Raw genomic sequence first — 56,988 nt, forward strand, 5'->3', positions numbered from 1 at the left:
ATTGCTGGCATGACGTGTACTTCTCGCGGGTAGGGGGACGGATGGGTGTGTGCGGCGCGGCAGTCGTGCCGCCTCCGCGCGACCAGCCGCTCGATTCTAGCGGAGGGGCCGGAGGACGGCTCCAGCCCACGAGGCCGGTGCAGTGCACGCCCGCGGCGCGAGGCCGCACCGGCGGACTCCCCGGCTCCGAGCCGGCCCGCGGACTCCCCCGGCACCGGGCCGCCCCGCGGACGCATCGCCGAGCAATGCTCTCGATCCCGTCATGCGCAGTTCACACGCGGCGCATAGATTCGAGGACGTTCACACTCCACTCATCACGCGAACAGGACCACGATGCGCAGACTCCGCGCCGCAAGCCTCCTCGCCGTCGTCGCACTCGGAGCCGCCACCGCCGCTCCGATCGCCTCGGCCGCCCCTCTCGACGACGGCGTCGAGCTCACCCTGGTGTCGACGACCGACACGCACGGGCACGTCTACGACTGGGACTACTTCGCGAACGCGCCGTACCCGGCCGACGGTGCGCTCGGCCTCACCCGCGTCGCGACCGAGGTCGACCGCCTCCGCGCCGAGAAGGGCGAGGAGTCCGTGCTCGTCATGGACAACGGCGACGCGATCCAGGGCACGCCACTCACCTACTACTACGGCCTCGGCGACGGCGCCGCGGGCGTCCTCTCCGGCGAGACGACGCACCCGATGGCCACCGCGTTCAACACCATCGGCTACGACGCGCAGGTCGTCGGCAACCACGAGTACAACTACGGGCTCGACATGCTCAGCGCGTACGAGGGCGACCTGAACGCCCCGCTGCTGGGCGCGAACGTCGTCGACGTCGCCACCGGCAAGCCGTACCACGACCCCTACACGCTGATTGAGCGCGAGATCGACGGGAAGACGGTCACCGTCGGCGTCCTCGGCCTCGTCACCCCCGGCGTCCGCGTCTGGGACAAGCAGTACGTCGACGGCGTCCTCGAGTTCCAGGACATGGTCGCCGCCGCGAAGCAGTGGGTCCCGATCGTGCAGGAGCAGGCGGACGTGGTCGTCGTCCTCGCGCACACCGGCCAGGGCACGGTCCCGGACGCCGAGTACGACGCCGCCGACCTCAACGAGGACGTCGTCAACAACATCGCGACGCAGGTCCCCGGCATCGACGTGGTCGTCGCCGGCCACAGCCACAAGGACCTGCCGCAGACGCTGTTCACCAACGTCGCCGGCGAGCAGGTGCTGGTCACCCAGCCCGAGTTCTGGGCGCAGGGCCTCACCGAGGTCACCCTGAACCTGGTGCCGGACGCCGCGGGCGGCCTCGAGGTCGACTGGTCGGCCGGGAACGCGCCCGTCACGCAGCCCGTCTACGCGAAGGACATCGCCGAGGAGTCGCCCGCACTGGTCGACGCCCTCGCCGAGCAGCACGCCGCCACGATCGAGTACGTGAACACCCCCGTCGCCGACTCGGTCGAGGAGCTCTCGGCCGCGACCTCGCGCTACGAGGACACCCCGATCATCGACTTCATCAACACCGTCCAGGCCGAGACCGTCGAGACGGCTCTCGAGGGCACCGAGTGGGCCGACCTGCCGGTGATCTCGCAGGCGTCGCCGTTCTCGCGCACCGCCGTCTTCCCGAAGGGGCAGGTCAGCATCCGCGACATCGCGGGCCTGTACATCTACGAGAACACCCTCCGCGGAGTGGAGCTGACCGGAGCCGAGGTGCGCGACTACCTCGAGTTCTCGGCCCGCTACTTCGTGCAGACCGCCGAGGGCGCCGTGTTCGACCCCGAGACCGGCACCAACGCGACGACCGAGGACCGCCCCGACGGCATCCCGGACTACAACTACGACGCGATCTCGGGCCTGGACTACGTGATCGACGTCTCCCAGCCCGCCGGCTCGCGGATCCGCGGTCTCGCCCACGCCGACGGCACCCCGGTCGCCGACGACGAGCGCTTCGTGATGGCGGTCAACAACTACCGCCAGAGCGGCGGAGGCGCCTACCCGGCCGTCGCGCAGGCACCGCTCGTCTACGACGAGCGTCTCGAGATCCGCCAGCTCCTCATCGACTGGTCGACCGCCCGCGGCGTGATCGACCAGGCCGACTTCTACGACCCCAACTGGTCGCTGACGACGGAGCCCGCCGCCGAGGTCCCGGTCACCCCGGCGCCGACCGAGCCCGGCACCCCGACGGAGCAGCCCACCACCGCTCCGTCGCCGCACCCCACCACCACGGCGGCCCCCGTCGCGGGAGGCTCCGGCCCGGGCTCGCTCGCGAACACCGGCGCCGACGCGGCCGGCCTGATCGGCGGAGCCCTCGTGCTGCTGCTGTCGGGTCTCGCGCTGGTCGTCGCGCGACGCCGCCTCGCGGCCTAGCCGAGCAGGGCACGGGCGGCGGTCGGCGGGGTCTCCCGCCGACCGCCGTTCGTCGTTCCGGAGGATCGCGGGACGATCGGGCCGCGGACCGGCGGCTCAGTCCCCGCGGCGTCGCGACCGGCGGGCCCGCCAGGCCGAGAACGCCCCGGTCGACCAGAGCGCCCAGACCACCAGCAGGGGCTGGAAGACGAGCCGCACCGCGCGCGCCGCGTCCGTCTCGAGGCCGAACGCCGGCGTCCGCGTCACCAGCTGCGAGATGTTCCCCGGGAAGACCGCGACGAAGAACGCGGCCACCACGACTCCCACGATCACGCGCCACCGCACGAGCACGACGAGCGCGAGCCCGAGCGCGATCTCGACGACGCCCGACGCGACGACCACCAGGTCCGGGTCGGCCGGCAGCCACGGCGGGACCTGCGCCTGGAAGGCCTGACGCGCGACCGTCAGGTGCGCCGTGCCGGCCGTGACGAGCACCAGGCCCAGGAGGATGCGGGCGAGAGTGCGCGGGAGGGAGCGGCGTCCTCCGTCGGGCGCTGTGGCGGCGGTCATGCCCCCAGTCTGCGCTCGGAGCCCGCTCGCGCCGACCGCGCGCGCGTTCCGGCGGCGCCCCGTATCCTCGTTACCGCCCCGTCCGCAGACCGTGAAACGAGTTCCATGAGCACCCTGCCCCGCCTGATGGCCTTCGACCTCGACGACACCCTCGCCGCCTCGAAGTCCCCCGTCGACCCGGCGATGGCCGACCTCTTCGTGAAGCTGCTCCAGGCCACCGAGGTGTGCATCATCTCGGGCGGCCAGATCGGCCAGTTCCGGATGCAGGTGCTCGACCGCCTCGAGGGCGCCGACCCCGAGGTGCTCGCGAAGCTGCACCTCATGCCCACCTGCGGCACGCAGTACTACCGGTACGAGAACGGCGACTGGGCGCAGATCTACGCCGAGAACCTCACCGAGGACGAGAAGTCGCGCGCGCTCGCCGCCGTCGAGGAGAAGGCGAAGGAGCTCGGCTACTGGGAGTCCGAGACCTGGGGCCCGATCCTCGAGGACCGCGACTCGCAGATCACCTTCTCGGCCCTCGGCCAGTCCGCGCCCGTCGAGGTCAAGCAGGCCTGGGACCCGGACGGCGAGAAGAAGAACACCCTCCGCGAGGCCGTGCAGGCCGTGCTCCCCGACCTCGAGGTCCGCTCCGGCGGCTCGACGTCGGTCGACATCACCCGCAAGGGCATCGACAAGGCGTACGGGATGAACAAGCTCACCGAGCTGACGGGCATCCCTCTCGACGACATGATCTTCGTCGGCGACCGCCTCGACCCGGACGGCAACGACTACCCCGTCAAGGCGATGGGCGTCGAGTGCTTCGCCGTCGAGGGCTGGCACGACACCGCCGCGTACCTCCGCTCCTACGGCCTGTAGGCCGGGCCCCGCGAGCCTCTGCCGCGGCGGGGGCGCTGCGGCAGGGCGGCGCCGGGCGGGCGGCGTTCAGCGGTCCTCGTTCAGCGAGCCGGCGGCGGTGCCGCCGAGGGCGAGCCGGAGCCGCTTGGGCAGTCCGGCGACGACGATCGCGTGGGACTCCTCGATCAGCTCCAGCACCAGCCCGGACTCCACCGCCCCGCCCGCATCGACGGTCACCCAGTGCTTCTTGTTCAGGTGGTACCCGGGCTCGATGCCCTCGACCCCCGCGACGAGGTGCACCACGTTCTCGGGCAGCGCCTTGACGCTCACGACGGGGCGCTCGAAGCGCTCCGACTCGAGGGCGAAGACCTTCCCGGCGACCTTCCACACCCGCGTGCCCGGGCCGAACGGGAAGCTCGCCTCCGCCCCCGCGAGCCCCTCGAGGAGCCGCCGTACCGCCGTGTCGTCCATCCGATCATCCTCCCGCACCCGACTGCGCCGGAGGCGGAACGCGCCCGCTCACCGGACCCGACCCGAGTCCCATCGGAGCGGCGCCCGTCGCCGCCGCTCCGGCGCCGAGGTCGGACGACGCGACGGCAGCGTCGGAGGAGCCGGAACGGAGCGGACGTCCTGATGGGTCGATGAGCGACTGCGGATGCGCCGGCGATCCTCCTCTCGCCGCCGGGGATCCGCGAACGAGCCCGCGCCCGGCCGAGGTGAGGCCGATCAGTCGGATCACGACGAGGCCGTGCAGCCGACGGAGACGCTGCACCTGAACGAGGAGGACGCCCTCGGGAGGCGGTCCTGCCCGTGCGCGCCTGGTGACGGAATCACGAAGGCCGCAGAGGCCGTCCTCCGATCGGCCTTGTAGGGGTTCCTCGGGCGGGAAAGCGAGCGGGGAGACGCATCCGGGCAGCCGACACCGGAGCGCCTCATCCGGCCGGACTCACGGCCCGATCGATCCGCCAGGAGAGAGAAGGAACACAAGCGGGAGACGGCTCTGCGCCTCACCTGTCGATCAATCATCTCTCTTGCGGCAGAACAGGGCGACCTCGGAGTGAGGCGGATAGTCGTTCCGCCGCCGTTTCGGAGCCTCTCTCATCTGTCTCGAGATCGTCGAACCCCGTTGCGTGGAATTACTTGGTGTGCAGTAGTCTCAGGCCTGCCGCGGGAAGGACAGCCCTCTCGCGAAATCAATCGTCGCGGAAAAACTCTCGGGACGCTGCGACATGAGCAGTGGATCTTCCGAGGGAACGTCTGCCGTCTACGGCTCAGGTCGTTCGTTGAAGATCCGCAGGCCATTCGTCCAACCAGAGAGGCATATTATGTCGAACACGTCCCCTTCTGATTCGCCCGTTCCGGCTCGCAATGCGGTTCCCGGCCGCCGGACCGTCCTGCAGGCGGCCGCATGGACCACTCCCGTCGTCGTCGCGGCGATCGGTGCGCCGCTCGCCGCCGCATCGGCCCCGGTGACCGTGCGCACGGTCGCTTTCGTCGACCAGGAGGGTGGCGATGCCACTACTTCCTACACGACGAGCAGCTGCAACCCGTTCAACGCCTACCTCCAGGTGAGCGATTCCGGAGTTCCGGCCGCCGCAGGCATCGCGGTGACGGTGACTCCGCCGACCGCGCTGCGCTGGTACGACGGCACGGCCGCACCTCGCACGCTGTTCACGGGTGCCGGCGGAAGCCTCGTCCTGGAGGGCTTCAACGGTCTGCGTTTCGCCACCGCCGGAGTCAGCCAGACGGGCGCCATCACGGCCACGACAGCAGGCGTGGTGAATCCGGCCCAGCCGACCGTTCCCGTGGCCGATGCGACCACCGCAGCGATCGTGAACGGCACCAGCGGCACCCGCACCTCGACCTTCCGCGGACGTCGCAACAATGTCGAGTCCGAGATGCCGGAAGCGGTCACCACTGTGGTCGATTTCGCCGTCGCGTGGACCGGCGTCGGTGACACGGCTGTGTCTGCGACCTACCTGAGCTACGTCGTCTCCCAGGACGGCGACGTCTACTCGCACACCGCCCCCTCCGGCGGCTTCTACGAGTGGGACACGACGACCCCCATCCGCATCGGCATGACCAGCATCGCGGCGGATGACGGTCTGATCATCGCCGGCGGCGACCGCGGAGCCCGCCTGTTCTCGGCCAGCGGCAGCACGGTGTACGACTGGGACGGCGTCGCGCTCGCGGCCGCGCCCGGAGGCCGCACTGTCCTCGACATCGCCGTGTCGTTCAGCGACGACAGCCTGTGGCGGGTGTCGCTCGTCGCGACCGACGGGACGGCATGGGAGGCGACGAAGACCATCGAGGCCGGAGCGTCTTGGTCGCCGTGGACGCAGGTCCTCGCCACAGTCACCGGTCTGCGTCAGGTCGCCGCCGACACCCAGGTCTTCGGCGCGACGCGTCGCATCTTCGCGACGACGGCCGCTGTGTTCGACCAGGACGGCACCCAGCTCACCGCACTTCCGGCCGGACGCACGGCGAAGGACCTCGGAGTCGAGATCGGCGGCAACTGGATCAACGTGATCGGTGACAACAACCAGTACTACCGCACCCCGTTGAGCAACCCCGGGACGTGGGACAGCAACAGCACCGGCAGCCCCGTCGTCACGATCACGAACGTCACCAGCGTGGCGTCGGCCTCGACGCCGAACATCGGCATCCGCGCGTTCTACGTGGCAGGCGCGGCACTCTGCGGCTGAGCTGATCACCAGGGGGCGCCCTGACGACGGCGCGCCCCCCGAGCAGGACTCGCGGGTCCGGTGACGTCCTCCCCTCGATCACCGAGGGAGGACGTCACCGGACCCGCTCGTGCGAGCGGATGCCTCGCTCACAGGACGACCGGCTCGGGCGGACGGGGACAGGGCCTCGATCCCCGGTCGCGCTCACCGGCCCGAACCCGACACGACCCGAGCGATCCGCGACGTCCTGAACGGAGAGCGGAAGCGCCCCGGGAAGCCGTGACACGGCTCGTCATCGGCTCCGAGCAGCTCCCCGTCGAGGCAGGATCGTCCGCCGGCGAGGCACTCGCCCCCGGAGCGCCCGACCACGGGCGCCTGGCCGCGGCCGTGGCCGGAGCCGATGACCGCAGACGCATGCGCCGATCTCGGCTCCACGCCCAGGAGCACTCCGGCGCAGCACCTGTCCGTCTCGATGAGCACGAGTGTGCCGTCGTCGTTTCCGGCAGCGGAAGCGTCCTGCTCGTCCCTGCCGGCGACGACGTGCCCGCCGTCGGTGCCCGACGATCGTCCGCCGGTCTCCCCTCGCGAGCTCTCGCGGCGCCTCTCCCGAGTCTTCTCCTGCCGTTGCGCGTCACGCCCCATCGACAGCGGCGGGACGCCGCGACACCGCATCAGCACCGGACGCACGAGCGCCGACCGCGCGAGCCGAGAGACCTGAGCCGCCCGACGGATCCGACCCGCCGAACCACCTCGACTCCCCGTGCTCGGGACGTCTCCGCCGCCGACGTCCGAGCGGTCGTCGACGGCGCACAACGGAGGTCCGAGCGCGTCCTCATCGTCGGGGAATAGTCGGAATAGCCGAGAGCATCCCCTAGGAGGGGCCTTTGCGCGGAGCTTCGCTCAGGACGGAGGAGCACGACGCCCGACCACTACGCTGAGGGCAGGTCGCTTATGCGAGAGAACAGCGGTCAGTCGCAGACAGGGCTCACACGGTGAAACTGCAAACACCCACTTCCACGAAGAGCTCTTCCTCCGAGAAGGGCCGGAGCTCCTGGTCCCGAGCAGTGGCCAGAAAACTCGTCATCACCGATGTCCTCGTCATCGTGTTCTCGGTCTTCAGCAGTCAGTTCTTCTGGTTCGGAGTGGAGAGCCGAGAATTGTTCGTGGCCGGCCATCAGCCGGAGATCGCGGGCCTGCTCGCGAACTACTGGATCGTCTCCTCGATGATCGTGGTGCTGTGGGCCGCCCTGTTGAAGTTCTACGCCACACGCGAAGACCGTGTCCTCGGCGGAGAGGTGACGGAGTATAAGCGCATCCTCGATGCGACGCTCCTGCTGTTCGCCGTGATCACGTGCGTCGCCTACCTCGGCCAGATCGGCTTCGCCCGCGGGTACATCATCACCGCGCTCCCGCTCGGCCTCGTCCTGCTCTGGCTCGGACGCGGAGCCTGGAGGGTGTGGCTGCGGCAGCAGCGGAGCGCGGGCCGGTACTCCTCCTCCGTCGTCCTCGTCGGCTCGCCACGGAGCGTCGAGCACATCTACCGCGAGCTCGTCCGCGCCACCGGGGCCGGGTATCTCGTTGTCGGCGTGTGCATCCCCGAGGATCTGGCCAGCGATCGGGTGAGCGGGTGGGGGGTGCCTGTCTTCGAGAACATCACGGTGGATGCGGTGCCGGGCATCCTGAACCGGACCGGCGCCGATACCGTCATCATCACGAGCAGCGACCACCTGCCACCCGAGCAGATCCGACAGTTGAGCTGGAGTCTCGAGCCGAGGCGCCAGCACCTGGTCATGGCGCCGAGCCTCACCGACATCAGCGGACCGAGGATCCACATGCGCCCGGTGGCGGGCCTTCCTCTCGTGCACATCGAGACACCTCGATTCGAGGGCAGCAAGCAGGCCCGCAAGCGTGCCCTCGACATCGTCGGATCGCTGAGCCTCATCGCCGTGCTGATGCCTCTCATCGCCTCGGTCGCACTGGCCGTCAAGCTGACGAGCTCGGGGCCCCTGTTCTATCGCCAGACGCGGATCGGCATCAACGGCAAGCCCTTCGGCATGATCAAGTTCCGCTCGATGGTGGTGAACGCTCATGATCAGCTCGCCGAGCTGCTCGCCGCTCAGGGAACGTCCGGAACACCACTGTTCAAGATCACTGACGACCCTCGCATCACACCGATCGGACGCTTCATGCGCAAGTACTCGATCGACGAGGTCCCTCAGCTCTTCAACGTGCTGAGAGGCGACATGTCGCTCGTCGGGCCGCGGCCGCAGGTGGCGGGAGAAGTCGAGCTCTACGACGAGGCCGCGCGCCGGCGCCTCAACGTCAAGCCGGGCATGACCGGGCTCTGGCAGGTCAGCGGGCGGTCGACGCTCTCCTGGGAGGACGCCATCCGACTGGATCTCTACTACGTGGAGAACTGGTCGTTCACCGGGGACCTCGCGCTGCTCGCGAGAACCGTGCAGGCCGTCGTCGCCCCCGGAGGCGGCGCCCACTGACGCATCGGGCCACCGCGCGAGCGGCCGGTCCTCACATCTCGGTGACGACCGCGTCGTCGATGCCGACCGTTCCCGCGGCGGGGTCGTTCAGGCCGACGGTCACGCGGAAATGCGACGCCCAGGACGGCGCCTGGCGATCCACGCCGGTCGCGGGTCTTACCCGGAACGGGAGTGCCGCGGCCATCGCCGCCATCGACTGCGTCGTCGAGGAGACGGGCTCCGAGCGGACGGTGACAGGGATGCCGCGGGCGTCACGACCGGAGACGGTGACGAAGGACTCCGAGACGATCATCGACCCGTTCGCAGCGGCCTGTCCGATGACGAGGTCGGCGGCGTAGACCCGCCCGGGTCTGCTGAGCACATCGAACGAGAGACTCGTCTGTCCGGTGCCTGTTTTCCGGACCAGGAGCCGCCCTGACGCGACGGCGAGCGTGGCCGACGGGCTCGCACTCCGAGAGGTGGCGTCCGGAGTGTCCAGGTACGCGTCCGCGACCGTGCCCACATCGAAGGCTCCATCGACGAGCCGGTTCGCGGCGCGGTGGACGAGAACCGAGGTCGGCACGACGGAGGGCTCGTCCAGGATCGAGACGTCCGCCAACCGGACGAGTCCGGTCCCTCCGACGAGGTAGCCCGATGCCGGAGCGACGTTGCGGAAGGAGGTGCTCGTCACGACGATCCCGCCTCCCCAGCTCCTGTGAGCCGTCTCGAAGACTGTGGCCGCCGCCAGCGGGGCGGCGGCGGAGACCGTGCCGCCGTTGATGCTGATCCTGGCCGTCGTCGTCGCAGCGGTGGAGAACGCGCTGACCGTGCTCGCCGGGGTCAGGCGGACGGTCGCAGCGTGCAGCGTGACGGCACCCCCTGAAGCCTCGACCGCGCGATCGCATCCGCTGATGGCCAGCGACGTCGTGTGCAGCTCGCCACTGGTCGACGCGGAGGACAGTCCCGTCGTGCACGAGCGCACAGAACCGCCGACCATCGCGAGATTCGACCCAGGGGCAGTGCCGGCGACCAGGACGCCCGTGCCGCACTCCTCCACGGCCACGTGGAAGAGGCGCAGATGCTCGGCGCCGGGACCGAACCGGACACCCGTCTCGAATCCGATGATCTCCACTCCGTACAGTCCTGCGCCTCGGACGTCTGTCGCCGAGGACAGCTCGAGGCCGACGGATCCAGGAGCAGCTCGGCCGGGACCCGTGAGGCGCAGTCCGCGCAGGCTCACGCGCGTGTGCGGCGCATCATCGGAGGCCTCGGAGGCGGTGAGGACGAGCGCCGATCCCGACACCGCCGTCGCATCGACATCGCCTCCGGCGAACTCCATCGACACACGCGAGAGGTCGATCGTCAAGGGTGCTGTCAGCACGACGGGCTCGGAGACGACCAGGAAGGACTCGGTCGCGAGGGCGTGAGCCGCGTCGAGAGCGGCCCGGAGCCGCTGCTCAGCAGTCGCTCCCGGGAACTCGGTCGAGTCCCGGAAGCCGTCCAGCCGTGCGTCCGGGAAGGCGTTGGCCGCTGTCGCCGGGGGGGCCGTCGCCACCGCCGTCACGGCGCCCGCGCCCGCTGCCGCCGTCAGGCTCAGAAGCGCCCGTCGTCCTCGATCCCGCGATGATGCTCCCATTCCCGAACAGTACGGAGGAAAGGCCGCCGTCACGACCGCCGTTCACACCCCCCGCACGGCGCACACTGCTGCACGATGTCTCACCTTCAGCGCGAGGGCAGCCGGTGGACCACGTCTGCTGTGCTCAGCTCCAGGAGGAAACTGAGCACGTCCTCCTCGAGGACCTCTCGGGGGACGCCGAACTCGTCGGCGAGCCCCGCGAGGATCTCGACGGTCGTGGACGGATGCTCGAGCCTTCTCCAGATCGCGTGCGCCGTGCCCTTCAGCACGAGGGGCACGGGAAACGGCGACAACAGGTTCAGCAGCACCGCCTGCGCGTCGTCCTCGACGAAGGCCAGCTGATCGGATCGCGCCCACACGGCGTGATCCAGAGCTCCCGGATCGACGGTGGTCACGAGTGGGTCGCATTCTCTCGGCGACGGCGTCGACGATCGGCGGCGAGCGAGCGCACGAGCCCGAGGAACGCCCGCAGATCTGACAACGACGGCCGATCGAAGCGGACCATCCCCGTCTCCGCAGCCCTCCGGCGCGCCCGGCGTGTGAGACCGATCACGGTCGTCAGCGCGGACACGATCAGCACGATGCGCCGCTTCCCTGTGGCCTCGACGAAGGCGAGCGCCCAGTGATAGCTGGACCGCCCCGTTCCGGCCACCCGCAGATCCCACAACCGGCGCTCGTGCACGGCCAGGTCGTCCGGCACGTCCAGCCCGAGGGCGTGGAGCACCGGGCGGAGGGGGTAGGCGCTGCGGGTGCTCTCGACGAGCAGGAGCAGCGCCTCCCGGTCCGATTCGCTCGCGCCCCTGAGGAACCCGATGACCGACTCGAGCTCGGACGTGCTCCGGGCAAGGAGGGGATCCTTCAGCGCGTGGAGCGCGACGACGACCGCGCCCGCGACCGGGGAGGGCACAGCGACCCTCCTGTGCGCGATCGTCACGGTCCGGTGCGACGTCCACAGCACGTCGAGGACTTCCTCCGGCTCTGCGAAGAATCCGGGGTAGCGGTCGTGCACGTCGATGTCGCAGGTCCACTGCGGATGGAACAGGGTCACGGAGTGCACCGGGTACGCGCGCGGGGCCGGGCGGTCGGGCCGGGGGATCCATCCGCGCTCGGCCAGCAGGTCGACGAGGCGCTGGACGTCCGCCGGGTGGACGAGCACGTCGACATCGCTGGACACGCGTCTCGTGCGGATGCCCTGTGCATGGGCGGTGGGCCCCTTGATGAACAGGGCGCGGAGCCCGTGCGTGGAGGAGAGGTGCGCGGTGAGGGCGTGTGCGAGGTGTACCGCATCATCGAGGGAGAGCTCGGTCGTCGCGGGTGCGGAGCTCACCGTCGATCCGACAACTGCCGGTGCCGACCGGTGGACGGCGCCGGACGCACCGCCATGGATCGCGACACCGCCGCTGCCCGTCGCTCCGAGTCGAGGCCGGACCGGGCGATCGAGGTCGTCGCCGGCAGCGGCTCGGAGGCGAGCGATGCGGCGTACGCCAGCGCGATCCACACGGTCAAGGCGGTCCACGCGGGGGCGGAGGCCAGAGCGACGGCGAGGAAGACCCCCAGACCCAGTGCCGTCCCGTTGCGCCGATATCCCCGCACGATCAGCATCACGAGGAGGACGGCGAAGAGGGCCAGGGCGATCACTCCGGTCTCGGCAGCGAGCTGGGCGTAGACGTTGTTCGCGAGACCGCGAGAGGCGCCGTTCGAGGTGAGCCCCGCCACCGCCTGGGAGTAGTCGGTCCTCCACACGCCGAACCGGCCGGGTCCGACTCCGAACAGCGGATTGTCCGCGGCCATGGTGAAGCCCGTGCTCGACGACTGGGATCGGACGTTCAGCGAGCGGGTGCCGACGTCGACGGCGCCTGTGCCCAGTCCGAGCTTCGAGAGCTGCGCGAGGACGAAGCGCTGCAGGGCGGGAACGAGCAGGACGATCACCGCGCCCAGCGCGCCGACGCTGAAGATCTGCACTCCCACTCCCCGCTGGGGGCGGAGCGTCGCCGTGAGGACCGCCGCAGAGACGGTCGCGATCAGTGCCGACGTCGACTGCGAGTAGACGAGGCAGGCGACGGCGGCGGCGATTCCGATGCGGTCGCGACGGCGCAGGCAGGCGAACAGCGCGATCCCGGCGAAGAAACCGAGGTAGTTCCCCTCGAGGAACGGGCCGTTCCTCGGCAGGCTGACGCCGAAGGTCGCCCCCATCTGAATCGTCGAGTTGAGGAGAGCGGGCAGCGGGACCCCGGCGAGGTGGAGGGCCAGCTGGATCGCGCAGAAGACGAAAGCGAGGCGGACGGCGATCGAGAGAGCCCGCTCCATGTCCTGGAATCCCAGTCGGTGGCCGACGTACCACCAGACCGCGAGGGCCAGCAGAGCGTATCCGCAGTAGAGGATCATGTCGTTGGTGAAGCCCAGGTCATAGCCGTAGGCGGCTGGAACCTCGGGTTGCTTGAACAGGAATGCCCAGATCGTCGCCAGAACGACCAGCGCACCGAGCCCCAGCACGATCTCCCGTCCCACCGGCGTGTACCGGTCCTTCTGGACGGTGATCACGGAGAAGCCGATGGCCAGGATGACGGCGATCTCGGTGATCTTCAGCGGAGAGCCGACCTGAATGGTGAGCGCCTGCTGGAACGGCATGAAGACGATGGCGAGGAACAGAAGCCGCTGGACGACATCCAGACGCGCCGCGCCCTCTCGCGTCGTCGCGGTCGCAGCGCCCCCTCGAGCCATCGCGCGCCTCATCTCCGACGTGATCGATCATCGATCGTCTCCTGCAGCAGCTCCGTTCAGCTCTGTAGGACTACAGACTAACCACGGTCCCGGTCCCCCGGAGGTGGTCCCCTTTCGACCTCATACCGTCGGCCGGGAGCACATAGGATCGCTCACGGAGTCATGCCGACGGACCGCGTGGTCGGTGAGGGATCCTGTCCGATGGTCATCGACAGGGACCGGAGCCTTCCACGGCTCGGCCAAGCCGGAAGGGCGCGAACGGTTGACAAGCGGATCCACACTCGCTGAGGACTGGCGCGAAGGCGAGCGCACGATCGTGCACGTGACGGAGAGCTTCGGCGCAGGTACCGCGTCGGCGATCAGCGACTACGTAGCGGCCACGCCCGCCTTCCAGCACAGGCTCGTGTATTCACCGCGGGAGGACTCTCCGGTACCGGAGAGCGCCTTCGCGTCGTTCGCAGGCGTGACGGCGCTGCCGACAGGGCACGTCGCCCGAGTCCGCGCTCTGCGAACGGTTCTGGCCGGAATGCCGGGCGCTGTCGTGCACGCGCACTCCAGCTTCGGCGGAGCGTACGCGCGCCTCGCGGTCCGGGCGGGCCGGCGACGTCCGATCGTCTACACGCCGCACTGCTACGGCTTCGAGCGCCGAGACCTCCCGCTGCCCGCCCGGGCGGCGTTCCGGGTCTTCGAGGGCGTCCTCGCCTTCAACACCACCGTGTTCGCCGCCTGCTCAGCTCGCGAGGCCCGTCTGAGCCGGTGGCCGTTCAGCCGGGCGGAGGTCGTGCACGTCCCCAACTCGGTGCCCGCCTCGCTCCCGCCCGCCACTCGCCCCGGCGGGCCGAGGCCTCTCCGCCTCGTCGGCGCCGGTCGGCTCTCGACGCACAAGGATCCCCGATTCTTCGCCGAGGCCGTGGAGGCCGTGCGCGCCGCCGGCCATTCCGTCGACGCGACGTGGATCGGCGGAGGCGAGGGGCGTCACCGCACCGCCCTCGACCAGGCCGGCGTCCACGTCACCGGCTGGCTCAGCCGCGACGAGGCGCTCCGCCGACTGGGCGATGCCGACGTGTACCTGCACAGCGCGCAGTGGGAGGGGATGCCGATGGCCGTTCTGGAGGCGCACGGCATGGGGCTGGCCCTCGTCGTGCGGGACATCCCCGCCTTCGATCGCCTCGGCCTGCCCCTGGTCGCGCACTCCCCCCACGATGTGGCGTCGTACTGGGGCGATCTGGAGGACCCGGCGGCCCGTTCCCGTCTCGTCGCCGCCGCCGAGCACGCCCTCGCCCTGAACACCGTGCAGCACCAGTCGCAGATGCTCGAGCGGCTCTACCTCGGCCTGCTGCCGACCGCCCCTCGGAGGAGGAAGCCATGACGACAGTGCTCGTCTCCGCCCGTGTCCTCGACAGACAGGTCGGCGGCAACACCCGCTACGCCCGCACCGTCTACAGCGGGCTCGCCGGACACGGCGTGCAGCACGTGCTGTCCCGACCTCCGATCGAGGGGGGCCGAGCCCGCAGCGCCGTCTACGGCGCCTATGAGGGACTCGTGCTGCCGAGGCTCCGCCCCTCCGGGATCGACGTCCTCCACTTCCCCGCGGACACGGGGCCGCTGGTTCCGAGCCGCCTCCCGATCGTCGGCACGATCCACGGGCTGGCGACACTCCACGTGGACGATGTGCGCAGCCGGAGCTCCGACCGGTTGTGGCGCCTGCGCGTCGCGCGTCTCGCAGCACTCTCGACCACGATCATCACGGTCTCCGATTCCTCCGCCCGGGACATCGCGACTGTCGCACCCGACGCCGCCGGGAAGATCGTCACCATCCCGCACGGGATCGACCACGACACGTTCAACACCCGCTCCACCGACCAGGACTCCGTCGCGCTCGACGAGCTGGGGATCGACGGCCCGTACTTCCTCTACGCGGGCAACCTCGACCCCCGCAAGAACATCATCGAGCTGTGCCGAGCCGCCTCGAAGGTCTTCGACGAGACGGGGGTGCCGCTCCTGGTGTCCGGCGCTCCGGCGTGGGAGAGCGACGCGATCCTCGAGGCGGTCCGCGGAACCCGCGGCGTGCGCTACCTCGGCCGCGTACCGGATGAGGCGCTCGTCCCGCTGCTCCGGGGAGCGCTCGCCTTCTGCTTCCCCTCCACCTACGAGGGCTTCGGCTTCCCGGTCGTCGAGGCCATGGCGTGCGGCGTTCCCGTCATCTGCAGCGATCGCGGGTCGCTCGACGAGGTGGCGGGCGGCGCGGCGCTGACGCTCACCGACATCGGCGCGACGGCGATCGCCGATCACATGCGCGAGATCGTCGCCGATCCGTCCCTCCGCAACGACCTGCGGAGCCGGGGTCTGATCAACGCTCGACGATTCCACTGGTCGGACTCCATCGCAGCGCATGCTCGCGTCTTCGAGGAGGCCGCGCGGTGAGGGTCACGATCGTCCACGCCTACAGCACCACCAACTCCGGCGACGGCCTGCTCGTCGAGGAGGCGCGGGAGCTGGTCCTCTCGGCCCTGCCGACGGCGGAGATCACGCTCGTCGCCCTCGATCCCGCGAGCTTCGACGAGGAGCTCTACGAGAGTGTCCTGCACCCCCTCACCGGCCGTGCCGGCAGCATCGGCAGCCTCGAGACGCTGCGACGCGGTGGGGTCGCGCTGCTCTCCGGCCGCCGGAGCGCCGGCTACGCCCGGGCGATCGCCGGGTCCGACCTCGTCGTCGGCGTGGGGGGCGGCTACCTCCGCACCAAGAATCCCGTCGAAGTCGTCAAGATGATGTGCACCAACTTCGTCCAGATGCCCCGGCGCAGCGACCGCGTTCCGTTCGTCTACCTTCCGCAGAGCATCGGGCCGCTCAATCTCGGGACCCGCCGTGTGATCGCGGCGCGACTGGCCCGCGCCGTCGGGGTCTTCGCCCGGGACGACCGCTCCGTCGAGGAGCTGTCCGGCCTCGCGAACGTGCACCGCGCTCCCGACATGGCCCTTCTGGGCCTCCCCGACGAGTTCGATCCGAGGACCGTCGTGCGGGCCGGAGCTCCCGGGCCCGTCGGGATCGTCGCCCGCGCGCTGTCCTCGAGCCGGTCGCGACGTGCCGCCTACGAGTCGCAGATCGACGCCCTCGCGCGCGATCCGGAGTCGGAGCTGCTCGCTCAAGCCACCGCTCGCGGCAACAACGATCCGCAGTTCTACGAGCGGCTCGGCCACGAAGGGCCATTCCGCCTGCTCCGCGACGCGGTCGGCAGCGGCGTCGCGGATCGGCCGGCGGTCGTGGTCTCGGTCCGGCTGCACGGCAGCATCCAGACCATCCGCAGCGGCGTTCCGAGTGTCCATCTGAGCTACGAGCGGAAGGGCTGGGGTGCCTACGACGACCTCGGGATCGACCGGTTCGTGCACAACGCCTTCGACGCCGATCTCTCGCTCATCCGCGACCAGATCGCTGAGCTGCGGGAGGACCCGTCCGACTACTGGAGGCGCGTCGGAGACTCCGTGTCGGCGCTGCGGATGCAGCGAGGACGACTCGTCGACCTCCTCGTCGACGCCTCCGGACCGGTCGGGCGCCCGTGAAGATCGTCTTCGCGAGCCACACCGCCGAGGTCGGGGTCTTCCGAGTGGGGAGCCACCACCTGGCTCGCGAGCTCTCGCGCCTCGGGAACACGGTGACGCACGTCTCGACGCCGTCCTCGCTCCTGCACGCGGGGCGCCTGCGGGACGCCACCGTGCGGGCCCGCTTCGGTCTTGCGCTGCGAGGTCCACGCACGGACGCGGCGGGCGTCGTGCACGCCGAACCGCTCACCGTCGCCCCACTGGGATCGCTCCCGGCGCGGATGCGGACGCCGTCTCTGCGGGTGCCGCTGCGGCCCTGGCGGGCGCCCAGTGGGGCGATGCGTCCTGATGTCCTCATCGTCGACCAGCCCCTGATGGGCGTGCCGCTCCTCGAGCTCCTGCAGCCGAAGCGTGTCGTCTACCGGCCCACGGACGCTCATTTCGAACCGGGGATGCGGGCGGCGGAGATCGAGCTCCTCGAGCGGGCGGACGCTCTCGTCGCCACGTCGGAGCCGGTGCTGCGCGTGGTCTCCGAGGGAGTGGCCGCGCCAGAGCGCACGCTGGTCCTCGAGAACGGAGTCGAGTACGAGCGGTTCCACGGTCTCGGTGCCGAGCGTGCGGGAGTCGTCTACCTCGGGGCGCTCGACCGCCGCTTCGACTGGGGAGGAGTCCGGATGCTCGCCTCGGCGTTCCCTGACGTCCCCTTCCGACTCGCCGGTCCGCTCCCGAAGAACGTGGAGACGCTGCCCGCGAACGTGGAGCTGCTCGGCGCCGTGCCCTACTCCCGGGCGCCCGCGCTGCTGAAGAGCGCCCGCGTCGGGCTGCTCCCGCTCTCGGACGACCCGGGCAACGCGGGTCGCAGCCCGATGAAGTACTTCGAGTACCTCGCCGCCGGCCTCAGGATCGTCTCGTCCGCCTCCCCTGCACTGCGAGCCCGCTCCGCCCCCGGCGTCTGGCTCTACGACGACCCTGCGGGCGCAGAGAACGGGCTGCGGTCCGCGCTGGAGGCTGCGGCGTCGGGACCCAACCGGGAGGGCTCGGTCTACGCGGAGCAGTACGGCTGGCACCGTCGCGCCGCCGACCTCGCACAGCTGCTCGACGCGGTGCTGGCGGCACCGCGCCGAGTGCGGCGCTGACGGCCCGTCCTCAGCGCCGCCAGCGGTCGATCGGGAAGGCGTCCAGCAGGGGCGCCGGATCCCACGCAGCCAGCGGGCGTCTAGGAGTGCAGCCGGATCCGCGTCGCGTGAGCCACGGCGGAGTCGAGATCATCGAAGAGGGTGTACTCCGACCCGGTCCGTCCTGTCCCCTCGAAGTAGTCCTGGTACGTGAACGGCGGCTCGGCGCTGAACGCCTCATTCGACTCCCTGCAGCTCGTTCATCGATTCAGCTCGGAATGCCGGAGGAAGCGGGGGTCTGCGCGGAGGCGAGCGAGCGTCGCCGCTCTCCTCCCCTTCCCGCCTCGTCCTCGACCTCGGCCTGCAGCGACGAGCGCCTCGTACACGGCGCCGTGCAGCGCTCCCACGAGGGAACGCTCGCGCTTGGACAGGTCGGGTCGCTCCCTCTCTCCGTGCCGGCGCGCTCGCTCGAGGCCCGCCTCCAACGCCGCCGGCGACACGGGGCCGTCGAACAGCTCCACCCAGCCGCTCCCGACCTCCGCGGCGAGGGCCCGCGTCGATCCGGTCGCCGGGACCAGGATCGTCTTCCGCGCGCCGAGGGCGAGCAGCGCGGCTCCGGAGTTGTAGAGGTACTTGTACGGCAGGGTGACGAGGTCCGCGCCTGCCAGGAGCTCGTCCAGCTCGGCGTCGTCGATGTGGCCGAGCCGCAGGTGGACGCGACCGTCGGCTCCGACCGCTCTGCGCACCTCGTCGGCGTACTCGGGGACAGCGGCCGCGCCGGCGATGACGAGTTCGCCGTCGGCGAGTGCGCTGAAGGCCGCGATCAGCTCCTCGAGTCCCTTGTAGGGCCGGATCTGCCCGAAGAACAGGATGCGCCGACCCGCTTCACGGGGGCCCGGGACAGAGGCCGACTCCGGATAGGCGCCGTGCAGGACGACGACTCCCCGGTCCAGGTCGTTCTCGTCGGACTCGTTCAGATAGATGCGGACGTCCGTGAGCCGGTCCAGCCAGCGCGCGAGGAGAGTCTCGACGGCACTGCCCGATTCGTGCGGTCGGAGGTTGTGCATCGTCACGACGACCGGCGTCCCCGACGCGAGCAGCCGGGCGATGAGCCCGAAGGCGAGGGCGGACTTCAGCCAGCGGCGCGGACCGCGCGGGGCACGGAAGAGGTACTCCGGCCAGTGCACGTGGAAGACGTCGTAGCGCCCGAGAAGGGCACGTCGCCAGGTGAACGCGACCGGTTCCACCGACGCCGGGAACGAACCGACGAGCAGCTCGATGTAGGGGTTGCTCGAGCCGGAGAAGTCCTTCACGGAGAAGAGCGCCCGGATCATTCGCGTGCTTCTCCTTCGTTCGTCTCTTCGGCGGACCGCCCCGGGCACCACGAGACGACCTGGGAGAGGGCACCACGGCCTGTGATCGGACCGCGACACGCCCGCTTCGGCGACGGAGCGGACGACCTCGGCCGGCGAGGGATGGTCTGACGCTACCAGTCGGGTTTCTCGAGGTCCGTCACCCGCCGCCCCCGTCAGAGTTCGGTGATGACGATCTCCGAGAAGCGAGTCACTCCTGCTGTCACCGATCCGAAGGTGAACCGCAGCCGGAAGTGCGTCGCCCACGCAGGAGCGACCCGGTTCCAGGTCGTCTGCTGATAGGTCTTGCGGAAGGGAGCCTGCGCGTTCGCGCCGGCGAGGTCGAGATTCGACACCGGGCGAGCGCTGCTCCGAGCGACGATCGGGATCCCCGACGAGGACACGCCGGTCACGGCGACGAAGGATTCGGACACATACATCGTGCCCGTCGACGTGGATCCCGCGATGGTGAAGTCGACGCCGTACAGCAGCCCCGCTGTGACGGGGACGTCGATGGAGACCGCCGGACCGGGACCGCCGGCCACTCGGGTCATCAGCAGCTGGTTGCCGCTGGTGGTCAGCGTCATGGACGGGCTGGTGGTGCGGCTCGTCGCGTCGGCGCCGTTGAGGAACGCGTCGACGGGCGCTGCGAGAGAGAAGTTCCCGTCGACGAGCTTGTTCGCCGCCTTCGAATGCAGAATCGACCCCTGCCCCGAACCGCTGCCGTTCCCGTCCGAGGTGACGTGCTGGCTGATACGGACCTTCGCAGTGCCACCGGCGAGATATCCCGATTTCATCTGCGTATTGAACATCGACAGTTGATGGACCTGGATTCCGCCGCCCCACCCTCCTGCAGTGGTCTCGAAGAGGTAGTTGGCCACCGGGACCTGATGGAAGAAGAGGTGTCCGCCTGAGATCGAGATCTGCGCAGCTGTACTCGACCCGGTGACGAACTGCGAGAGCGTGGAGTTCGCGCCGCTCTCGTTGATCTCGATATGCGGCTGGTGCAGGATCACCCGACCCGCGTCGACCTTCACGGCCTGCACGCAGAAGTCGATCGACGTCGAGACGAAGTGCAGCTCGCCGTTCGGGTTGGCGTTGTAGACGCCGAGGGTGCTGGTGCCGATACCACCGCCGATGAACTTGATGTTCTCGCCGTAGTTGACTCTGCCTGCGGGCATGGAAACGGCCGTCCTGCAGCGGAAGATGTGGAAGTTGTAGAAGCTGATCAGGAACGCATCGTTCTCGAAGGACACGCCGGTCCCGAAGCCCGAGATCTCCAGGCCCCAGAGTCCGAGCCCGCGCGTGGTGGCGGCAGTCGTGCTGTCGGTGTTGAACAGGATTCCGGTGCTGGCCGTCGCGGACGCTCCCGGCCCCAGCAGACGGAGTCCGGTGATCGCCGCCCTGTTGTTGGGGTAGCCGGACGTGGCACTGCCGATCACCGTGAGAGCAGGACCGCTGGTGATGGCGGTCGCATTCAGCGGACCGCAGGTGAACTCGAGCGAGATGTACGAGGAGTCGATCACGAGGGTGCGCGTGATCTTGAAGCTCTTCGAGATCGTCAACGTGACCTCTTGGCGAGCGGCGACGAAATAGTCGATCGCGGCGCGGAGCTTGTCCTCGTCAGTGGTCCCGGCGAATTCGAGGTAGTTGTGGATTCCGTTGACGCGGGTCGCAGGTATAGTCTCGTCCGCGGCTTCCGCGGCGGGTGCGGCGACGACGGCGGCCGCGGCCGCGGCTCCTCCGTAGCGGAGGAACGTGCGGCGGGATCCGGGTCCTGTTTCGAGAGTCGTCGTCATCTCCTCATGCTCGGATCATCCCGCCATCGGCTGTCGACGGCCGCACCCCCCGACCGCGGAGGGAAGCAGAGGAGACTCTGTCGTTTTCCTGGAACGACGACGCGGATCCATGGTTCCGCCCCTAGAAGGGGGGCCCAAGGGGCGGATCCTTCTTCACGAGCGGCCGCTCTCACAGGATTGCAGGATCAGCAGCTTGCCGAACGCCAGCACCTGATAGACCACCGCCAGAGTCCACTCGCTCACCCGCCGCGGCTCGTCGACCGAGCCGACCGAGAACGGTGTGCGCAGGCAGCGAGACGCGATCGTGCGGACCCGGGTCACATGCGGAGTGGAGGTCATCAGTGCCACCGAGGTCCAGTCGTACTCCGAGGAGAGCGTGTTCAGCTCGGAGATCTCACCGCCCGTAGTGAACGGGGAGGGAGTGAAGCAGACGACTCTGACCTCCTCGCCGGCATCGCATTCGGCTCGGGCGAACGAACCGTTCTCCAGGCGCGGAGTCGAGAGCACGAGGGTGACATCCCGGTGCTCCTCGAGCAGAGCGAGCGCACGGCCGACCCTGCGATCAGTAGCAGGACCCAGCACCACGAGCGCATCGGCTCCCCCCACGGGATCGAGAACGGGGCGGACGAAGAGGGGCACCGCCACCGCGGCGAGCAGTGCGACGGCGAGGAGGACGGCGAGCCACGTGCGCCAGAGGATCCGCAGTGAGCGTGCGGCGGATCGATTCGGGACGACTCGTCGGAGGATCGTGCCGACCAGCGCCCCGACCGCCGTGCCCGCGAGAACCGAGAGGAGGCCGTACAGCACGCCACCGACCGACGGCGGAGTGACGATCATCTCGACGGTCGACGCCCCCTCGAGCAGCGCGAGCACTCCGAGTGCGGGGACGAAGGGTCGACGGCTGCTCGCCGCCACCAGCGCGGCTGCCGCCGCTGCAGCCGGTGAGGCGAGAGCGCAGACTGCGATCCCTTCTCCACCCAGGGCGTGGACGAGACCAGTCGGATCATGGGAGCGGGCGATCCGGACGAACTGCCGCGAGGAGTCCGATCCGAAGGGATCGGCGCAGACGAGCAGGAGCAGAAAGGCGAGGACCGCCGTGGTCCCGGCGACCCGCAGGCGCCACCGGCTCACCGGAGCCTCCCCGGCCGACCGTGTCACGCCCAGCAGCCCGCCTCCGCGGACGCGAGGCGATCGCGCTCGCGTGCGCGCCTGAGGACGGGAAGGACGGGGAGGTCCGAGAAGAGCGTCACAGGAGCGAACACTACCCAGGGGAAGGGACGAGGAGGACCTGAGCGGTCGGGCTTCCGCCGGATCCTCGCCGGCGGGTGGCACGCCGACAGGAGACGATGCGCAGGACTGCGGGTGGACGGGATCGCGACTCCGCCTCAAGCCCTCCGGGTCGGCCTCCGAGCCCGACGCCCCCGGGACCGCGTCCCCGGCGCCGCCTAGTCGTTGCCGAGGATGACGATGGCGGCAGTGGGGGGAAGCGCGTCCTCGTGATAGCGCTCGATCTCGTCGATGGCGATCGGGTCGGCCTGCTGGAGGAACTGGGTGAGGCGGGTGACCTCCTCGGTCTCGCCGATGGAGTCGGCGGCGCGGCGGAGGGCGTAGAGGGCGAGGAGGAAACCGCGGTTGGGTCCGTGGCGCCACGGGATGGGACCCTGGCCGCGCCAGCCGGCGGATCGCAGGAGGTCCAGACCGCGGTGGTAGCCGACGCGGGCGTAGGCGTAGGAGGGGAGGGCCGCGTCGATGCCCCAGACGCTGTCGGCGAGCAGTGCCCAGGCCAGCGGGGAGCGCGGGTGGGCGGCGGCGAGGGCGGCGAATTCGACGGCTCCCGGGTTCGCGTGCTTCGCGAGGGCCGCGGTGACCGCGGGCTCGTCGGGGAGGAGGGTCGGTTCGGGGCCCAGCAGGTTCTCGCCACTCATGCCTCCCAGGCTATCCCGCTCGGGGCTGTGCGGGTCCGGGGTCCGGCCGTCCGGCGCACGACGGTCGTCCCTCCACAGGGGCGTCAGCGGAGGGAGCCGGGCGGTTCGCCGGTCGTCGCCGTCGTGCGCGGGGGTGCCGCCGATAGCATCGACCCATGGCGACGAACCGCAGTGAAGTCGAGGCCTGGCTCACGGACATGGACGGCGTGCTGGTGCACGAGAACAAGGCGCTCCCCGGCGCGCCCGAGCTGATCCAGGAGTGGACCGATTCGGGCACCCCGTTCCTGGTGCTGACGAACAACTCGATCTTCACGCCGCGGGATCTGGCGGCGCGGCTGCGCGGGTCGGGGCTGCACGTGCCGGAGGAGCGGATCTGGACGAGCGCTCTGGCGACGGCGGACTTCTGCGCGTCGCAGAAGCCGGGCGGGAGCGCGTTCGTGATCGGCGAGGCGGGGATCACCACCGCGCTGCACGAGGCGGGCTTCATCATGACGGAGACGGCGCCGGACTACGTGGTCGTGGGCGAGACCCGCAATTACAGCTTCGAGGCGATCACGAAGGCGATCCGCCTGATCGTCGCGGGTGCGCGCTTCATCGTCACCAATCCCGATGCGACGGGGCCGAGCGCCGAGGGCGTGCTCCCGGCGACGGGGGCTATCGCGGCGCTCATCACGAAGGCGACGGGCAAGGATCCGTACGTCGTCGGCAAGCCGAACCCGATGATGTTCCGCTCGGCGATGAACAAGATCGGCGCGCACAGCGAGAACACCGGGATGATCGGCGACCGGATGGACACCGACATCGTCGCGGGCATCGAGGCGGGCCTGCACACCGTGCTGGTGCTGACGGGGATCAGCGACGAGGCCGAGATCGAGCGCTACCCGTTCCGCCCGGACGAGGTGCTGAGCGGGGTGCACGAGCTCCTGTCGTCGGAGCCGCTGGAGTCGGAGTTCCCGCCGGATTCAGCGGTCTGAGTCCCGGCAGCGGGCCGGGCGCCGGTTCCTGACACGGCACCGCGGCTCGCGGGGGTCAGAAGCAGACGTGCTGCAGCACCCAGGCGTGCATCGCGACGGCTGCCGCCGCCGAGGCGTTGATGGACCGGGTCGAGCCGAACTGCGTGATCTCGAGCACGGCCTCCGAGGCGGCGATCGCCTCCTCCGAGAGGCCGGGTCCCTCCTGCCCGAACAGCAGGAGGCAGCGCTCGGGGAGCCGGTAGGTCTCGAGCGGCACGCAGCCGGGGACGTTGTCGACGGCGAGGAGTGGCACGTCCGCCTCCGCGGCCCACTGCGCGAGGTCGGCCACCGTCTCGTGGTGCTGGACGTGCTGGTAGCGGTCGGTGACCATCGCGCCGCGCTTGTTCCAGCGCCGCCGGCCGACGATGTGGACGCCCTCCGCGCCGAACGCATTGGCGCTGCGGACGATCGAGCCGATGTTCATGTCGTGCTGCCAGTTCTCGATCGCGACGTGGAACGGGTGCCGCGTGCGGTCGAGCTCCGCGACGATCGCGTCCATCCGCCAGTAGCGGAAGCGGTCGACCACGTTGCGCGCGTCGCCGCGCTCCAGCAGCTCCGGGTCGAGGCGGTCGTCCTCGGGCCGCTCGCCCTGCCAGGGGCCGACGCCGTTCGTGGTGAGCTCCACGGAGGCGGTGGGTCCGGTCGCGGGGGTCGCCTCGTTCTCCTGCACGACGAGCGATCCTACTGGGCGCTCCGCGGCTCGGCCGGGTGCACCGGGCCGGTGCCCGGCGGCGTCCCCCGAAGCCTGAGGGACGGCGCGCGTCAGGCCGCGGGGGTGCCGGCGAGGGAGCCGGTCAGCTCGCCGCCGCCCGCCCGGTCGACGAAGCAGTAGTAGCTGCGCTCGCCCGCGTCCCACTGCTCCTGGGTGACGGGGAACGCACCGGCGACCTGCACGTCGCCGTAGGTCTCGGCCGCGGCGACGTCCACGACGCCCTGCGCCTGGCAGAGCGAGGAGACGGTGACGGCCAGGGCGTCCTGGCCGGGGAACGCCGCGTCGGTCAGCTCCGCGGTGGCGACGAGCTGGGCGGAGTGGGCCCCCGCGCAGTCCACGACGGTGAACTCCTCCGCCCAGACGGAGTCGAAGGGCTCGACGCACTCGCCGCCGAGGAGCGCGCTCCAGGCCCAGGTGCCGACGGGCAGCGGTCCGACGGTCGGGAGGGTCGCGGTCGGCGTGGGCGAGGGGGTCGGCTCCGCCGTGGGCGTCTCGCTGACGACCGGGACGGCCTGCGGCTCTGCTCGGCCGCCGGCGCTCCCGACGGCGATGCCGATCGCGAAGAGCCCGGCGAGGAGGATCACCGCACCCGCCGCGATCAGGCCGATCAGGAGCCGGCGTCGGCTGAGCGTGCGCCACGCGGGCGCTGCGGCGGGCGCCGAGTCGCGTTCGCGGCTCTCGGGTCGGGACCGGGCGGAGCGGCGCTTCCGCGGCGGAGCGGCGTTGACGTGGGCGGCCGCGGGAGCGGTGCGGAAGGGCGCGGGCTCGGCGCGGTCGGCGGGCTCGGCGGCCGGCTCGAGGTTCCACGAGTAGGCGCCGGCGGTCTCGCGCCACAGCTCCTCGTCGCCGCCGTCCTCGTCGGGCTCGTCCTGCGGAGCGACGACCTGCTCCCACACGGGCGGCTGGTCCCAGTCCCCGCGCGGGTCGGGCCACTCGTAGACGGCGGGCGGAGTCGGCTCGCGCGGAGTCGGCGGGGTCGCGCCGACCGGGCGTCCGTCAGCGGGGTAGAGGGCGCCGGAGCGGTCCGCCGGGTCGAGGTCGGTCGAGGATCCGGCATCGGGCTCGTCGTCCGGCCGGTGGGCGCTGCGCAGTCCGGCGGGGGCGGTCGGCAGGTCGGCGGGAGGGTCGGTGTGCGGCAGGACCGGGCGCACGGAGTCCGCCCCGCGGCGGTGCACCTCGGTGCGGCCGGCATCGGTGGAGGCGTCGGAGCCGGAGCCGTCGGCGTCGTCGTCGCGGAGGGGGGCGAAGAACGCGTCGAAGGCGTCCTCGTCGGACACGTCCGCGTCGGAGGCACTCGTGTCGCGGGCAGTCGTCCCACCGGCACCCGCCTCGCGGACACCCGTCTCGCGGGCACCCGTCTCGCGGGCACCCGCCTCGCGGGCACCCGCCTCGTGCACTCCCATGGCGCGGGCTCCCGTGTCGGAGACTCCCGTGTCGTCGCCCGGAGAGCTCCGTCCCTCGGCGGAGACGCCGTCGCGGTCGGAGGAGCGCTCCGGCTCCACGACCGTTCCGCGATCGGCGTCGGCGTCCTGCTCCTCCACCCGAGCGGAGTCGTCCGCGGGTTTCGGGAGGTCGCCGTCGGCCTCCTCGGCGGCGGGCGTCGCGCTCAGCACGGGCTCCCCCGGCCACAGGCCGACCGGAGCGGCAGGGGTACGTCGCGACACCGCGTCGGAGTCGCTGTCGCTCGACGACGGTCCGGCCGCATCGGCGGAGGAGGCCGACTCGCTCGCAACCCTCCGCTCCTCCGCTGACGCGTGGGCCTCGTCGGCTGCGGGCTCAGCAGGACCGGACGTCCGCTCCGCGCGCGACTCCTCCACGGGAGGGACGGGGCGGGGCGAGTCGAAGATGCTCTTCAGGCGGCCGCCGCTGAGCTGCTGGAGCAGCCACTCGCTGCTGCCGACGGGTCGCTCCGGCTCGGGTCGCTCCGGCTCGGCACGCTCCGGCTCGGAGGTCTCCGATCCGGCAAGCTCGGGCTCGCGGCCCTCCGGCTCGCGGCCCTCGGACCCGCGGCCCTCCGGCTCCGGGTGCTCGCCGCCTCCCGGGCCCCCGCCGCGTCCCCCCTCGTCAACCATCAGCTCAGGCCGAGGTCGGCCAGACCGATCGCGGCGAAGTACGGGTAGCCGGCGTCCTCGATGATCTCGCGGGCACCGGTCGCGCGGTCGACGACGACGGCGACTCCTGCGATCTCGGCGCCGACCTTCAGCAGGGCCTCGATCGCCTTCAGCGGCGAGCCGCCGGTGGTGGACGTGTCCTCGACGACGACGACGCGCTTGCCCTCGAGGTCGGGGCCCTCGACCTGCCGGCCGCGGCCGTGGTCCTTGGGCTCCTTGCGCACGACGAACGCGTCGTAGGCGAGACCGCGGGCGGCGCCCTGATGGAGGATCGCGGCGGCGATCGGGTCGGCTCCCATGGTGAGGCCGCCGACGGCGTCGACGCGCTCGATCGGCGCGATGAGGTCGAGCATGACCTGCCCGATCAGCGGCGCGACGCGGTGGTCGAGGCTTACGCGGCGCAGGTCGACGTAGTACGACGCCTTCTTGCCGCTCGTGAGGGTGAAGTCCCCATGGAAGACGGCGTCGGAGCCGATGTACTCGATGAGCTGCTGGCGTGCGTCGGTCACGCGCCTACTCTACGGGGCGGCCCCTCCCCCGCTCGGGAGCGCGCCCGCTGCGGCGTGCTCGCCCGCCTCGTCGCCTCCTCCGCGGAACTGCGTCATGTAGAGCTCGTAGTAGGCACCGCGCTGCTTCAGGAGCGCCTCGTGCGCGCCCTGCTCGACGATCCGGCCCGACTCCATCACCAGGATGGTGTCGGAGTCGCGGATCGTGGAGAGCCGGTGCGCGATGACGAACGAGGTCCGGTCGGTGCGCAGCGCGTTCATCGCGTGCTGCACGAGCAGCTCCGTGCGGGTGTCGACCGAGGAGGTGGCCTCGTCGAGGATCAGCAGCGACGGGTTCGCGAGGAACGCGCGCGCGATCGTGATCAGCTGCCGCTCGCCCGCCGAGACGCTGCCGCCGTCGGCGTCCAGCACCGTGTCGTAGCCGTCGGGCAGCTGGCGCACGAAGCGGTCGACCATGGTGGCCTTCGCCGCGTCGACGATCTCCTCGTCGGTCGCGTCCAGGCGCCCGTAGCGGATGTTCTCGCGGATGGTGCCCTGGAAGAGCCACGCGTCCTGCAGCACCATGCCCACGCGCGAGCGCAGATCGCCGCGCGCGAGGCTCGTGATGTCGACGCCGTCGAGCAGGATGCGCCCTCCGGTGAGCTCGTAGAAGCGCATGACCAGGTTGACCAGCGTGGTCTTCCCCGCCCCGGTCGGACCGACGATGGCGACCGTCTGCCCGGGCTGCGCGGAGAAGGTCAGGTCCTCGATCAGCGGCTGCTCCGGGTCGTACGAGAACGAGACGCCCTCGAACTCCACGTGGCCGTCGGTGCGCTGCGGGAGCGACGCGGTCGCCGTCTCCGGCTCCTGCTCCTCGGCGTCGAGCAGCTCGAACGTGCGCTCGGCCGAGGCGACGCCGGACTGCAGCATGTTCGCCATGCTCGCCAGCTGGGTCACCGGCTGGGTGAACTCGCGCGAGTACTGGATGAACGCGGTCGCGTCGCCGAGCGTCAGCTGACCGGAGGCGACCCGCAGGCCGCCGACCACGGCGATGAGCACGTAGGAGAGGTAGGAGACGAAGGTCATCGCGGGCATGATCATGCCCGAGACGAACTGGGCGCCGAACGAGGCGGTGTAGAGGCTGTCGTTGCGGCGGTCGAACTCCTCGAGCATCTCGCGGTCGCGGCCGAAGGCGCGGACGATCTCGAGCCCGGAGAAGGTCTCCTCGATGTGGCCGTTGAGCGCGCCCGTGTTCTTCCACTGGGCGGCGAAGAGCTTCTGGGAGCGGGCGCCGATCACGCCCGCGATCACGCCCGAGAGCGGGATCGAGATCAGCGCGATCAGCGCGAGCTGCCACGAGACGATGAACATCATCGCGGCGATGCCGATGATGGTGAGCACCGACTGCACCAGCTGCGAGAAGGCCTGCTGCAGCGCCGTCTGGATGTTGTCGACGTCGTTCGTGACGCGCGACATCACGTCGCCGCGCTGCCGGGTGTCGAAGAAGCGCAACGGGAGGCGGTTGAGCTTGGCCTCGATGTCCTGGCGGAGGTCGAAGACCACCCGCATCACGAGGCCGTTGAGGATGTAGCCCTGCGCCCACATGAGCACCGACGCGACGACGTACATCAGCAGCACGATGATGATCAGGCGGCCGAGGACCACGAAGTCGATGCCCGCGCCGGGCACGATGTCGGTCTTGGCCAGCATGTCGGCGAAGGTGCCGTTGCCCGAGGCGCGCTGCTGCTCGATGATCTGCTCGAGCGGGACGCCGGCGGGCAGCTGCGAGCCGATCACGCCGTTGAAGATCGTGTCCATCGCCTGCCCGAGGATCTTGGGCGCGATGACGGTGAGGACGACCGACAGCGAGACCAGGGCGACCACGAGGACCATCCGGGCGCGCTCGGGGCCGAGCAGCGAGAAGAGGCGCTTGGCCGAGGGCCAGAAGTTCTGCGCCTTGCGGGCGGGCGGCCCGTCCCCGAACATGCCGCCGTCGCCCTCGCCGGGCTCGAACTCGGGCTCGGGGGACGTCGTCTCCTCGGGGGCGGTGGTGTCGCGTGTGCGCGCCATCTCAGGACACTCCTTCGACGCTCAGCTGGGATTCGACGATCTCGCGGTAGGTCGCGTTCGTCTCGAGGAGCTCGTCGTGCGTGCCGCGGCCGACGACGCGGCCCGCGTCGAGCACGACGATCTGGTCGGCGTGGCGGATGGTCGACACCCGCTGGGCCACGATGATCACGGTCGCGTCGGTGGTGGCGTCGGCCAGCGACTCCCGCAGCCGCGCATCGGTCGCGACGTCGAGCGCCGAGAACGAGTCGTCGAACAGGTAGACCCGCGGCTTCGCGACGAGGGCGCGCGCGATGCAGAGCCGCTGGCGCTGCCCGCCGGAGACGTTGGTGCCGCCCTGCGAGACCGGCTCGTCGAGCCCGTGCTCCTTGCTCCGCACGAAGTCCTCGCCCTGGGCGATGCGCAGCGCCTCCCACAGCTCGGCGTCCGTTGCGTCGGGGCGGCCGAAGCGCAGGTTCGAGGCGATCGTCCCCGAGAAGAGGTAGGGGCGCTGGGGCACGAGCCCGATCACCTCGGCGAGCTGCGCCCGGTCGAGGGAGGAGACGGGCACGCCGTCGATCGTGACGGTGCCCTCCTGCGGGTCGAACAGGCGCGGCACGAGGCCGAGCAGGGTCGTCTTGCCGGCGCCGGTGGAGCCGACGACGGCCGTGGTGCGGCCCGGCTCCGCGACGATGTCGATGCCCGAGAGCACGGGGCGCTCGGCGCCCGGGTAGCCGAAGACGACCCCGGAGAACTCGACGCGGCCGCGCGCGGGCGTCGGGACTCCGCCCTCGGGCGTGGTGAGGCTGGTGCGGGCGTCGAGCACCTGCTGGATCCGCTCGGCGCAGACGACCGCGCGCGGGATCATCATCACCATGAAGACGCCCATCATCACGGCGGTGAGGATCTGGAGGAGGTACTGCAGGAACGCGGTGAGCGAGCCCACCTGCATCTGACCGGCGTCGACCCGCTGCCCGCCGAACCACAGCACGGCCGCGGTGGCCAGGTGCAGGATCATCATGATCGCGGGGAACATCAGCACGAAGATGTTGCCGACCTTGATCGACACCTCGGTGATCGCCGCGTTGGCCTTGCGGTACCGCTCGGACTCGAACGGCTCGCGCACGAAGGCGCGCACCACGCGGATGCCCGTGATCTGCTCGCGGAGCACGCTGTTGATCCCGTCGATCCGGTCCTGCATGAGGCGGAACAGCGGCAGCAGCAGGAACACCAGGAAGCCGACCACGACGAACAGCAGCGGCACCGACACCCAGACCAGCCAGGAGAGGCCGGCGTCCTCGCGCAGGGCGAAGACGATGCCGCCGACGCACATGATCGGCGCGGAGACCATGAAGTTGAGGGTCATCAGCACGAGCATCTGCACCTGCTGCACGTCGTTCGTGCCGCGGGTGATCAGGGTGGCCGTGCCGAAGCCGCCGACCTCGAGCCCGCTGAGCGAGTCGACGCGGCGGTAGACGTCGCGGCGCAGGTCGCGGCCGACGGACATGGCGGTGCGGGCGCCGAAGTAGACGGCTCCGATCGCCGCGGCGACCTGCACGACGCAGACGCCGAGCATGGTCATGCCGGTGCCCCAGATGAAGTCGGTGTCGCCGCGGCCGATGCCCTGGTCGATGATCTCGGCGTTGAGGCTCGGCAGGTAGAGCGCGGCGAGCGTCGCGACGAGCTGCAGCACGACGACGGCGGCCACCCACCGCGCGTAGGGCTTCGCGTAGGCGGAGGCGAGGCGGAGCAGGATCATGGGTCCTCCGGAGGGGCGGAGCAGGAGCGGGAGGGGAGGGGACCGGGCTGGGGAGCGCGGAGCGCCGGGGAGCCCGTCGGGCCCGCACGGCGCGGGCGGCGGCGGCGGCCGGACGGCACGACGAACGGCCGGTCGGGACGGCGCTAGACAACCATCGACCACCGACACCGGTTCCGCAATCCGCCGAGGGGATGACTCCCCCGGCCCGCGGCCGCCGGGACGCGCGGAGGACGCGCAGGAGACGTGTCGGCGGCGGCTCCTACACTTCCAGGATGCGCATCGCCACCTGGAACGTGAACTCCATCCGGGCCCGCACCGGCCGCGTCGTCGACTGGCTCGTGCGCGAGGACGTGGACGTCCTCGCCATGCAGGAGCTCAAGTGCAAGCCCGAGCAGTTCCCGCACGAGGCCTTCGCCGACGCCGGCTACCACGTCGAGATGGTCGGGCTCAGCCAGTGGAACGGCGTCGGCATCGCCTCGCGCCTGCCGATGGACGACGTGCAGGTCGGCTTCCCGGGCATGCCCGGCTTCGCGAAGGAGGCGGCGGCCGACGGCTCCTTCCCGCTCGAGGCCCGCGCGATCGGCGCGACGGTCGACGGCGTGCGCGTCTGGAGCCTCTACGTCCCGAACGGCCGCGCGGTCGACGACCCCCACTACCTCTACAAGCTCGAGTGGCTCGCGGCCCTCGAGGCGAGCGCCCGCGAGTGGCTGGCCGCCGAGCCCGACCTGCCGCTCGCTCTGGTCGGCGACTGGAACGTCGCGCCGCTCGACAGCGACGTGGGCGACCCGAGCCTCGGCCCCGGATCCACGCACGTCTCGATCCCCGAGCGCGCCGCCTTCGCCGCCTTCGAGGACGCGGGCCTGCGCGACGTCGTCCGCCCGCTCGTGCCCGAGGGCTACACCTACTGGGACTACAAGCAGCTCCGCTTCCCGCGCAACGAGGGGCTGCGGATCGACTTCGTGCTCGGCTCCCCCGCGTTCGGCGAGCTCGTCACCGGCGCCTCGATCCACCGCGACGAGCGCAAGGGCGACGCCCCGAGCGACCACGTCCCGGTGGTGGTCGATCTCGACCTGGAGACGACCCTCGACGACGACCGCCCGATGATCTTCTGAGCATGGCCTCGTCGAAGAAGAAGCGCGCGCGGGCCCAGGCCGCCTCGGCCGGTGCCTCCCGCCCCGCCTCCCGACCCGCGACGGCACGCCCTGCGACCGCCCGCCCTGCGACCGCCCGTCCCGCAGCCGCGCACGACGAGTTCCGGTCCGACGCCTACCGCTCGGTGGGCGAGATCATCGCCGCCGGGAAGCCGCGCCGGCGCCGCTGGGACCTCGTGCTCTCGATCCTCGGCTGCCTCGCCCTCGGCCTGCTCACGATCGTGCTCGGCTACCTCGCCGCGATCCTCTCGGTCTTCCCCGCGCAGTGCGAGGGCCAGAACTTCGCCTGCGACTTCGACCGGATCGACTGGGGCGTCTCGATCGCGCTGATCGGGCCGCCCGCGCTGACGCTGATCGCCGTGGCCGTGACGGTCGTGCGCTACCTCGTGGGCCGTCGCGCGTTCCTCGTGCCGGTCATCGGGTTCGTGCTCTGCATCGCCACCGCGTTCCTCGCCTCCTCGCTCGTGACGAGCTCGATCCCCGGGTCGGCGCTGGTCTAGCACCGACCCGGGGGCGCGTCAGCGGTCGGGCGGGCGGCGCTGGTCCAGCACCGACCCGGGGGCGCGTCAGCGGTCGGCGCGGTCAGCGCTGGTCCAGCACCGACCCGGGGCGCCGACCGCCGGCGCGGTCAGCCGCAGGCGGGCTCGTCGTTCAGCGTGACCGCGGTGGGGTTGATCATCGGGGTCACCCGCACGGTCTGGTCGCCGAAGCCGGAGGCGTCGCCGGCGCTGAACTGCACGTCGAACGTCTCGGACTGGCCGGGCGAGAGCTGCACGGCGACCTTCGAGACGGGACGGCCGAGGTCGTCGAGGCTCTCGGGTCCGTAGCCCGTGCCGTCGGCCCAGGCCGCGCTCGACACCGTGGTCCCGGGAGGGCCGTAGACGTAGATGTTGGTGACGAAGTCGCCCAGGGGGTACGCACCGCGCCCGCCGGCCGCGGCGACGTAGCCGGGCAGCGTCCGAGCGACCGCCTTCGAGATCGTGTTGGTCACGGTGACGGAGGTGGTGAAGACCGCGCCGGAGGCGGCGCACCGGCCCGCGCTCGACTGCGTGACCGCCGTGCTCAGGTAGTAGTCCATCTTCGAGCCGCCCGAGGCGTCCTGGAAGAACACTCCGGTGGTCGTGCCGTCGGTCGTCGTCTGCGGCAGGACCCCCGCGATCGGCGTGGGCGCGAGGAGCGCCTGCTCGTCGGCGTCGGAGCTGTAGGCGAGGATGCGGCTCTCGTCGACCGCCTTCACGATCGCCGGGAGCATCTTCGTGGGCTCCATCTCCCCGCCGAGGATCTTCCCCAGGACCGTCGCGCTCGCCTCCGAGAAGAACTCGTCGGTGCGCTCGGCCACGACCGACTCCGGGTAGCGGAAGTAGACCTCGTTGAGCAGGGTCGAAACGGTGTTCTCGCTCGTGAGGACCGTGCCGTCGGTGAGGGTCACCGGCCCGGTCGAGCCGAGGAGGTAGGAGAGGGCGACGGGATCGATCGCGAGGACGCCGTCGATCCTCTGCTCGGGGAACTTCTGCGCCCAGAACTGGGAGGCGATCGAGGCGGCCGTCGGGAAGTCGGGGCGGCTGGTCGAGACGTTGAAGGTCGTCGCCATGTTCTCGCCGATGGTGTCGAGCGCGCTCTGGTCGACGGTGACGGGCGCCAGACCGCGGAAGTCGCCGCTGCCCAGCTGACGGCCGATCGAGATCGCGCCGCCGTCGACGTCGAGCTGCATCACCGACGACGCGCCGCCGCCCAGAGCCTGCGACTCCGCCAGGTTCTGGAACATCACCAGGTAGTGGCGCGGGCCGGAGGCTCCGAGGGAGTCGGGGAGGATCGCGGTGAGCGGCTCGACCTGGTCCATCGCCGCGGTCGCGGTGGCCAGCTGCGGAGTGAAGGAGTCGAGGGCCGAGGCGACCTGCGGCACCAGCGGGCCGCGGTCGATGCCCTCGACGCGGGTCTGCGCCGCGTCGACGACCTCCTTGGCGACGGTGATCTTCTGCGACAGCTCGGTGATCGCCGCGAGGTCGACCCTGCCGTCGACGGGCTTGAGGATGTCGAGCGAGGTCGTGGAGAGCGGCGTGACGATCCGGCCGGAGACGTCGTCGGCGATCTCGGTCGCGGCGCGGACCGCGGACAGGTTCGGCCCGAGGACGGGCACCACCTCCATCACCCGCCACACCGGGTCCTCGGTCTCGTCGCGCGCCTCGCCGGTGAGGGTCGCGATCCGGCCCGCGGTCTCCTCCGCACCGGAGGTGTCGAACGTCGTCAGCCTGTCCGTCACCTGCGACACCAGCGGGATCGCCTCGGTCAGCTTGTCGCGGACGGTCATCGCCTTGTCGTAGGTGCGCACGCCGAGGAGCACCGCGACGACGGCGCCGATCAGCAGGACCAGGAGGACGATCAGCGTGATCCAGAGGCCGCGACGGCGGCGCGGCCTGCCGCGGGTGGAGCGGTCGGCGGACGTGGTGGTGCTCATTCGAGAGAGCCTAAGCGACGGTCGGCGGAGTGCGACCGGGCCCGCGCCACCGGCCCCGTCCCAGGACGAGGGACACGCGACGCGGATGCGCGGGCCGTCCGGCGCCTCCGCCGGGCCCGAGCGGGAGCCGGGGATGCTGCTCCGCTCAGCCCAGCAGGAGGGACACCCCGATGAGCACGGGCACCGCGGCGACCGTGGTCACGAGGGCCGTGTCGCGGGCGACGGCGACGCCCCGGTCGTAGCGCGAGGCGAAGGTGAAGATGTTCTGCGCGGTCGGCAGCGCGGCGGTCACCGTCACCACGAAGAGGTGCTCGGAGTCGAGGTGGAACGCGAAGCGCCCCAGCAGCAGCGCGACCGCCGGCATCACCAGCGACTTGAGCACGGAGGCGACGACCACCTCGACCCGCGCCGGCCCCGCCTCCAGCGGCCGCTGCCCGCGCAGCGACATCCCGAAGGCGATCAGCACCAGCGGGATCGACGCGTTGCCGATGATCGAGAACGGCTGCAGCACGGGCGCGGGCAGCTCGACGCCGGTGAGGGCGACGACGAGGCCGAGGGCGGAGGCGATGATCATCGGATTCCGCAGCGGCTGCGTGAGGATCGCGCCGACCGAGGTCCGCCCGCTCGTCGAGACGTCGAGCAGCGTCAGGATCGTCGGCGCGAGGACGATCAGCTGCAGAAGGAGTGTCGGGGCCACCCACTGCGGATCGCCCAGCACGTAGATGGCGACCGGCAGCCCGATGTTGTTGGCGTTGACGTAGGAGGAGGCCGCGGTCCCGATCACCGTCTCCGGCAGCGGGCGGGGGAAGAGCAGCCGCGAGGCCAGCACGTAGAGCAGGGCGACGGTCAGCACCGTCAGGAGCGAGACGAGGAGGAACGAGGAGAAGAGGACGGAGACGTCGGCCCGCGACAGCACGGTGAACAGCAGCGCCGGCGTCGTGACGAAGAAGGCGATCCGCGACAGGATCAGCCGGCTCTCGGGCGGGACGATCCGGAACCGCGCGATCAGGTAGCCGACCGCGATGACGACCCCGATGATCGAGAAGCCGGTGAGCACGCCCTCCACGCCGCCGCCTCCCCGCCGCGGCCCGTCCGCTGTCGCGCCTCCACCCTAGGCAGTGGCCGGGCGTTGCAGCGTCGGCGGGACGCGCCTACGGTGTGCGGCATGCCGCATCTCGAGGTCCCCGGCGCGAGCCTCCACTGGGAGGCGGACGGCCACGCCTCCGCGCCCGCCCTGCTGCTCGTGCACGCGGGCATCGCCGACCTGCGGATGTGGGACCCGCTGGTCCCCGACCTCTCGCGCGACCGGCTGGTGGTCCGCTACGACGTCCGCGGCGCGGGCGGCACGAGCACGGAGGACGTGGAGTACGACCCGCGCCGGGACGCCCTGGACGTGCTCGACCACCTCGGCGTCGAGCGCGCGGTGGTCGTCGGCTGCTCGCGGGGCGGAACGCTCGCGCTCGACCTGGCGCTCGAGCATCCGGAGCGGGTGACCGGCCTGGTCGTGATCGCGCCGGGCCTGGCGGGCTTCGACTACCCCGCGCTGACGGCGGAGGAGGAGCGCCGCTTCGGGGAGGTCGAGGCGCTGGAGCTCGCGGGCGAGCGGGAGGCCGCGGCGATCGTCGAGGCGGAGCTCTGGGCCGTGGGTCCCGACCGCTCCGCGGACGACGTGGCTCCGCAGTTCCTCGCGCGGGTCCGGGAGCTCGCGCTCACGGGCGTCGGCCACGAGGCGGAGGCCCCCCGCCCGGTCGATCCCTCCGGGCCGGCGGGCGAGCGGCTCGGGGAGATCGCCGTGCCGACCCTCGTCGTGGCGGGCGCGCACGACCTCTCGGAGTCGCTGCCGGTCTGCGAGCACCTCGCCGCCGAGGTGGGCGGTGCCGAGCTGCACGTGCTCGAGGACGCGGCGCACCTGCCCGGCCTCGAGCACCCCGAGGAGTTCCTCGCGGTGCTGCGGCCGTGGCTGGAGCGCCACGGGATCTGATCAGGCCACGGCGGCCAGGTCGAACGCCCAGTCCACGTAGAGCTCCGGCGGCTCGCCCTGCTCGACGAGGTCGATCCGGTCGAAGCCGGCCTCGACGCAGGTCGCGCCCGCGTCCAGGTCGCTCTCCGCCACGAAGGCGTGCACGAAGCGGGGCACGGGGAACGCCGCCGCCTCCTCGAGCAGCATCCGCACGGAGTCCGCGGTGATGCCGCGGGCGTGCGGAGCGATGCTCCATGCCGCCTCGTAGGCGACGACGCCGCGCGAGCAGCCGTACCAATAGCCGATGGAGCCGACGGAGAGTCCGTCCAGCTCGACCACGTAGAAGAACGCGTCGCCGTCCGCCCAACCGCGCAGGTAGCGGTCGTGGCGCACGAGGATCTCGCTCTCGCTCTCGAGTCCGCCGCCCGCGTGCGCGAGGGTGTCGCGCAGGACGGAGGCGTCCGCCTGCGGCCAGGGGAGCAGGCGGAGGTTCTCGGGGTGGTGGTCGATGCTGGCTGTTCTCTGGTCGCTTCCGGGTTCGGGTCCCGTCACGCGCTCCGATCCTCTCTCTCAGGATGGCTCGCCGATCGGGCGCGCCGCCAGGGTGTTCGGCGCGCCTGTCCGATCGGATGTCTCCGCACTCGGGATGCGGACACGGTGTCGCCCCATCTTCGACCCGATGAGGGGAGGGAAACGGAAGCGGTGAGGAATCTAGCCCCGGACGGGGGGTGGCACCTGCACAACACCTGGGCAGCCGCTGACCGCGGGGCCTCCGAGGGGCGGCGGAGACGTGCGCCCGCCCCCGCGAGATCGCCGCTTCGCTCCGCTGAGACGCAAGAAAAGCGCGCGCACGAGCCCATACGCTCGGAGTCGGAGCGCGTTCCGCTCCTGCAGCCCCGTATCACCAGCGTGAGGAGGATCACCATGTCGCAAGCCGTGCAGAGCACCGTCGTCGGAGAACCCGAGGTCGTCGAGGACCGCGTGGAGGACTCCGCCGCCTGGCTCGACCTGAAGGCCGCCGCCGCCGCGCTGCAGCCGCTCCAGTCCCAGGACGGCTCGCTCGCCGAGCCCGAGCGGCTCGAGGAGGCGCGCACCCTCGTCGAGCGGATCGTCGCCGGCGTCCGCACCCTCGCCCCCGCGTTCCCGCACGACGCCGCGTACCTCGACGCGCTGGTCGTCGACCTCGAGCGCTGGAGCGCCGGCGGCCTCGGCCTGCCCGACTTCCTCGACTCGCTCACCGCGTTCCAGCCGCAGCTCGAGCGCGTCGACGGCCGCCGCCACCTCGTCGTCTTCCCCATGTACACCCAGAACGGCAGCCGCGACCGCCACGTCGAGGCCGTCCTCGTCGAGGTCGTCTGGCCGCGGTTCGTCGCCGAGCTGGAGGCGGGCGACTACTCGAACGCCCTCTTCGTGCCCGTCCGCTTCGTCGACTTCACCGCCGGCTACGACACCGACAGCGCCGTGCTGTTCCCCGAGACGGTCGCGATGCGCTCCGTCCCGTCCTTCACCTGGGGCGCGATCTTCGCCGACCGCGAGGCGGCCCGGTTCCGCCGCGTCGTCACGGAGGCGGCCCGGATCACCCGTCTCGAGCTCCCGGAGGACGCGCAGCGCCTGCTGGCCGATCAGCGCCTGGCGGAGGAGTCCTTCGTGATGTGGGACCTCATCCACGACCGCACCCACATGCGCGGCGACCTGCCGTTCGACCCGTTCATGATCAAGCAGCGGATGCCCTTCTTCCTCTACTCGCTGGAGGAGCTGCGGTGCGACCTCACCGCCTTCCGCGAGGCCGTCGCCATCGAGCGCCGCCTCGGCGCGCTCGACCGCCGCGACGACGAGGAGGAGGCGCTGGCCGAGCGCTCGCGCTTCGTGCAGTACGCGATCCTGTTCGACCGGCTCTTCCGCTTCCCGCTCACCGGGTCGCGGGTGCGCAACTACGACGGCCTCGGCGGCCAGCTGCTCTTCGCCTGGCTGCACCAGCACGGCGTCCTGCACTGGACCGACACCCGGCTGGCGTTCGAGTGGGACGGCGTCGCCGACGTGGTCGTCGCCCTCTCGGACGCGATCGACGAGCTCTACTGGCGCTCGATCGACCGGCCGAAGACGGCGCACTGGCTGGCCGCGCACGAGCTGATCGCGGCCACTCTCGCTCCGCACCCCGCCTCCGCCTGGGCCCGCGGGCTCCCGGACGAGGTGCTGCTCGGCGCCCCGCGCGGGCTCACCGACGCGGTGCTGGACGACGAGTTCCCGCTGTCGATGTTCTACGAGGCCCTCGGGAAGAAGATGGGCGACGTCATCGCCTCGACCCGGGGCATCACCGGCCGGGACTGACGTCGCGCCCGGGAGGTGGCGAAGTGCGCTCCTCCGCCTCCCGGGGCCCCGTCCGACCGGCGTCGGTTAGCGTGGGGCGCATGCCCTCAGGTGACGGAGCCGCGGACCCGCTCGACGCGGGCTGGATCCGGCGAGCGCCGAGCCGGGCCGGATACGTGCGCGATGCGGTCACCGCGGGGATCCTGCTGGTGGCGACGATCGTCTCCGTCGCGCTGTACTCCTCGGCGGGCTTCCCGGACGCGGCGCACCCCGTCGTCAGCGCCCACTGGGCCGTCCTGATGACCCTTCCCCTCGCGCTGCGCCGCCGGTTCCCCGCGAGCGTGGCGGCCGGGCTCTCCGTCGTCTACGCGCTCGGGATCGTGCTCCAGGTGCCGGAGTCGCTCTTCGGCCAGATCTGCCTGTTCCTCGCGCTCTACACGGTCGGCGCGTGGGGCCGGAACCGGCGCACGGCGCTCGTCGTCCGAGTGGCGATCGCGGTCGGGATGCTGGGCTGGCTGCTCACCACCCTCGCCACGGGCGAGTACTTCGGCAGCTCCGTGCCGGTCGACGACTCCCCCGGCCTGCTCTCGCCCTACGCGGCGGAGTCGGCCCTCGCGGTCGTGTCGAACCTGCTCTACTTCGGCAGCGCCTACGTCTTCGGCGAGGCGTCGTGGCAGTCGGCCCGCCGGCTGGAGGCGCTCGAGACGCGCACGGCCGAGCTCGACGACGAGCGGGAGCGCTCCTCGCGGCAGGCCGTGTCCTCCGAGCGGCTGCGGATCGCGCGCGAGCTGCACGACGTGGTCGCGCACCACGTCAGCGTGATGGGCGTGCAGGCGGGAGCGGCGCGGCGGGTGCTGGCGCGGGATCCGGAGCGGGCGGCGGCATCGCTCAGCGCCATCGAGGGCGACGCGCGCTCGGCGATCGAGGAGCTGCACCGCATCCTGGTCGCGCTGCGCGCCGAGGACGCGGTCCCGAATCCGCTCACCGACGCCGCGTCCACCCGCGGGGTGGCCCAGCTCGAGGAGCTGGTCGCGGCGTCCAGCGGGTCGGGCCTGCCCACCGTCTTCCTCACCCTCGGCACGCCCCGCGAGATCCCCGCGACGGTGGGGCTCAGCCTCTACCGCATCGCGCAGGAGTCGCTCACGAACGTCCGCAAGCACGCGGGGCGCGGCGCGCACGCCGAGGTGCGCCTCCGCTACGCCCCCGACGCGGTCGAGCTCGAGATCGCCGACGACGGCGGGTCCGGCCCGCACCCGAGCGCTCCCGCCTCCTGCGGACTGGGGCACACCGGCATGAGCGAGCGCGCGGCCGCGGTCGGCGGCTGGATCGAGATGGGGCCGAGGGGCGGAGGCTACCTCGTGCACGCCCGGGTGCCGCTGTCCCCCGTCCGGGCGAGCGTGCCGGACGCCGACGACCCGGTACCGTCGTCGGAGACGTCGCGGGGGCGTCAGGAGCGAGCGAGCGGGGGCCGCCCATGACCGAGCACGTGCGCGTGCTGCTCGTCGACGACCAGGAGCTCGTCCGCGTGGGCTTCCGCATCATCCTCGAGTCGGAGCCGGGGATCGAGGTGGTCGGCGAGGCCCGCACCGGGCTCGAGGCCCTGCAGCGCGCCTCCGAGCTGCGCCCCGACGTGATCTGCATGGACGTGCAGATGCCCGGGCTCGACGGCCTGGCCGCGACCCGCGAGATCGTGGCCGACCCGCGCCTGTGCTCGCGGGTGCTCATCCTCACCACCTTCGACCGCGACGACTACCTCTTCGAGGCGCTCTCGGCCGGCGCCAGCGGGTTCCTGCTCAAGAACGCGTCGCCGGAGGAGCTGGTCGAGGCCGTGCAGGTGGTCGCCCGCGGCGACGCGATGCTCGCCCCCGACGTCACCCGGCGCGTGATCGAGCGGTTCGCGTCCGTGCCCGAGCGCACGCCGACCGCCGCCGACCACCCCGGAGTGGCCGATCTGACGGACCGCGAGCGGGAGGTGCTCGTGCACCTGGCGCGGGGCTGGTCGAACGCCGAGATCGCGGCCGAGCTGTTCGTGGGCGAGGCGACCGTGAAGACGCACGTCTCGAAGATCCTGATGAAGCTCGGCGTGCGCGACCGGATCCAGGCGGTCGTGTTCGCCTACGAGCACGGGATCGCGGTGCCGGGGCGCCCCTGAGCGGTCGGCCGGGCGGTCAGCGCCGGGGCTGGCTCGAGGCCGGGCGCGGCGGGGTGCGGCGGACGAACTCCATCCGGATCTCCGGCACGATCTTCCGGTCGAGCACGACCGTCATGTAGCGGCCGTCGACGCGGGCGCCGATCGCGACCACGTCCGGATCGGTGTCCACGCGGTAGCCGCGCAGCGCCTCCCCGTCCACGATCACCGGGACGCCCCGCACGACGTCCTCGTCGCGGAGGGCGGCGGCGACCACCGGCATCCCGCCGCGGCGGCTGCGCACGCGGCCCGGGAAGGTGTTGCGGAGCACGTCGCCCATGTGGGCCGCGAGGCGGGACTCCAGGGGCCGGCTGCGCTCGGCGGGGATCGGCACGGAGGTGCGGACCGCCTCCCAGAGCACCGGGTACCGCATCCGCGTCACCTGGTCGACCATCCACGGCGGCAGGTGGTCGTTCTCGGCGCGCTCGATCGCGCGCTTCTGCTCGGGGGTCAGCGGGACGTGGTTGACGGGGTCGGCGCGGTTGCGCGGGTTCTTGTAGAACGAGTACGAGAGCGAGATCTCGACGAAGCGGCCGAGCGCCATCGTCTGCGCCGCGGCGAACTCCTCCAGCCTCGGCTGGGGCGCGAACGCGAGGACGGGATCGCCGAAGCGAGCCGCGATCTCGTCCACCCCGGGAGGGGCGGGCATGTCGCGGACAGCTCCCGTCGTGTCCATGCGCATACGTCAAGAGTGGCCTGCCTCCCAGCCGATACCAACTTCTTGACGGAGATCGGCTTTCGGGTCGTCGTCCTTTCACCTGCCCGAAACATGCGGGAGGCAGGAGGGGTGTCTCGGCGGGCGCCTCCGGGGCTCCTCCGGGCGGCGGGCTGCGAAGATGGAGGGATGAGCGCTCTGCACGATCCCGACGTCCGCGGCTTCGCCTCCGACAACTACTCCGGAGTGCACGACGAGGTCCTCGCCGCGATCGCCGCGGCCAACGGAGCGCACCAGATCGCCTACGGCGAGGACGTCTACACCGAGCGCCTGCAGGAGGCGTTCCGCCGCGAGTTCGGCGAGCAGGCCCAGGCCTTCCCCGTCTTCAACGGCACGGGCGCCAACGTCACCGGCCTGCAGTCGATGCTGCCGCGGTGGGGCGCCGTCGTCTCGGCGGGCACCGCGCACATCACCTCCGACGAGGGCGGAGCGCCGGAGAAGGTCGGCGGGATCAAGATCCTCACGGTCCCCACGCCCGACGGCAAGCTGACCCCGGCGCTGGTCGACCAGGAGGCGTGGGGCTTCGGCGACGAGCACCGCGCCCAGCCGCTCGTGGTCTCGATCACCCAGTCCTCCGAGCTCGGCACCGTCTACACCCCCGAGGAGGTGCGCGCGCTCGCCGACCACGCGCACGGCCTCGGCATGCGGCTGCACATGGACGGGGCGCGCATCGCGAACGCCGCGGCCGCCCTCGGCCTGCCCCTGCGGTCCTTCACGACCGACGCGGGCGTCGACGTGCTCTCGTTCGGCGGCACCAAGAACGGCATCCTGCTCGGGGAGGCGATCGTCGTGCTCGACCCGGCGGCCTCGACCGGGCTGACCTTCCTCCGCAAGACCAACATGCAGCTGTCCTCCAAGATGCGCTTCATCTCGGCGCAGCTGCTCGCCCTGCTCGGCGACGGCGGCGAGGAGGAGCCCCTGTGGCTCCGCTCGGCCCGGCACGCGAACGCCATGGCGGCGCGCCTGCGCTCGGGGCTCGAGGAGGCGATCGCCGCCGGCCGGATCACCGGGCTCGAGTTCACGCAGCAGACCCAGGCCAACGCGGTCTTCGCGACGCTGCCGCCCGGAGTCGCGGACCGGCTCCGCACCGCCTACCGCTTCTACGACTGGAACCCGGCGACCGGCGAGGTCCGCTGGGTCTGCTCCTTCGACACGACGGAGGACGACATCGACGCGTTCACGGCCGCGATCGAGCGCGAGCTGGCCGCGTGAGGGCCCGCCTCCCGCGCCAGGCGACGGTCGGCGCCGCGCTCGCCGTGCTCGTCGCGCTGACGGGCTGCACGACGGCCGAGCGCTCGGACGTCGCGGCCACCCCGTCGGCGTCCGAGACCGCCGCTCCGACTCCCTCCGCGACTCCGACGCCCTCGCCCACGCCCACGGCCTCGACCCGCCTGGGCTGCGACTCCCTCCTCCCCGCCACACGGGCGGCCTCGGCGCTGGGGGTCTCCCGCAGCGCTCTCGAGGGCAGCCGCGAGGTGACGACGCGCTCCTCGGGCGAGCTGATCCGCGAGGCCGCGGAGGAGAACGGCGGAGTGCTCCGCTGCGCCTGGTACGACGAGGACGCCTCGATCACCGCGGCCGCGGTCGACGACGCCGCCGAGGCGTTCGCCGGCCGTCCGGCCCCGCGCCTCGAGACCGGCGTCGAGGCCTACGGCTCCTGCACCGACGGCAGCTGCGACCTGGACCTGCTCGCCGGCTCCACCTGGGTGACGCTGCAGCTGCGCGGCGCCCCGGCCGCGGTCGACCTCGCCGCGCTGGCGACCGGCACCGCCTCCGCCGCGCTCGGCACCCTCGACGAGCCGGTCACCGCGACGGCGCCCGTCTGCACCGAGGTCCTGACGGCCGAGCAGCTGTCCGGTGCCGCCGGTCTCGCGCAGGCGACCGCGGGGACGGGGACCGGGACGCCGACCACCGCGTCGGCCGCTGCCGCCGCCCGGGCCGGATACGCCTCCTGCAGCTGGAGCGACGCCTCCAGCGCCGCCTACTCGGGCGTGACGGTCGACGCGCTCCCGAACGGCGACGACGGCTGGCGGAACCTCTCGCTGACCTCGGGCCTGGCGATCCCGCTCGAGCCGCTCGACGGCTTCGGCGAGAAGGCCCTCACCGGCTGCGCGGCGGGCGTCTGCGAGATCGACGCGCTGGCCGACGACGTGTGGTGGCGCGTGACCGTCACCGGCGACGCGGCGAAGGCCGAGGCCGTCGCCCGCGCCGTGCTCGCGAACGCCTGACCCGGGCGCCCCGCTCCTCCTCCGCGAGCGGGTCAGCGCCAGTACTCGTACCAGGACGACTCGCGGCAGCCGAGGGACGCGTAGAGGCGGCGGGCGCCGGCGTTCTCGGCGAGCACCTGGAGCCAGAAGCGCGCGACGCCCCGGCCGGACGCGTCCTCGAGGAGGGCGCGGATCACGGCGGAGGCGAGCCCGCGGCGCCGGGCGTCCGGCCGGGTCGCCAGGGCGAAGAGGCCGCCCCAGAGCTCGCCGTCCGGCGCCGTGACGAGCGCGAGGCGGCCGGTCGCGGCCGGGCCGTCCCCGTCGACGGCGAGAGCGTAGGAGGAGGGGCAGCCCGCGAGGATGCGCTCGGCGACCGCGCGCTCCTCCGCTCCACCGCGACCGTCCACCGACCACCAGAGGGCGAGCCAGTCCTCGTCGGGAGCGGGGGCGAGGCGGACGCGAGGCCGCGGCGCGGATACCGACGGCGCGGACCCCGACGTCGTGGACAGGGCGGCGAGCGCCTCCTGCACCGAACCCGTCAGCACGAGCGTCCGGTCGATCGGCGCGGCGCCCCGCTCGGCGAGCAGCCCGGTCAGACCGACGGGGCTCGGCGGACCGATCTGCACGAGGGGCGCGATCCCGTGCTCGCGGGCGAACGCCTCCGCCGTGTCGAGGGCCGCCTCCTGGTCGACGACGTCGCCGGACGCGAGCACCGAGTTCGCGCGCTTGGTGACCCCTGCGGAGGCGCGCAGCTCCCATGGGCCGAGGGGGCGCCGCACGAGCGCGGGCCAGGCGTCGGCGGCGAGGCGGTCGAGCAGGCGCGGATCCATCGGCCCACGGTAGCGGGAGCGTCGCCGGAGCCCGGCGGGCACCCCCGGAGACGGCTCCGGCCCGCCGGATCCGCCACGGACGAGCCGAGCGGGATCCTGCGGGCCGGAGGCCGTGGAGGGACGAGCCCTACATGTTGATCATGTGCCCCTTGAGGCCGTGGAAGCCCTCCTGCAGCGCCTCCGACAGCGTCGGGTGGGTGTGCACGTTGCGGGCCAGCTCGGTCGCGGTGAGGTCCCACTTCTGGGCGAGCGTGAGCTCGGGGAGCAGCTCCGAGACGTCCGGACCGATCATGTGGGCGCCGAGGAGCTCGCCGTACTTCTTGCTCGCGATGAGCTTCACGAAGCCGGTGGGCTCGCCGAGGCCGTGGGCCTTGCCGTTCGCCATGAAGGGGAAGGTCGAGACGGTGATCTCGTGTCCCTCGTCCGTCGCCTGCTTCTCGGTGAGGCCGAAGGAGGCGATCTGCGGCTGGCAGAACGTCGCGCGCGGCATCATCCGGTAGTCGCCCAGGGTCTGGGTCTCGGCACCGGCGAGGGTCTCGGCGGCGACGACGCCCTGCGCCTCCGCGACGTGCGCGAGCTGGAGCTTCGCGGTGACGTCGCCGATGGCGTAGATGTGCGGCACGTTGGTGCGCATGTGGTCGTCGATCGCGATCGCGCCGCGCTCGGTGAGCTCGACGCCCGTCTTCTCGAGGCCGAAGCCCTCGGTGCGGGGGACCCAGCCGATCGACATGAGCACCTTGTCGACCTCGAGGGTCGACTGCGTGCCGTCCTTCGCGGTGTAGGTGACCGTGACGTAGCCGTCCTTGTCGACGACCGACTCGACCTTGGTCGAGGTCAGGATCTCGACGCCGAGCTTCTTGTACTGCTTCTGGATCTCCTTGGAGACGTCCGGGTCCTCGTTGGGGAGGGCGCGGTCCATGAACTCGATGATCGTCACGTCGACGCCGTAGTTCTTGAGGACGTAGGCGAACTCCATGCCGATCGCGCCCGCGCCCACGATGGCCATCGTGTCGGGGAGCTCGCGGGTCATGATCTGGGTCTCGTAGGTGACGACGTTCTCGGAGAGCTCGACGCCGGGCAGGAGGCGGACGCTCGCGCCGGTCGCGATGATCGCGTCGTCGAAGGTCAGCGACTCCGTGCCGCCCTTGCTCAGCTGCACGTCGAGGCCCTGCGGGCCGGTGAAGGAGCCGACGCCGTCGAACTCGGCGATCTTGTTCTTCTTCATCAGGAAGTGGACGCCCTTGGTGCGGCCGTCCGCGACCGAGCGGCTGCGGTCGAACGCCGCGCCGAAGTCGAACGAGACGTCGCCCGAGATGCCGAACTGCTTCGCCTGGGTGTGGAAGAGGTGGGCGAGCTCCGCGTTGCGCAGCAGCGCCTTGGACGGGATGCAGCCGACGTTGAGGCAGACACCGCCCCAGTACTGCTTCTCGACGACGGCGACGGACTTGCCGAGCTGGGCGGCGCGGATCGCGGCCACGTATCCGCCGGGGCCTGCCCCCAGGACGACGACGTCGAAGTGCTGGGCCATGGATGATCCTCCAGAGTCGTGGATGGTGGTGCGCGGGGTGACCACGCCGTCTCCCACCGTACCGTTCCGGGGCTCGGAGGCGGCCCGCTCCTCCGTGGGCGAACGCGCGCGCGGGCGCCTGCCGTGCGCGCGAGGGAATGCCCGCGGGGCGGGCACGGTTGGGCTCCACGGGCGACGGAGCCCCTCCCCCAGTCCCCCGCACGGAAGAAGCCCCGCGATGTCCGCCACCGCCTCCCGCACCGCCAGCACCAGCGCCCCGATCCTCGACGTCCTCGCGGAGCGCTGGAGCCCCCGCTCCTACGACGCGACCGCGACCGTCTCCGACGAGACCCTCGCGTCCCTCCTCGAGGCCGCGCGCTGGTCCCCGTCCGCCAGCAACTCGCAGCCGTGGCGCTTCATCGTCGCCCGCCGCGGAACCGACGAGTTCGACCGCATCGTCTCGACCCTCGCCGGCTTCAACGGCGCCTGGGCCGGCTCCGCCGCCGTCCTGGTCGTCGCGCTCGCCGAGACCGTCGACTCCGAGGGGAAGCCGCGCCCCTGGGCCGTCTACGACCTCGGCCAGTCGATCGCCCACCTCAGCGTCCAGGCGCACCACGAGGGCCTGCACGTGCACCAGATGGCCGGCTTCGACAAGGACGCCGTCCGCGCCGCGTTCGGCGTCGACGAGCGCTTCGACCCGGTGACGATCGCCGCGGTGGGAGTCGCGGCCGACGCCGACGCGCTGGCGAACGAGACCCTCCGCGAGCGCGAGACCGCGCCGCGCACCCGCCTGCCCCTCGAGGAGCTCGTGCTCGTCCAGGCGTAGCCCTCCGGCGGAAGGCCTCCCCCGTCCGCGGACCGGGGAGGCCTTCCGCGTCCCACCCCCTGTGTTACTCCCCGTGTCGGTCCCCGCTGTGCCGCCGGGAGCCTCTCCGTACGATCGGACGATCCGCCCGCCCGTCCCGCTGCCCGGAGAGACATGCCCGCCACCCCCGCCGCCCGCACGAGCCTGGCCTTCGACGCCGAGCTCGGCCAGTCGGCGTTCCCCGTGCGCTTCGAGGGGGTCGGCCGCACCTTCGCGCCCGGGTCCCCCGTGCTGACGGACGTGACGCTCGAGGCCGCCGCGGGCGAGGTCATCGCGATCCTCGGCCCGAGCGGCTGCGGCAAGTCGACGCTGCTGCGCATCGCGGCGGGCCTGGACACCGCCTCCGAGGGGTCCGTCCTCATCGACGGCGCCCCCGTCTCCGGCATCGACCCGCGCTGCGCGGTGGCGTTCCAGGAGCCGCGGCTGCTGCCCTGGCGGAGCATCGCCGACAACGTCGCGCTCGGCCTGCCGCGCGGCACCCCGCGCCCGGCCGCCCGCGCCGCCGTCGACGAGCTGCTCTCGCTGGTCGGCCTCACCGCGCACGCCCGCTCGCGGCCCCGCGAGGTGTCCGGAGGCATGGCCCAGCGCGCCTCCCTCGCCCGCGCCCTCGCCCGGAACCCCGGGGTGCTCCTCCTGGACGAGCCCTTCGGGGCGCTCGACGCGCTGACCCGCCTGCGGATGCAGGACCTGCTGCTCGACGTGCACGCGGCGGCTCCGGCGACGATCCTGCTCGTCACCCACGACGTCGACGAGGCCCTCCAGCTGGCCGACCGCATCGTGCTCCTCGGGCGCGACGAGCCCGGAGGCGTCTCGCGCATCCAGCGGATCGTCACCGTCCCCGGCGCGCGGCCCCGCGACCGCGGCTCGGCGGAGCTCGCCGAGCACCGGGCCGAGCTCCTCGCGGGGCTGGGCATCGAGCGGCACTGACCCCGGGCGGATCGACCCGCGTCCCTCCACCCGGGGCGGCACGGTCCGGGCGGCACGACCTCCCTCCCCAGCCGCCTCCTCCTCCCGCTCTCCACCGCACGAGCACCTCCCCGCACCGCCCCTCCCCCGCAGCGTCCACACTCGCTGTCACCGCATCCCCGAAGCCGAGGCCCCCATGTCGTTCACCAGCTCCCCGCTCACCCGCCGCACCGCTCTCGCCGGTCTGCTCACCGCCGCCGCCGTCCCGCTCCTCGCGGGCTGCGTGCAGGGCGAGGGCGGAGGAGGAGCGGCGGCCGCGACCGCCGACGCCGCCTCCGGAGGAACTCAGGGCGGCACGCTCACGCTCGACTTCGCGACGTACAACCCGCTGAGCCTGGTCATCAAGGAGAAGGGCTGGCTCGAGGCCGCCCTCGCCGAGCAGCAGGTCACCGTCGCCTGGGTGCAGTCGGCCGGCTCCAACAAGGCCAACGAGGCCCTGCGCGCCGGAGCGATCGACGTCGGCTCCACCGCCGGCTCCGCCGCACTGCTCGCTCGCTCGAACGGCTCGCCGATCAGGACGATCGACATCTTCTCTCAGCCGGAGTGGTCGGCCCTCGTCGTCCCCGCCGGCTCGGCGATCACGTCGGTCGAGCAGCTCGAGGGCAAGCAGATCGCGGCCACCAAGGGCACCGACCCGTACTTCTTCCTGGTGCAGGCGCTCGAGGCCGCCGGGCTGGGCATCGGCGACGTGACGGTGCAGAACCTGCAGCACGCCGACGGCTGGGCGGCGCTGCAGAACGGCTCCGTCGACGCCTGGGCGGGCCTGGACCCGATCATGGCCGGCGCCGAGGCGGCCGGGGCGACCCTGCTCTACCGCAACGTCGACTTCAACTCCTACGGTCTGCTCAACGCGACCGAGAGCTTCCTCGCCGAGAAGCCGGACCTCGCGCAGACCGTCGTGAACGCGTACGAGCACGCCCGCGCCTGGGCGCTCGAGAACCAGGACGAGACGGCGAGCATCCTCGCCTCCGTCGCCGGCCTCGACGTGGCGGTGGCGACGACGGTCATCACCGAGCGCAGCAACCTCGACGTCGACAACGTCCCCGGCTCCGCGCAGACCGACGTGCTCGCCGTGATCGGCCCGATCTTCGTCGAGAACGGCGACGTCGCCTCGCAGCAGCAGGTCGACGACGCGCTCGACTCGCTGCTCGACGACACCTACGCCTCGGCGGCCGACCCGAGCGCCATCGGCGCCTGAGGGTCCGGCCCTCCGCCCCCGACCCCGTGATCCGAGGAGACCGACGATGACGATCCGCGACGACGACACCGCGACCGACGCCGATGTGCTGCGGCGGAGCGCGCTGTCCGCGCCGATGCCGGGTGAGCCCGGACTCGTGACGGCGGGCCCGTCGGTCGCGGCCTCCCAGCGCCGCCTCCGCGAGGACCGCTCCCACCCGCTCACCACGCGACGGTGGTTCGTGGTCGCGGGAGGCGCGATCCTGCCCGTGCTGCTGCTCGCCGCCTGGCAGATCGCGACGACGACCGGGATGGTCTCGGTGGCGGTCTTCCCCTCGCCCGCGATGGTCTGGGCGGCCGGCGTCGACCTCGCCCAGCGCGGCGACCTCGGCCAGGACGTCGCCATCTCGACGCAGCGCGTGCTCATCGGGTTCGCGCTCGGCTCGGCGCTCGGGCTCGTGGTCGGCGCGCTCTTCGGGCTCTCCCGCGTCTGGGAGGTCGTCCTCGGGCCGACCCTCGGCGCGATCCGGGCGGTCCCGTCGCTGGCCTGGGTCCCGCTGCTGCTGCTCTGGATGGGCATCGGCGAGGAGTCGAAGATCACGCTGATCACGATCGGCGCGTTCTTCCCCGTCTTCACCACGGTGGCCACGGCGCTCGGCCATGTCGACCGGCACCTCGTCGAGGCCGGCCGCGCCTTCGGCCTCTCGGGCGTCCGGCTCTTCACGACGGTGCAGCTGCCCGCGGTGATCCCGTCCGTGATCTCCGGGCTGCGCCTCGCGCTCGCCCAGTCGTGGCTGTTCCTGGTCGCCTCCGAGCTCATCGCCTCCTCGATGGGCCTCGGCTTCCGCCTCATCGACAGCCAGAACAACGGCCGGATCGACCGGGTGTTCCTGGCGATCGTCCTGCTGGCCGTGCTGGGCAAGCTCACCGATGCCGTCGTCGGCGTGTTCCAGCGCTACGCCGTGAGGAAGTGGGCGTGAGCGCCGGGGAGGGAGCTCCGAGCGTGAGCGGGACGATCGCCAACCTGCTCGACGAGCACCGCCGGTTCCCCCCGCCCGCGGCCTTCGCCGCGCAGGCGAACGCGGGCGCGGAGGAGTACTCGCGCGCCGCCGCCGATCCGGTCGCGTTCTGGGAGGAGGCCGCCCGCCGCCTCGAGTGGGCGGAGCCGTGGCACACCGCCCACAGCTGGGAGCCTGCCGCTGCGCTGCCCGACGGCTCGCTCTCGGTGCCGCGCACGACCTGGTTCGAGGGTGGACGGTTGAACGTGGCCGTCAACTGCGTCGACCGCCACGTGGACGCGGGACGCGGCGGGAAGACCGCCCTCCACTTCGAGGGCGAGCGCGGCGACCGGCGGTCGATCACCTACGCCGAGCTCCAGCGCGAGGTCTCCCGCGCCGCGAACGCGCTGACCGCGCTCGGGATCGGGAAGGGCGACCGCGTCGTCGTCTATCTCCCGGTGATCCCCGAGACCATCGTCATCACGCTCGCGATCGCGCGGATCGGCGCGATCCACTCGCTCGTCTTCGGCGGCTTCTCCGCCGAGGCGGTGCGGTTCCGCGTGGAGGACACCGGCGCGAAGCTCCTGGTCACCACGGACGGGCAGTTCCGGCGCGGAGCGGCGGTGCCGGTCAAGGCGAGCGCCGACCGGGCGGTCGAGGGCGTCGCGTCGATCGAGCACGTCCTCGTCGTCCGCCGCACCGGTGAGACCGACGTCCCGTGGACCCCGGGCCGCGACGTCTGGTGGCACGAGCTGGTCGACGCGCAGAGCGACGTCCACGAGGCCGAGGCCTTCGACTCCGAGACGCCGCTGTTCATCATCTACACCTCCGGCACGACCGGGAAGCCCAAGGGACTGGTGCACACCAGCGGCGGCTACCTCACGCAGGCCTCCTGGACGCACTGGGCGGTGTTCGACGCGAAGCCGGACGACGTGCACTGGTGCACCGCCGACCTCGCCTGGGTCACCGCGCACACCTACGAGATCTACGGACCGCTCTCGAACGGGCTCACCCAGGTGATCTACGAGGGCACCCCGAGCACCCCGCACACCGCCCGGCACTTCGAGATCATCGAGCGGTACGGGGTGACCGTCTACTACACGGCGCCGACGCTGATCCGGACGCTGATGACCTGGTTCCCCGAGGGCGTGCCCGCCCGGTACGACCTGTCGAGCCTGCGCCTGCTCGGCACCGTCGGCGAGTCCATCAACCCCGAGGCCTGGGTCTGGTTCCACGAGGCGATCGGCGGCGGGCGCTGCCCGATCGTCGACACCTGGTGGCAGTCCGAGACCGGCGCTGCGGTGATGTGCCCGCTGCCGGGCGTCTCGACCCTCAAGCCGGGCTCGTCGCTCGGAGCCCTGCCCGGGCTCGGCGTCCTCGTGGTGGACGAGCACGGCGAGCGGGTGCCGAACGGCTCCGGCGGCTACCTCGTGGTCGACCGGACCGGGCCGGCGCTCGCCCGCACCGTGTGGGGCGACCCGGAGCGGTACCGCGACTCCTACTGGGCCCGCTACGCGTCCCAGGGGTGGTTCTTCTCCGGGGACGGCGCGAAGTACGACGCCGACGGCGACGTCTGGGTGCTCGGCCGCGTCGACGACGTCATCAACGTCTCCGGGCACCGCCTGTCCACGATCGAGATCGAGTCGGCACTCGTCGCCCATCCGGCCGTCGGCGAGGCCGGAGTCGTCGGAGTCGCCGACGCGACGACCGGCCAGGCCATCGCGGCGTTCGTCATCCCCTCCGACGAGGCCGTCGACCGCGCCGAGGAGGACCCGGCCTACTGGGCCGCGCTCGGCACGACGCTCTCGGCGCTCCTGCGCGACCACGTGGCGGTCGCGATCGGTCCGATCGCCAAGCCGCGCGACGTGGTGGTGGTGCCGGATCTGCCCAAGACCCGCTCCGGCAAGATCATGCGGCGGCTGCTCGGCGACATCCGCGACGGCCGCCCGCTCGGAGACGTGACGAGCCTCCAGGACGACACCGTCCCGGCGCGCATCGCCCGCATCGTCGCCGAGCGCGGGTAGGCGCCGCGCCAGTCGGACGCGGCGGGCGGACCCTGTTTCGGGGAGGCGTCGGGAGCCTGCGCGTCCGCAGCGAGGAGGGGCCGCCGGGGAGCATGCGGAGTAGCGTGAAGCCGTGCGCGACGTCCAACAGCAGATCATCTCCGAGCTCCACGTCTCCCCCGCCGTCGATCCGGCCGTCGAGGTCGAACGGCGCAGCGGATTCCTCGCCGACTACCTCCGCAGCACCGGCGCGAAGGGCCTCGTCCTCGGCATCAGCGGCGGCCAGGACTCGAGCCTCGCCGGGCGCCTCTGCCAGCTCGCGGTCGAGCAGGTCCGCGCGAGCGGCGGCGACGCCTCCTTCATCGCGGTCCGCCTGCCGTACAAGGTGCAGGCCGACGAGGAGGACGCCCAGCTCGCCCTCACGTTCATCCGCCCGGACCGCCAGGTCGTCTTCGACATCCACCAGGGCGTCGACGGCGTGGCCGCAGCATTCGGCGACGCGGTCGACGAGCCGATCAGCGACTTCGTGAAGGGCAACGTGAAGGCGCGGATGCGGATGATCGCGCAGTACGCGATCGCCGGCCAGGCCGGGATGCTCGTCGTCGGGACCGACCACGCGGCCGAGGCGGTCACCGGCTTCTTCACGAAGTACGGCGACGGCGGCGCCGACGTCCTCCCGCTCACCGGCCTCACCAAGCGGCAGGGGCGCTCGCTCCTCGAGCACCTGGACGCACCGGCCCGGCTCTACGAGAAGGCGCCGACGGCGGACCTGCTCGACGACAACCCCGGCCAGACCGACGAGACGAACCTCGGGCTCACCTACGCCGACCTCGACACGTACCTCGAGGGCGGCGAGGTCGACCAAGCCGTCGCCGAGGCCATCGAGGCGCGGTACGCCGCGACCGAGCACAAGCGCCAGGTGCCGCTGTCGATGTTCGACGACTGGTGGCGCTGAGCCGCCGCTGACCGCTTCCAGCGGCCGGCAGCTCAGGACCGCACGGGCCCCGCTGAGGCGGGGCTCCCCTGCGTCCGGCGCGGAACCGATGCGAGGACCGGACCCGCCGCGGTATCAGGAGTCGGCGCGGGCGTTGTAGACGAGCACCTCGCCGGAGTCGACGGAGGCGCGGTAGGCGCGGAACACGTCGAGGGCCTCGTCGCGGAGCACGCCGTCGACGACCTCGATGCCGCGGGCCTCGAACTGCGCGGCCCAGTCCTCGCGCATCGGCCCCTCGTCGAAGGTGCTGATCTCCTCGAGCTCGGGGCCGGAGCCCGCGACGACCAGGCGGCGCACCCCCGACCACATCGTCGCTCCGTAGCACTGCACGCACGGGCGCCAGTTGACGACCAGGTCGTGCGCGGGGAGGCCCTCGCCGCCGAGGTCCCAGGTGCCGAGCGCGGTCTGCGCGAGACCGAGCGCCGTCACCTCGGCGTGGCCGGACGAGACCCCGCTGCCGAGGACGACGTTCACTCCGACCGAGACGAGACGACCGGAGTCGCGCTCGACGACGATCGCCGCGAACGGGCCGCCGTTCCCCTCGCGGAAGTTGCGGTCGGCGAGCGCGTGCACGAGGGCCATCCGGTCCTCGAGGCTCGGGAGGACCTCGGGGACGTCGCGGAGGGCGTCGCCGATCCAGGCGGGCAGGGCGATCTCGTAGCGGGTGGCGAGGCGGTCGATGTCCATGGGTCCTCCGGGAGACGGGGCGGGGCGGGGCGGCGGGCGGAGAGGGATGCGCGGCAGGCACGGCACAAATGACGCGCGGGCGGTGGCCGTCGCCCCTCAGCCTCGCAGTGCCGAGCGCCGGAGACGGAATCGGCCCGGCGCGTCGACGCGGATGTCAGGCGAGGAGGGCCTCGCCGAGCGCCGCGGCCTGCGCCGCCCAGAAGCGCTTCGCCACACCGGTCCGGCGGAACAGGGCGTCGAAGCCGTGGAAGGCGCCCTCCACGATCTCGAGCCCGCACGGCACTCCGGCCGCGCGCAGGCGCTCGGCGTAGCGGACGTCCTCGTCGTGGAAGAGGTCGAGGCCGCCGACGCCGATCCAGGCCGGCGGCAGGCCCGTGAGGTCGTCGCGGCGGGCGGGGGCGGCGTAGGCCGTGACGCCGGGGCCGCCGGGCTCGCCGGCGAGGTAGGCGGTCCAGCCGAAGCGGTTGCTGCCCGGGGTCCAGACGCGGACTCCGCGCGGAGGAGGACCGGGCCGGGTGACGGTGCGGTCGTCGAGCATCGGGTAGACGAGCAGCTGGAACGCGGGCTGCGCTCCTCCGCGGTCGTGGGCGAGGAGGGTCGCACCCGCGGCGATGCCGCCGCCCGCGCTCGCGCCTCCGACGGCGATGCGCGCCGGGTCGACGCCGCGCTCCTGCGCGTGCTCGACGAGCCAGTCGAACGCGGCCAGCACGTCCTCGACGGCAGCCGGGGCCGGATGCGCGGGCGCGAGGCGGTAGTCGACGGAGACGACCGTGATGCCCAGGGTGCGGGCGAAGTCGATGCAGGACGCCTCGTCCTGGAGGTGGCTGCCGAGCACCATGCCGCCGCCGTGCACCCAGAGGAGCGCGGGAGCGGTACCGCGGACGATGCGCGGCCGATAGCTGCGGGCCCGGACGGGAGCGGCTCCGGCGACGGGGATCTCGACGTCGTCGACCACGATGTCGGGCGGAGCCTCGCCTCCCTCGGCGGCGCGTCGCGTGGCGAGGCGCAGCAGTCGCGGGCCGAGGACGATCGGCGGGAGGAAGCGGCCGAGCGCGAGGTCGGGGTGGAAGAGGGGCGCCGTCGCGGCGGTGCGGGCTGACGCGGTCATGCGCGGGAGGCTACTCCTCGCGACCGTGCCGGCGCCCCTCGGCGGGACTACGGACGCACGAGGGTCTTGATCGCGCGGCGCTCGTCCATGGCGGCGTACGCCTCGGCGATCTCCTCGAGGGGCAGCTCGAGGTCGAAGACCAGACCGGGCTCGATCGCGCCGCTGAGCACGTCGGGCAGCAGCTCGGCCATGTAGCCGCGGACCGGCGCGACTCCGCCGTTGACGCCCACGTTCGAGCCAAACATCTGGCGGACGGGCAGCTCGGGGCCTCCGTTGGGGACGCCGACGTAGCCGACCATCCCGCCGGGGCGGGCGGAGTCGAGGGCCTGCTGCATCGACTCCTTGGTGCCGACGCACTCGAGCACGCAGTCGGCGCCGATCCCGCCGGTCAGCTCGCGGACGCGCGCGACGCCCTCGTCGCCGCGGGTCTCGACGATGTGGGTCGCCCCGAAGCGGCGGGCGAGGTTCTGCCGCGACTCGTGCCGCGACATCGCGATGATCGTGGTCGCGCCGAGGCGCTTGGCCGCCAGGACGGCGCAGAGGCCGACCGCGCCGTCGCCGACGACCGCGACGGTCGAGCCAGCGGTGACGCCGGCCGAGACCGCGGCGTGGTGGCCGGTCCCCATCACGTCGGCGAGGGTGAGCAGGCTGGGGATGAGCGCCGGGTCCGGATCGATGCCCACGCGGAAGAGCGTGCCGTCGGCGAGGGGCACGCGCACCTTCTCGCCCTGGGCGCCGTCCGCGAAGCCCTCCTCGCGGACCTCGGCGCCCCACCAGCCGCCGGTGAGGCACGAGGTGGAGACGCCGTTGGCGCAGTTCGCGCAGGTGCCGTCGCAGACGTAGAACGGGGCGATCACGAAGTCGCCGACCGCGACGTCGTGCACGTCGTCGCCGATCTCCTCGACGACGCCGACGAACTCGTGGCCGATGCGGTGCGCCTCCTTGGTGGGCGTGACGCCGCGGTAGGGCCACAGGTCCGAGCCGCAGACGCAGGCCGCGGTGACGCGGACGATCGCGTCGCGCCCCGTCGAGAGCTGCGGGTCGGGGACCTCCTCGAGTCGGATGTCGCGCTCGCCGTGGATGAGTGTTGCTCGCATGGGTGCTCCTGGTCGGGAGGGGGATGGGGTCGGCGTCCACGGTACGCCCGCGACCGGCCGCGGGCGCCGGAGAGGCGGGGGCTTGCACGAACGCGCGCCGACGCGGCCCAGGTGGAGAGCCGAGGCGCGGCCGGGGGCGGTCCGGCGCCGGGCGGGAGGCGTCCTGCCGGAACGGAGGGGCCCCGCAGCAGCCCTGCGCCACGTCACGGCTGCGCCTCCGCCCAGCCGTCGCGCCCGATCACGACGTGCGCGAGGAACCGCAGGCCGCACGCCTCTGCCCCGTCGGCGATCGCCCGCGTCGCCGCACGGTCGGAGGGGAGCACCACGGCCTCGCCCGCGTGGCTGTGCGCCAGGCCGATGCCCGCCGCGCCGCGCGCCAGCACCTCGGCGAGCACGGCGGCGACGGGGATCTCGGCGTGCGCCGGGGCTCCGTCGGCCAGCGTCAGGACGTCGCGGACGGCTCCGGATTCGGCGAGCGCCACCGCCAGCACGGTCTCGACCGGCCGGGCGGCCAGCAGCGGAGCGACGAGCCCGGCCAGGCCGGCGGCGTCTGAGACGCGGGCGGCGCGCGAGGCGCGGTTCATCCTCCGCCGCAGCTCGAAGGAGGCGACCAGGCGGCAGGCGGCGACCTCACCGACTCCGCGGTGCCGCATCAGATCGGC

The 56,988-nt window shown here is 72.0% G+C and carries 48 protein-coding genes and 1 pseudogene (1 of these 49 only partly in view); 23 read left to right on the forward strand and 26 right to left on the reverse strand.

From position 1 onward, the window contains the following. Positions 1-333: 333 nt before the first annotated feature. Positions 334-2,358: a bifunctional UDP-sugar hydrolase/5'-nucleotidase gene (locus C5C33_RS08985; protein ID WP_104256000.1), complete on the forward strand. Its 2,025-nt coding sequence runs from the start codon at positions 334-336 to the stop codon at positions 2,356-2,358. 96 nt (positions 2,359-2,454) lie between these two features. Here the strand turns inward: C5C33_RS08985 and C5C33_RS08990 are convergent, their stop codons facing one another. Further along, the gene (locus C5C33_RS08990) at positions 2,455-2,907 is read right to left on the reverse strand and encodes a DoxX family membrane protein (RefSeq protein ID WP_104260943.1); all 453 of its coding nucleotides are present in this window, start codon (positions 2,905-2,907) and stop codon (positions 2,455-2,457) included. Positions 2,908-3,012: 105 nt separating this feature from the next. On the opposite strand from C5C33_RS08990, the gene C5C33_RS08995 reads away from it, so the two are divergent. Next, positions 3,013-3,765, forward strand: a complete 753-nt coding sequence (locus C5C33_RS08995) for an HAD-IIB family hydrolase (protein WP_104222786.1) — start codon at positions 3,013-3,015, stop codon at positions 3,763-3,765. Between the two features lie 66 nt (positions 3,766-3,831). Here the strand turns inward: C5C33_RS08995 and C5C33_RS09000 are convergent, their stop codons facing one another. Then, positions 3,832-4,215 carry an MmcQ/YjbR family DNA-binding protein gene (locus tag C5C33_RS09000; RefSeq protein WP_104222787.1) on the reverse strand — a complete coding sequence of 128 codons (384 nt, stop codon included), beginning with the start codon at positions 4,213-4,215 and terminating at the stop codon, positions 3,832-3,834. Positions 4,216-5,069: 854 nt separating this feature from the next. Here C5C33_RS09000 and C5C33_RS09005 point away from each other — a divergent pair. Then, a complete protein-coding gene (locus C5C33_RS09005) occupies positions 5,070-6,449 on the forward strand; it encodes a hypothetical protein (RefSeq protein WP_146085766.1) in 1,380 nt (459 codons plus the stop codon). 1,043 nt (positions 6,450-7,492) lie between these two features. Then, positions 7,493-8,923 (forward strand): sugar transferase, encoded by a 1,431-nt coding sequence (locus tag C5C33_RS09015; protein ID WP_258063295.1) that lies wholly within the window; start codon positions 7,493-7,495, stop codon positions 8,921-8,923. Positions 8,924-8,954: 31 nt separating this feature from the next. Here C5C33_RS09015 and C5C33_RS09020 read toward each other — a convergent pair whose 3' ends face one another. From C5C33_RS09020 to C5C33_RS09035, 4 genes are all read right to left on the reverse strand, one after another. After that, the gene (locus tag C5C33_RS09020; protein ID WP_146085767.1) at positions 8,955-10,457 is read right to left on the reverse strand and encodes a hypothetical protein; all 1,503 of its coding nucleotides are present in this window, start codon (positions 10,455-10,457) and stop codon (positions 8,955-8,957) included. A gap of 167 nt (positions 10,458-10,624) precedes the next feature. Next, a complete protein-coding gene (locus tag C5C33_RS18485) occupies positions 10,625-10,933 on the reverse strand; it encodes a PqqD family protein (protein WP_181027179.1) in 309 nt (102 codons plus the stop codon). Further along, complete coding sequence (locus C5C33_RS18230) at positions 10,930-11,865, reverse strand: nucleotidyltransferase family protein (RefSeq protein ID WP_181027180.1); 936 nt, start codon at positions 11,863-11,865, stop codon at positions 10,930-10,932. Before C5C33_RS18230 ends, C5C33_RS18485 begins: the two co-directional genes overlap by 4 nt. Beyond that, positions 11,862-13,259, reverse strand: coding sequence for an O-antigen ligase (locus C5C33_RS09035; RefSeq protein WP_181065640.1), 1,398 nt, complete (start codon positions 13,257-13,259; stop codon positions 11,862-11,864). The genes C5C33_RS18230 and C5C33_RS09035 overlap by 4 nt, the downstream gene beginning before the upstream one ends. On the opposite strand from C5C33_RS09035, the gene C5C33_RS09040 reads away from it, so the two are divergent. Genes C5C33_RS09040 through C5C33_RS09055 form a run of 4 tightly spaced genes read left to right on the forward strand, consistent with a single transcriptional unit; the run spans position 13,174 to position 17,931 of the window. Continuing rightward, positions 13,174-14,628: a glycosyltransferase family 4 protein gene (locus C5C33_RS09040; protein ID WP_258063294.1), complete on the forward strand. Its 1,455-nt coding sequence runs from the start codon at positions 13,174-13,176 to the stop codon at positions 14,626-14,628. The two genes, C5C33_RS09035 and C5C33_RS09040, sit on opposite strands and share 86 nt — an antisense overlap. Next, on the forward strand, positions 14,625-15,683 hold the full coding sequence (locus tag C5C33_RS09045; RefSeq protein ID WP_104260946.1) for a glycosyltransferase family 1 protein: 1,059 nt from the start codon (positions 14,625-14,627) through the stop codon (positions 15,681-15,683). The genes C5C33_RS09040 and C5C33_RS09045 overlap by 4 nt, the downstream gene beginning before the upstream one ends. After that, positions 15,680-16,816, forward strand: coding sequence for a polysaccharide pyruvyl transferase family protein (locus C5C33_RS09050; RefSeq protein ID WP_181136224.1), 1,137 nt, complete (start codon positions 15,680-15,682; stop codon positions 16,814-16,816). Before C5C33_RS09045 ends, C5C33_RS09050 begins: the two co-directional genes overlap by 4 nt. After that, positions 16,813-17,931, forward strand: a complete 1,119-nt coding sequence (locus C5C33_RS09055) for a glycosyltransferase (protein ID WP_104260947.1) — start codon at positions 16,813-16,815, stop codon at positions 17,929-17,931. The genes C5C33_RS09050 and C5C33_RS09055 overlap by 4 nt, the downstream gene beginning before the upstream one ends. 239 nt (positions 17,932-18,170) lie before the next feature. Here C5C33_RS09055 and C5C33_RS09060 read toward each other — a convergent pair whose 3' ends face one another. The 4 genes from C5C33_RS09060 to C5C33_RS09075 form a co-directional block, all read right to left on the reverse strand. Then, positions 18,171-19,244: a glycosyltransferase gene (locus C5C33_RS09060; RefSeq protein WP_104260948.1), complete on the reverse strand. Its 1,074-nt coding sequence runs from the start codon at positions 19,242-19,244 to the stop codon at positions 18,171-18,173. Between the two features lie 194 nt (positions 19,245-19,438). Further along, complete coding sequence (locus C5C33_RS09065) at positions 19,439-21,061, reverse strand: twin-arginine translocation signal domain-containing protein (RefSeq protein WP_104222798.1); 1,623 nt, start codon at positions 21,059-21,061, stop codon at positions 19,439-19,441. A 153-nt stretch (positions 21,062-21,214) separates the two neighbouring features. Continuing rightward, positions 21,215-22,192: an ElyC/SanA/YdcF family protein gene (locus tag C5C33_RS09070; RefSeq protein ID WP_104222799.1), complete on the reverse strand. Its 978-nt coding sequence runs from the start codon at positions 22,190-22,192 to the stop codon at positions 21,215-21,217. A gap of 314 nt (positions 22,193-22,506) precedes the next feature. After that, positions 22,507-22,986 carry a DUF3151 domain-containing protein gene (locus C5C33_RS09075; protein ID WP_104225720.1) on the reverse strand — a complete coding sequence of 160 codons (480 nt, stop codon included), beginning with the start codon at positions 22,984-22,986 and terminating at the stop codon, positions 22,507-22,509. Positions 22,987-23,141: 155 nt separating this feature from the next. Here C5C33_RS09075 and C5C33_RS09080 point away from each other — a divergent pair, with 155 nt between their 5' ends. Further along, positions 23,142-23,960: an HAD-IIA family hydrolase gene (locus C5C33_RS09080; protein ID WP_104225721.1), complete on the forward strand. Its 819-nt coding sequence runs from the start codon at positions 23,142-23,144 to the stop codon at positions 23,958-23,960. Positions 23,961-24,015: 55 nt separating this feature from the next. Here C5C33_RS09080 and C5C33_RS09085 read toward each other — a convergent pair whose 3' ends face one another. From C5C33_RS09085 to C5C33_RS09105, 5 genes are all read right to left on the reverse strand, one after another. After that, entirely contained in the window at positions 24,016-24,669 is a 654-nt protein-coding gene (locus C5C33_RS09085; RefSeq protein ID WP_104260949.1) for a TrmH family RNA methyltransferase, read from the reverse strand. A gap of 92 nt (positions 24,670-24,761) precedes the next feature. Continuing rightward, on the reverse strand, positions 24,762-26,783 hold the full coding sequence (locus tag C5C33_RS09090; protein WP_104260950.1) for a septum formation family protein: 2,022 nt from the start codon (positions 26,781-26,783) through the stop codon (positions 24,762-24,764). Beyond that, entirely contained in the window at positions 26,783-27,331 is a 549-nt protein-coding gene (pyrE, locus tag C5C33_RS09095; RefSeq protein WP_104222804.1) for an orotate phosphoribosyltransferase, read from the reverse strand. Before pyrE ends, C5C33_RS09090 begins: the two co-directional genes overlap by 1 nt. A gap of 9 nt (positions 27,332-27,340) precedes the next feature. Beyond that, positions 27,341-29,377 (reverse strand): ABC transporter ATP-binding protein, encoded by a 2,037-nt coding sequence (locus tag C5C33_RS09100; RefSeq protein ID WP_104260951.1) that lies wholly within the window; start codon positions 29,375-29,377, stop codon positions 27,341-27,343. Position 29,378: 1 nt separating this feature from the next. Further along, a complete protein-coding gene (locus tag C5C33_RS09105; protein ID WP_104239193.1) occupies positions 29,379-31,112 on the reverse strand; it encodes an ABC transporter ATP-binding protein in 1,734 nt (577 codons plus the stop codon). Between the two features lie 272 nt (positions 31,113-31,384). On the opposite strand from C5C33_RS09105, the gene C5C33_RS09110 reads away from it, so the two are divergent. After that, positions 31,385-32,224 (forward strand): exodeoxyribonuclease III, encoded by an 840-nt coding sequence (locus tag C5C33_RS09110; protein ID WP_104260952.1) that lies wholly within the window; start codon positions 31,385-31,387, stop codon positions 32,222-32,224. A gap of 2 nt (positions 32,225-32,226) precedes the next feature. Beyond that, entirely contained in the window at positions 32,227-32,763 is a 537-nt protein-coding gene (locus tag C5C33_RS09115) for a hypothetical protein (protein WP_104260953.1), read from the forward strand. Positions 32,764-32,891: 128 nt separating this feature from the next. Here C5C33_RS09115 and C5C33_RS09120 read toward each other — a convergent pair whose 3' ends face one another. Beyond that, positions 32,892-34,718 carry a DUF4012 domain-containing protein gene (locus C5C33_RS09120; protein ID WP_104260954.1) on the reverse strand — a complete coding sequence of 609 codons (1,827 nt, stop codon included), beginning with the start codon at positions 34,716-34,718 and terminating at the stop codon, positions 32,892-32,894. Positions 34,719-34,863: 145 nt separating this feature from the next. Next, positions 34,864-35,784 (reverse strand): AEC family transporter, encoded by a 921-nt coding sequence (locus C5C33_RS09125; protein WP_104222809.1) that lies wholly within the window; start codon positions 35,782-35,784, stop codon positions 34,864-34,866. A gap of 99 nt (positions 35,785-35,883) precedes the next feature. Between C5C33_RS09125 and C5C33_RS09130 the strand changes: the two genes are divergently transcribed. Then, entirely contained in the window at positions 35,884-36,699 is an 816-nt protein-coding gene (locus C5C33_RS09130) for an alpha/beta fold hydrolase (RefSeq protein WP_104260955.1), read from the forward strand. Here the strand turns inward: C5C33_RS09130 and C5C33_RS09135 are convergent, their stop codons facing one another. Then, positions 36,700-37,230: a hypothetical protein gene (locus C5C33_RS09135; protein WP_104260956.1), complete on the reverse strand. Its 531-nt coding sequence runs from the start codon at positions 37,228-37,230 to the stop codon at positions 36,700-36,702. It abuts the gene before it with no gap. Between the two features lie 372 nt (positions 37,231-37,602). On the opposite strand from C5C33_RS09135, the gene C5C33_RS09140 reads away from it, so the two are divergent. The 3 genes from C5C33_RS09140 (at position 37,603) to C5C33_RS09150 (ending at position 41,137) form a co-directional block, all read left to right on the forward strand. Next, on the forward strand, positions 37,603-39,006 hold the full coding sequence (locus C5C33_RS09140; RefSeq protein WP_104260957.1) for a DUF6421 family protein: 1,404 nt from the start codon (positions 37,603-37,605) through the stop codon (positions 39,004-39,006). Between the two features lie 80 nt (positions 39,007-39,086). Next, entirely contained in the window at positions 39,087-40,463 is a 1,377-nt protein-coding gene (locus C5C33_RS09145) for a sensor histidine kinase (protein WP_104260958.1), read from the forward strand. Beyond that, positions 40,460-41,137 (forward strand): response regulator transcription factor, encoded by a 678-nt coding sequence (locus C5C33_RS09150; RefSeq protein WP_104247976.1) that lies wholly within the window; start codon positions 40,460-40,462, stop codon positions 41,135-41,137. Before C5C33_RS09145 ends, C5C33_RS09150 begins: the two co-directional genes overlap by 4 nt. A 16-nt stretch (positions 41,138-41,153) precedes the next feature. Here C5C33_RS09150 and C5C33_RS09155 read toward each other — a convergent pair whose 3' ends face one another. Then, positions 41,154-41,849, reverse strand: coding sequence for a hypothetical protein (locus C5C33_RS09155; RefSeq protein WP_104239200.1), 696 nt, complete (start codon positions 41,847-41,849; stop codon positions 41,154-41,156). A gap of 168 nt (positions 41,850-42,017) precedes the next feature. Between C5C33_RS09155 and C5C33_RS09160 the strand changes: the two genes are divergently transcribed. Both C5C33_RS09160 and C5C33_RS18490 read left to right on the forward strand, forming a co-directional pair. Next, the gene (locus C5C33_RS09160; protein WP_104256598.1) at positions 42,018-43,100 is read left to right on the forward strand and encodes a low specificity L-threonine aldolase; all 1,083 of its coding nucleotides are present in this window, start codon (positions 42,018-42,020) and stop codon (positions 43,098-43,100) included. Then, positions 43,097-44,116, forward strand: a complete 1,020-nt coding sequence (locus tag C5C33_RS18490; protein WP_181136225.1) for a hypothetical protein — start codon at positions 43,097-43,099, stop codon at positions 44,114-44,116. Before C5C33_RS09160 ends, C5C33_RS18490 begins: the two co-directional genes overlap by 4 nt. 32 nt (positions 44,117-44,148) lie before the next feature. Here the strand turns inward: C5C33_RS18490 and C5C33_RS09170 are convergent, their stop codons facing one another. Together C5C33_RS09170 and lpdA are read right to left on the reverse strand one after the other, a co-directional pair. Beyond that, the gene (locus tag C5C33_RS09170; protein WP_104260959.1) at positions 44,149-44,925 is read right to left on the reverse strand and encodes a GNAT family N-acetyltransferase; all 777 of its coding nucleotides are present in this window, start codon (positions 44,923-44,925) and stop codon (positions 44,149-44,151) included. Between the two features lie 127 nt (positions 44,926-45,052). Continuing rightward, complete coding sequence (lpdA, locus tag C5C33_RS09175; RefSeq protein WP_104222818.1) at positions 45,053-46,453, reverse strand: dihydrolipoyl dehydrogenase; 1,401 nt, start codon at positions 46,451-46,453, stop codon at positions 45,053-45,055. 217 nt (positions 46,454-46,670) lie between these two features. Between lpdA and C5C33_RS09180 the strand changes: the two genes are divergently transcribed. The 6 genes from C5C33_RS09180 to nadE all read left to right on the forward strand — a co-directional run bounded on the left by C5C33_RS09180 (position 46,671) and on the right by nadE (position 53,395). Then, positions 46,671-47,258: a nitroreductase family protein gene (locus tag C5C33_RS09180; RefSeq protein WP_104260960.1), complete on the forward strand. Its 588-nt coding sequence runs from the start codon at positions 46,671-46,673 to the stop codon at positions 47,256-47,258. Positions 47,259-47,411: 153 nt separating this feature from the next. After that, positions 47,412-48,224 carry an ABC transporter ATP-binding protein gene (locus C5C33_RS09185; protein ID WP_104222820.1) on the forward strand — a complete coding sequence of 271 codons (813 nt, stop codon included), beginning with the start codon at positions 47,412-47,414 and terminating at the stop codon, positions 48,222-48,224. Between the two features lie 175 nt (positions 48,225-48,399). Then, complete coding sequence (locus C5C33_RS09190; RefSeq protein ID WP_104225735.1) at positions 48,400-49,461, forward strand: aliphatic sulfonate ABC transporter substrate-binding protein; 1,062 nt, start codon at positions 48,400-48,402, stop codon at positions 49,459-49,461. Positions 49,462-49,507: 46 nt separating this feature from the next. Further along, positions 49,508-50,419 (forward strand): ABC transporter permease, encoded by a 912-nt coding sequence (locus tag C5C33_RS09195; RefSeq protein ID WP_244229541.1) that lies wholly within the window; start codon positions 49,508-49,510, stop codon positions 50,417-50,419. A 23-nt stretch (positions 50,420-50,442) separates the two neighbouring features. After that, positions 50,443-52,461: an acetate--CoA ligase gene (acs, locus tag C5C33_RS09200; RefSeq protein WP_104260970.1), complete on the forward strand. Its 2,019-nt coding sequence runs from the start codon at positions 50,443-50,445 to the stop codon at positions 52,459-52,461. A 112-nt stretch (positions 52,462-52,573) separates the two neighbouring features. Continuing rightward, a complete protein-coding gene (gene nadE / locus C5C33_RS09205; protein WP_104225736.1) occupies positions 52,574-53,395 on the forward strand; it encodes an ammonia-dependent NAD(+) synthetase in 822 nt (273 codons plus the stop codon). Between the two features lie 114 nt (positions 53,396-53,509). Here the strand turns inward: nadE and C5C33_RS09210 are convergent, their stop codons facing one another. The 5 genes and pseudogenes from C5C33_RS09210 to C5C33_RS19130 form a co-directional block, all read right to left on the reverse strand. Continuing rightward, positions 53,510-54,121, reverse strand: a complete 612-nt coding sequence (locus tag C5C33_RS09210) for a nucleoside deaminase (RefSeq protein ID WP_181027247.1) — start codon at positions 54,119-54,121, stop codon at positions 53,510-53,512. A 154-nt stretch (positions 54,122-54,275) separates the two neighbouring features. Continuing rightward, positions 54,276-55,229, reverse strand: coding sequence for an alpha/beta hydrolase (locus C5C33_RS09215; protein WP_104260961.1), 954 nt, complete (start codon positions 55,227-55,229; stop codon positions 54,276-54,278). Positions 55,230-55,276: 47 nt separating this feature from the next. Then, positions 55,277-56,326: a zinc-dependent alcohol dehydrogenase family protein gene (locus C5C33_RS09220; RefSeq protein ID WP_104222823.1), complete on the reverse strand. Its 1,050-nt coding sequence runs from the start codon at positions 56,324-56,326 to the stop codon at positions 55,277-55,279. 203 nt (positions 56,327-56,529) lie between these two features. Further along, positions 56,530-56,979, reverse strand: a complete 450-nt coding sequence (locus C5C33_RS09225) for a JAB domain-containing protein (RefSeq protein WP_104273541.1) — start codon at positions 56,977-56,979, stop codon at positions 56,530-56,532. Then, positions 56,956-56,988, reverse strand: a pseudogene (locus tag C5C33_RS19130) (UPF0758 domain-containing protein) (its annotated part continues 120 nt past the right edge of the window); the annotation flags it as partial. The gene C5C33_RS09225 and the pseudogene C5C33_RS19130, both read right to left, overlap by 24 nt.

The organism is Rathayibacter sp. AY1H3 (assembly GCF_002932015.1).

What these genes read in the sequence shown, in the direction of transcription:
- C5C33_RS08985 (WP_104256000.1), top strand. Translation starts at nt 334, where the DNA reads ATGCGCAGACTCCGCGCCGCAAGCCTCCTCGCCGTCGTCGCACTCGGA.
- C5C33_RS08990 (WP_104260943.1), bottom strand. Translation starts at nt 2,907, where the DNA reads ATGACCGCCGCCACAGCGCCCGACGGAGGACGCCGCTCCCTCCCGCGC.
- C5C33_RS08995 (WP_104222786.1), top strand. Translation starts at nt 3,013, where the DNA reads ATGAGCACCCTGCCCCGCCTGATGGCCTTCGACCTCGACGACACCCTC.
- C5C33_RS09000 (WP_104222787.1), bottom strand. Translation starts at nt 4,215, where the DNA reads ATGGACGACACGGCGGTACGGCGGCTCCTCGAGGGGCTCGCGGGGGCG.
- C5C33_RS09005 (WP_146085766.1), top strand. Translation starts at nt 5,070, where the DNA reads ATGTCGAACACGTCCCCTTCTGATTCGCCCGTTCCGGCTCGCAATGCG.
- C5C33_RS09040 (WP_258063294.1), top strand. Translation starts at nt 13,174, where the DNA reads ATGGCGAGGAACAGAAGCCGCTGGACGACATCCAGACGCGCCGCGCCC.
- C5C33_RS09035 (WP_181065640.1), bottom strand. Translation starts at nt 13,259, where the DNA reads ATGGCTCGAGGGGGCGCTGCGACCGCGACGACGCGAGAGGGCGCGGCG.
- C5C33_RS09045 (WP_104260946.1), top strand. Translation starts at nt 14,625, where the DNA reads ATGACGACAGTGCTCGTCTCCGCCCGTGTCCTCGACAGACAGGTCGGC.
- C5C33_RS09060 (WP_104260948.1), bottom strand. Translation starts at nt 19,244, where the DNA reads ATGATCCGGGCGCTCTTCTCCGTGAAGGACTTCTCCGGCTCGAGCAAC.
- C5C33_RS09065 (WP_104222798.1), bottom strand. Translation starts at nt 21,061, where the DNA reads ATGACGACGACTCTCGAAACAGGACCCGGATCCCGCCGCACGTTCCTC.
- C5C33_RS09075 (WP_104225720.1), bottom strand. Translation starts at nt 22,986, where the DNA reads ATGAGTGGCGAGAACCTGCTGGGCCCCGAACCGACCCTCCTCCCCGAC.
- C5C33_RS09080 (WP_104225721.1), top strand. Translation starts at nt 23,142, where the DNA reads ATGGCGACGAACCGCAGTGAAGTCGAGGCCTGGCTCACGGACATGGAC.
- C5C33_RS09090 (WP_104260950.1), bottom strand. Translation starts at nt 26,783, where the DNA reads ATGGTTGACGAGGGGGGACGCGGCGGGGGCCCGGGAGGCGGCGAGCAC.
- C5C33_RS09100 (WP_104260951.1), bottom strand. Translation starts at nt 29,377, where the DNA reads ATGGCGCGCACACGCGACACCACCGCCCCCGAGGAGACGACGTCCCCC.
- C5C33_RS09105 (WP_104239193.1), bottom strand. Translation starts at nt 31,112, where the DNA reads ATGATCCTGCTCCGCCTCGCCTCCGCCTACGCGAAGCCCTACGCGCGG.
- C5C33_RS09110 (WP_104260952.1), top strand. Translation starts at nt 31,385, where the DNA reads ATGCGCATCGCCACCTGGAACGTGAACTCCATCCGGGCCCGCACCGGC.
- C5C33_RS09115 (WP_104260953.1), top strand. Translation starts at nt 32,227, where the DNA reads ATGGCCTCGTCGAAGAAGAAGCGCGCGCGGGCCCAGGCCGCCTCGGCC.
- C5C33_RS09120 (WP_104260954.1), bottom strand. Translation starts at nt 34,718, where the DNA reads ATGAGCACCACCACGTCCGCCGACCGCTCCACCCGCGGCAGGCCGCGC.
- C5C33_RS09130 (WP_104260955.1), top strand. Translation starts at nt 35,884, where the DNA reads ATGCCGCATCTCGAGGTCCCCGGCGCGAGCCTCCACTGGGAGGCGGAC.
- C5C33_RS09140 (WP_104260957.1), top strand. Translation starts at nt 37,603, where the DNA reads ATGTCGCAAGCCGTGCAGAGCACCGTCGTCGGAGAACCCGAGGTCGTC.
- C5C33_RS09145 (WP_104260958.1), top strand. Translation starts at nt 39,087, where the DNA reads ATGCCCTCAGGTGACGGAGCCGCGGACCCGCTCGACGCGGGCTGGATC.
- C5C33_RS09150 (WP_104247976.1), top strand. Translation starts at nt 40,460, where the DNA reads ATGACCGAGCACGTGCGCGTGCTGCTCGTCGACGACCAGGAGCTCGTC.
- C5C33_RS09155 (WP_104239200.1), bottom strand. Translation starts at nt 41,849, where the DNA reads ATGGACACGACGGGAGCTGTCCGCGACATGCCCGCCCCTCCCGGGGTG.
- C5C33_RS09160 (WP_104256598.1), top strand. Translation starts at nt 42,018, where the DNA reads ATGAGCGCTCTGCACGATCCCGACGTCCGCGGCTTCGCCTCCGACAAC.
- C5C33_RS09170 (WP_104260959.1), bottom strand. Translation starts at nt 44,925, where the DNA reads ATGGATCCGCGCCTGCTCGACCGCCTCGCCGCCGACGCCTGGCCCGCG.
- lpdA (WP_104222818.1), bottom strand. Translation starts at nt 46,453, where the DNA reads ATGGCCCAGCACTTCGACGTCGTCGTCCTGGGGGCAGGCCCCGGCGGA.
- C5C33_RS09180 (WP_104260960.1), top strand. Translation starts at nt 46,671, where the DNA reads ATGTCCGCCACCGCCTCCCGCACCGCCAGCACCAGCGCCCCGATCCTC.
- C5C33_RS09185 (WP_104222820.1), top strand. Translation starts at nt 47,412, where the DNA reads ATGCCCGCCACCCCCGCCGCCCGCACGAGCCTGGCCTTCGACGCCGAG.
- C5C33_RS09190 (WP_104225735.1), top strand. Translation starts at nt 48,400, where the DNA reads ATGTCGTTCACCAGCTCCCCGCTCACCCGCCGCACCGCTCTCGCCGGT.
- C5C33_RS09195 (WP_244229541.1), top strand. Translation starts at nt 49,508, where the DNA reads ATGACGATCCGCGACGACGACACCGCGACCGACGCCGATGTGCTGCGG.
- C5C33_RS09210 (WP_181027247.1), bottom strand. Translation starts at nt 54,121, where the DNA reads ATGGACATCGACCGCCTCGCCACCCGCTACGAGATCGCCCTGCCCGCC.
- C5C33_RS09215 (WP_104260961.1), bottom strand. Translation starts at nt 55,229, where the DNA reads ATGACCGCGTCAGCCCGCACCGCCGCGACGGCGCCCCTCTTCCACCCC.
- C5C33_RS09220 (WP_104222823.1), bottom strand. Translation starts at nt 56,326, where the DNA reads ATGCGAGCAACACTCATCCACGGCGAGCGCGACATCCGACTCGAGGAG.
- C5C33_RS09225 (WP_104273541.1), bottom strand. Translation starts at nt 56,979, where the DNA reads ATGCGGCACCGCGGAGTCGGTGAGGTCGCCGCCTGCCGCCTGGTCGCC.